The sequence below is a fragment of the Sphaerisporangium sp. NPDC049457 genome (assembly GCF_055586705.1).
Genome location: NZ_JBVJHR010000020.1, coordinates 1 through 57,119 on the forward strand (window position 1 = coordinate 1; position 57,119 = coordinate 57,119).

Here is a 57,119-nt window from a genome sequence, read left to right on the forward strand (position 1 = left end):
CACCCGGAACGCGATGGCGCCGGCAGGGTGACCCGCACCTCCTGGCGGAAACCCGAGGCGGGGGGGGGGGGGGTCCCCTCCCCCCCCCCCCCCCCCCCCCCCCCCCCCCCCCCCCCCGCCCCCCTCCCCCCCCCCCCCCCCCCCCCCCCCCCCCCACCGCGTGGGATCAGCCCAGCTGGGCCTGCGTGTAGTAACCGCTGTCGACGACGATCTTCTGGTAGTTGGTCTTGTCGACGATCACCGGGTCGAGCAGGTAGGAGGGGACGACCTTGTTGCCGTTGTCGTAGTCCTTGGTGTTGTTCACCTCGGGCTTGCCGCCCTTGAGCACGGCGTCGGCCATCTTGACGGTGACCTCCGCGAGCTGGCGGGTGTCCTTGTAGATCGTGGAGTACTGCTCACCGGCGATGATGGACTTCACCGAGGCCAGCTCGGCGTCCTGGCCGGTCACGATCGGGTACGGCTGGCCGGAGGTGCCGTAGCCGTTGCTCTTCAGCGCCGACAGGATGCCGATCGACAGGCCGTCGTAGGGCGACAGCACGCCGTCGACCTTCTTGCCGCCGCTGTAGGTCTTGGTGAGCAGGTCCTCCATGCGCTTCTGCGCGGTCGCCGGGTCCCAGCGCAGGATGGCGACGGTCTTGAAGTCGGTCTGGCCGCTCTGGACCTTGATGGTGCCCTTGTCGATGTAGGGCTGCAGGACGGACATGGCGCCGTTGAAGAAGAACGTGGCGTTGTTGTCGTCCGGCGAGCCGGCGAACAGCTCGACGTTGAACGGGCCCTTGGCGTCGCCGTCGGCGCCCTCGGCGGTCTTGAGCTTCAGGCCGACCAGCAGCGAGGTGGCCTGCTGCACGCCGACCTTGAAGTTGTCGAAGGTGGCGTAGTAGTCGACGTTCGGGCTGTTGCGGATCAGCCGGTCGTAGGCGATGACCGGGATCTTCTTGTCGGCCGCCTCCTGGAGCTGGGTGGTGATGGCCGTGCCGTCGATCGAGGCGACGATCAGGAGCTTGGCGCCCTTGGTGATCTGGTTCTCGATCTGGTTGACCTGCGTGGGGATGTCGTTCTCCGCGTACTGCAGGTCGACCTTGTAGCCGAGCTTCTCCAGGCTCGCCTTGACGTTGTCGCCGTCGTGGATCCAGCGCTCGGAGGACTTGGTCGGCATGGTGACGCCCACCAGCGCGCCGGCGTTGCCCGCGGCGCCGGAGGATGACGCCTGGGCATCGACGGTCTTCTGGCTGGAGCCGCACGCGGTCAGCGCCGCGGCCAGCGCGAAGGTGGATGCCACCGTCGCCATTCTTGCGAATCTCATCGTTGTACTCCTTGCGAGTGGGGGTCCCGATGCGAGCGGGTGGAATCCTTGCCGGGCCCCGCGCCGGGGCCCGGTGCGAGTCTCGGGCTGAACAGCCGTGACGGCCCGCCGACGACCTTCCCTCCTCGCGCCCGCTTCGCGCGGGAGGACGGGAGCGGCGGGGCGGGCGCGGCCGGCGCCTGGGGAGCGTCCGACCGGGGCTGGACGACCCGGAGCGCGCACATGCCGGCGCTACCGGTCCGCTCGCGCGGGCGCGAGCGGGCGGCCCCGGCGGAGGACCGGGGCTGCGGTATGGCCGGCTGGCATGTGCGGTGACCTCCCGGATCACGATCAGGGCGGGCTGGTGGCACACGCCTGATCGGCTAGTGTTATCGCTAACAATTAGGCTGTCAATAGATGCCGATAACGTCGCTGTAACAAGAGTGAAACCCTTGTGACCAGCACGTTTCGGCTGCAGGTCCAGATCGGGGGCCCGGACTTCGGCGAAGGCCCGTCCCCGCGGTGCGGCCCGGGCGGGCGGCATGCCCGCGCGAGTCTACGTCGCTCCTGGCGGGGGCGACGCCACCCGGCCGCGGGCGGGGACGCGCGCCGGCGGGCCGGCTGTGCGCGCACGCGCCCGGGACGGCGCTCCGAGGCGTCGGACCGGGGCCCGCCACCCCCGAATGACCCGGGCGGGCGAAGCGCGCATCAGTAAACGCCCTGGCAGCCAGGACGTCAACATGATGTTAAGCGCCCGTTTCGGCGTAACCGGACCGTGACCTGAATCGTCTTGACGGATCCCGTTGTTAGCGTTCACAGTCGAGCCGAGGTGTGCAGGCGTGCCGGTACTCCCGCGCCCGGAGGACCGGCGTGCCCGTCCCGCCGCCTTAGGTCCGGCTCGGCGAGCTGGGCCTTCGACATCTACCTGAGAGTGAATGTGAGCGATAACAACAGTCGCTATGTGGTCGGCGTCGACTTCGGCACGCTATCGGGCCGCGCCGTCGTGGTGCGGGTGGACGACGGCGCCGAGCTCGGCGCGGCGGTCCACGAGTACGCAGATCGGGTCATCGAGGAGGCTCTGCCCGGCAGTGGCGTCCGCCTCGGCCCCGACTGGGCGCTGCAGTCCCCGAGAGACTGGCTGGAAGTGCTGCGCGTCGCGGTCCCGAAGGCCCTCGCCGTCGCGGGGGTGCCCGCCTCCCGCGTGATCGGCATCGGCACCGACTTCACCGCCTGCACCGTGCTCCCGGCCACCGCCGACGGAACGCCGCTGTCCGAACTGCTTCCCGACCGGCCGCACGCGTGGCCCAAACTGTGGAAGCACCACGCGGCCCAGCCCCACGCCGACCGCATCAACGCCCTGGCCGCCGAGCGCGGCGAGACCTGGCTGCCCCGCTACGGCGGCAAGATCTCCTCCGAGTGGCAGTTCGCCAAGGGCCTGCAGGTCCTGGAGGAGGACCCGGAGGTGTACGACCTGGCCGAGCGCTGGATCGAGGCCGCCGACTGGATCATCTGGCAGCTCACCGGCGTCGAGACCCGCAACACCTGCACCGCCGGCTACAAGGGCGTCTACCAGGACGGCGCTTATCCCTCCGCCGACTTCCTGTCCGCCCTGAACCCGCGGTTCGCCGGCTTCACCGCCAAGCTCGGCGGCGAGCCGTCCCCGCTCGGCGGCCTCGCGGGCCGGCTGACGGCCGAGGCCGCGGAGCTGACCAAGCTGCCCGAGGGCATCGCCGTCGCGGTGGGCAACGTCGACGCCCACGTCACCGCGGCCGCCGCCGACGCCGTCCGGCCGGGCCAGATGGTCGCCATCATGGGCACCTCCACCTGCCATGTCATGCCCTCCGACCAGCTCGCCGAGGTGCCCGGCATGTGCGGCGTCGTCCGCGACGGCATCGTCCCGGGCCTGTGGGGGTACGAGGCCGGGCAGTCGGGCGTCGGGGACATCTTCGCCTGGTTCGTCGAGACCTCGGTGCCGGCCTCCTACAGCGAGCGGGCCGCCGAGCTCGGCGTCAGCGTCCACGAGTACCTGACCTCCCTGGCGGCCGAGCAGAAGGTCGGCGCGCACGGCCTGGTCGCGCTCGACTGGCACAACGGCAACCGCTCGGTGCTGGTGGACCACAACCTGTCGGCGGTGATCGCCGGGCAGACGCTCGCCACCCGTCCCGAGGACGTCTATCGCGCGCTCATCGAGGCGACCGCCTTCGGCGCCCGCGTCATCGTGGAAACTTTCGAGAAGTCGGGCGTTCCCGTGGAGGAGTTCGTCGTCGCCGGCGGACTGCTGAAGAATCCCTTCCTGATGCAGATCTACGCCGACGTCCTGCGCCGCCCGCTGTCGGTCATCGGCTCCGACCAGGGGCCGGCCCTCGGATCGGCCATCCACGCGGCCGTCGCCGCGGGCGCCTACGGCGACATCACCGAGGCCGCCGCGGCGATGGGCAAGCGCACCCAGGCCGCCTACGTACCTGACACCGCGAGCGCCGACGCCTACGATCGGCTCTACGCCGAGTACCGCCTGCTGCACGACCACTTCGCCGACGGCGGGCTGTTGCACCGCCTGCGCGCGATCAGGAACGAGGCCACGGCATGATGCTGCCGGAACTGCGCGAGACGGTCAGCCGGCTGCACGCCGAGCTGGTGCGGTACAACCTCGTCGCCTGGACCGCCGGAAACGTTTCGGGGCGCGCCCCCGGCGGCGAGCTGTTCGTGATCAAGCCCAGCGGCGTGTCCTACGACGAGCTGACCCCCGAGGCGATGGTCGTGTGCGACCTCGACGGCAACCTGGTGGAGGGCGACTACGCCCCCTCCAGCGACACCGCCGCGCACGCCTACACCTACCGCAACATGCCCGAGGTGAACGGCGTGGTGCACACCCACTCCACCTACGCCTCCGCCTGGGCCGCGCGCGGCGAGCCGATCCCGTGCGTGCTCACCGCGATGGCCGACGAGTTCGGCGGCGAGATCCCCGTTGGGCCGTTCGCCCTCATCGGCAACGACGACATCGGCAAGGGCATCGTCGCCACGCTGTCGGGGCACCGCTCCCCCGCGGTGCTCATGCAGAACCACGGCGTCTTCACCATCGGCGACTCGGCGAAGGCGGCGGTGAAGGCCGCCGTCATGTGCGAGGACGTCGCCCGCACCGTGCACATCTCACGGCAGCTCGGCGAGCCGCTGCCGATCCCCCAAGCCGACATCGACCACCTGTACGACCGCTACCAGAACGTTTACGGGCAGAGGAGTCCCCTGTGAAACTGTGGTTCCTGACCGGCAGCCAAGGCCTGTACGGCGAAGAGACGCTGGCGCAGGTGGCCGGGCAGTCCCAGGAGATCGCCGGCGCCCTGGACCGCGCCCTGCCCTTCGAGGTGGTCTGGCAGCCGGTGCTCACCGACGCCGCCGCCATCCGCAAGGTCTGCCTGGCGGCGAGCGCGGACGACGAGTGCATCGGCGTCATCGCCTGGATGCACACCTTCTCCCCCGCCAAGATGTGGATCGCGGGGCTGGACGCCCTGCGCAAGCCGCTGCTGCACCTGCACACGCAGGCCAACGTCGCGCTGCCGTGGAGCTCCATCGACATGGACTTCATGAACCTCAACCAGGCCGCGCACGGCGACCGCGAGTTCGGCTACATCCAGTCGCGGCTCGGCGTGGCGCGCAAGACCGTCGCCGGGCACGTCAGCGACCCGGCGGTCGTCGCGCGCGTCGCCTCCTGGGCGCGGGCCGCGGCCGGGCGCGCCGAGGTCGGCTCGCTCAAGCTGGCCAGGTTCGGCGACAACATGCGCGACGTCGCGGTCACCGAGGGCGACAAGGTCGAGGCGCAGCTGCGGTTCGGCGTGTCAGTGAACACCTACGGCGTCAACGAGCTGGTCGAGGCGGTGGACGCGACCGCCGACTCCGACGTCGCGACGCTGGTCAAGGAGTACGAGGACCTCTACAACCTGGCCCCCGAGCTGCGGGCGGACGGTGAGCGGCACGACTCGCTGCGCTACGCGGCGCGCATCGAGCTCGGCCTGCGCGGCTTCCTTGAGGCCGGCGGCTTCAAGGCGTTCACCACCAACTTCGAGGACCTCGGCGGCCTGCGCCAGCTCCCCGGGCTGGCCGTGCAGCGGCTGATGGCCGACGGCTACGGGTTCGGCGGCGAGGGCGACTGGAAGACCTCGGTGCTGCTGCGCACGCTGAAGGTGATGTCGGAGGGCCTTCAGGGCGGCACGTCCTTCATGGAGGACTACACCTACCACCTGACGCCCGGCGAGGAGGCCATCCTCGGCGCGCACATGCTGGAGGTCTGCCCGACCATCGCCTCGGGCACGCCCTCGTGCGAGATCCACCCGCTGGGCATCGGCGGGCGCGAGGACCCGGTGCGGCTGGTGTTCGACGCCCAGCCTGGGCCGGCGGTCGTGGTCGGCCTGGCCGACATGGGCGAGCGGTTCCGGCTGGTGGCCAACGAGATCGACGTGATCGCGCCCGCCGAGCCGCTCCCCCGGCTGCCGGTGGCGCGGGCGGTCTGGAAGCCGCGTCCGGACCTGCGCACCTCGGCGGAGTCGTGGCTGACGGCGGGCGCCCCGCACCACACGGTGCTGTCGGCGGCCGTCGGCGCCGAGGAGCTGACCGACTTCTCCGACATGCTCGGGGTCGAGCTGCTGGTCATCGACGCCGACACCACCCCTCGCGAGTTCGCCAAGGAGCTGCGCTGGAACCAGGCGTACTACCGCCTGGCCCAGGGTTTCTGACGCCGCGAACTCCGCCGGCGGCGCCCCTTGTCCCCTCTCGCCGAGGGGGCGGGGCGGCGCCGCCGTGCCCGCGGACGCCCGGCGCGCCCCACCCCGACCGGTCGCCCGCGCGGACGTGCGCCCACGTGCCGGTCAGGCTGGGGTCTCAATTGGAGAACGCCCTTTACAAAGGCGTTGTGAACGTTAACAATTGACCCACCCCAGCGTGGGCCGAAGGTCCGCGAGAAAGGAGGCGGGGTCAGAGTCATGGCTCGAACCGTCCATCGCTCCCCCGTCATGGCGGATGTGGCGAGAGTCGCCGGCGTGTCGCATCAGACCGTCTCCCGGGTGCTCAACGATCATCCTAATGTGCGTCAGGAGACGCGTGAAAGGGTGCTCGCCGCCATCGAGGGCCTCGGCTACCGCCGCAACTCCACCGCCCGGGCCCTTGTGACCCGGCAGACCAACACCCTCGGCGTGGTCGCGTTCGACACGACGCTGTACGGCCCGGCCAGCACGCTGTACGGCCTTGAGCGGGCCGCCCGCGAGGCCGGCTACTTCGTGAGCATCGTCAGCCTGCGCGAGCTGACCCGCGAGGACCTCGCCGAGGCGCTCGACCACCTCGCCCGCCAGCAGGTGGACGGGCTCGTGGTCATCGTCCCGCAGAGAACGATCGCGGTCGCGCTGTCGGAGATGCCGCAGCCGGTCCCGGTGGTGACGGTCGAGGGGGACGCCGGCGTCGGCCTTCCGGTGGTGAACGTCGACCAGCGCAAGGGCGGCGTGCTGGTCACCGAGCACCTGCTGCGGCTCGGCCACCGCACGGTCTGGCACGTCTCCGGGCCGCCGGACTGGCTTGAGTCCCAGGCCCGCACCCAGGGCTGGCGCGAGACGCTGCGGGCGGCGGGGGCCCCCATCCCCGAGCCGCTGTCGGGCGACTGGAGCCCGCGCTCGGGCTACCGCTGCGGCCAGCTGCTGGCCGGGATGCCCGACCTGACGGCCGTGTTCGTGGCCAACGACCAGATGGCCCTCGGGGTCATGCGGGCGCTGGACGAGGCGCGCATCCGCGTCCCCGATGACGTCAGCGTCGTCGGCTTCGACGATGTGCCCGAGTCGGAGTTCTTCACCCCGCCCCTCACCACCGTGGCCCAGGACTTCTCCGAGGTGGGCCGCAAGGCGATCGAGCTGCTGCTCGACGCCCTGGCCGCCGAAGAGGACGCCCGCCCCGCGGCGCAGCCCGCGGCCGACGGCTTCCCCGGCGCCGCGGGGGGAGCGCCCGTTCCGCCCGCGCGCATCGTCGTCCAGCCCCACCTGGTCGTCCGCCGCAGCTCAGGCCCGCCCAGACGCTCCTGAGCCGGCGCGGCGGCGGCGGGGCCGCGGGAGCGCGTGAACCCCCGCGGCCCGGCCCAGCAGGTCGTGAGCCGCCGAAGACGGCCGCCTCCCCGCGTACAGCCGCCTCCCCGCGTACGGCCGCCTTTCGCGGGCGGCGGCCTTTCGCGGGCGGCGGCCTTTCGCGGGCGGCGGCCTTCGCGGACGGCCCCGCCTGCCACCGGACGCCCTGGGGAGCGGGCGGGGTGTCAGCCCTTGACGCAGATGATCTGGCGCAGGTGGGCGACGACCTCGACCAGGTCGGTCTGGGCGGCCATGACCGACTCAAGGTCCTTGTAGGCGCCCGGGATCTCGTCCAGCACTCCGGCGTCCTTGCGGCACTCGACCCCGCTGGTCTGCGCCGCAAGGTCGCCGAGCGTGAACGTGCGCTTGGCCTTGTTCCTGCTCATCCTGCGCCCCGCCCCGTGCGAGGCCGAGTTGAACGCCTTGGCGTTGCCCAGGCCCCTGACGATGTAGGTGCCCGTCGCCATCGACCCGGGGATGATGCCGAGCTCCCCCGTGCCGGCCCTGATGGCGCCCTTGCGGGTGACCAGCAGGTCCGTGCCGTCGTAGGTCTCCTCCGCCACGTAGTTGTGGTGGCAGGAGATCGGCCGGTCGAAGGTGATGCCGGCGAAGTGCTTGCGCAGCACGCCGCAGACCAGCGCCATCATGATCGCCCGGTTGCGGCGGGCGTAGTCCTGCGCCCAGAACAGGTCGCGCCGGTAGGCCTCCATCTTCACCGTCCCGGCCACGAACACCGCCAGGTCGGGGTCGGGCAGGTCCTGGTTGTGCGGCAGCTTGCGCGCCTGCTCGATGTGGTACTCGGCCAGCTCCTTGCCGATGTTGCGGGACCCGGAGTGCAGCACCACCCACACCACGCCCTCGTCGTCGGAGCACACCTCCAGGAAGTGGTTGCCGCCGCCCAGGGTGCCCATCTGGACCTCGGCCCGCTGCCGCTTGGGCCGCACCGCCGGCGCCAGCGTCTCGAACCCCCGCCAGAAGGCGTCCCAGTCGGCCGTCGGGAGGCCGTGCAGCTTGGCGGGCTCCACCGGGCGCTTGTGCGCGTGGAAGCCCACCGGGATGGCCTGCTCGAGCCGCGACCGCAGGTACGGCAGGTTGTCGGGGAGATCCTCGGCCTTGAGCGAAGTGCGCACCGCGCTCATCCCGCACCCGATGTCCACCCCCACCGCCGCGGGCGACACGGCGTCGCGCATCGCGATCACCGAACCCACGGTGGCCCCCATGCCGTAATGCACGTCCGGCATCACGGCGACACCATGCGTCCAGGGAAGGTTCGCCACGTTGCGCAGCTGCCGCATCGCCTGCGACTCGACCTCGCCGGGGTCGCCCCACATGCGGATCGGCGCACGCCCACCCGTCACCTTGCTGTACACCATCGCGTGTCGCCTCCCTCCGCCGGACTCCGGACCGACGCGATCCGACGCGATCAATGACGCCAGAGTCGCGCCACCTCCCGCAACCTAATAACGATCCGCCGCCCGTGCCGGCATCCCGCCGGCCGCTCCGGGCGGCGGAACGGCCCTCGGCCCGAAGGCCGGCCGTGGTGCCCGGCGGACCTGCGCGGACTCCGATCCACGGGCGATGCCCTTCAGCACCGGCTCGCCACCGTTTCCGACATGTCGCGATGATCTACCCTGTTCGTCCGTTGAGCGGCGGGAGTGCTGTAGCCTCCTCCCCCGGGGGAAGGGGACGTGCCGATCTACATCCGGGGTTCCGCGCTGCGAGGGCGGCGGCGCGAGCAGGAGGCGCTCGACCGGCTGCTGCGCGACGTGCACGCCGGGCAGAGCCGCGTACTGGTGCTGCGCGGCGAGGCCGGGGTGGGCAAGACCGCTCTGCTCGACCACCTCGCCGAGGCGGCGCAGGCCGGTCAGGTGGTCCGCGCGGCCGGGGTGGAGCTGGAGACCGAGATCGCCTACTCCGCGCTTCAGCAGCTCTGCGCGCCGCTGCTGGGCCGTCTCGACCGGCTGCCCGAGCCGCAGCGCGACGCGCTCGCCACCGCGTTCGGCCTCAGCGCCGGCGCCGCGCCTGAGCCGTTGCTCGTGGGGCTCGCCGTGCTCGGGCTGTTCGCCGAGGTCGCCTCGGAGCGGCCGCTGGTCTGCGTGGTGGACGACGTCCAGTGGATGGACCGGATGTCGGAGGTGATCCTCGCGTTCGTCGCCCGCCGGCTGGACCGCGAGTCGATCGCCCTGGTGTTCGCGGCGCGCACCCCCGGCGACGGGCGCATCCTCGCCGGGCTGCCCGAGCTGCGCGTCGAGGGTCTTGCCGACGCGGACGCGCGGGCGCTGCTGGACTCCATCCTGCCCGGGCCGATCGACGCCCGGGTACGCGACCGGATCGTCGCGGAGACCCGCGGCAATCCGCTGGCCCTGCTCGAACTGCCGCACGGTCTCACGGTGGCGGAACTGGCGTTCGGGTTCGGCGGGCACGGCGCGACGCCGCTGGCGGGACGGGTCGAGGAGGGCTTCCAGCGGCGCATCGCCGCGTTGCCGGAGGACACCCGCACGCTGCTGCTCACCGCCGCCGTCGAACCGCTCGGCGACGTGCCGCTGCTGTGGCGCGCGCTCGAGCGGCTGGGGGCCGGGATGGACGCCGCGGCGCCGGCCGCGGCCGCGAACCTGCTGGAGATCGGCACCAGGGTCCGGTTCCGGCATCCGCTGGTCCGCTCGGCCTGCCGGCGCTCCGCCGAGCCTTCCGCGCTGCGCGCCGTCCACCGGGCGCTCGCCGAGGTGACCGATCCCGTACGCGACCCCGACCGCCGTGCCTGGCACCGGGCGCACGCCGCGCTGGGACCGGACGAGGAGGTCGCCTGCGAACTGGAGCGGTCGGCCGGGCGGGCGACGGCCCGTGGCGGCCGGGCCGCGGCCTCGGCCTTCCTGCAGCGCGCGGCGGAGCTCACCCCCGATCCGGCGAAGCGCGCCGGGCGCACCCTCGCGGCCGCGGCGGCCAGGTTCGCCGCCGGGGCGCTCGCCGAGGTCCCCGGCCTGCTGGCCACCGCCGAACTGGGGCCGCTGGACCTGGTGCAGCAGGCCGGAGTGGAGCGGCTGCGCGCCAAGGTCGCGTTCGCGTTCAACGCCGGACGGGCGGCCGGGCCGCCGCTGCTCGCGGCCGCGCGCCGTCTGGAGACCCTGGATCCCGCCGCGGCCCGGGAGACCTACCTGGCGGCGATCGGCGCGGCCGTGAACGCGGGATGTCTCGGCGACGGCGACCTGCGCCGGGCCGCCGAGGCGGCGCGGGACGTGCCCCCTGGCGGGGAGCCGGCCGGTCTGCTCCTGACGGCTCTGACGGCGTGGAGCCTGGAGGGGCACGCGGCGGCGGTGCCGCTGTTCGCGCGCGCCCTGGCCGCGATCACCCCGCACGACGACCTGGACCTGGTCTGGCTGACCGGGGCGATCCTGCACGAGGTGTGGGACGACGGGGCGTTCCTCACCAGGACCGAGCAGGCCGTCGGCCACGCCCGCGAGACCGGCGCCCTGTCTCTGCTGCCGAGCGCGCTGACCTTCCGCGCCACCGCGCTGATCTACGCCGGCCGTTTCGCCGACGCCTCGGAGCTGCTGGAGGAGGCGGAGGCCCTCGGAGACGCCACCGGCTCGTCCCCGCATCCGGCCACCGCGGTCATCCTGGCCGCGCACCGCGGACGCGAGGAGCCCGCGCTGGAGCTCAACGAGGCCCTGGTGAGGAACGCCGAGGCGGGCGGCATGGGGTGGCTGCTCGCCGTCGCCGGATACAGCAGGGCGGTGCTGTTCAACGGGCTCGGCCGGTACTCCGCCGCGCTGCGGGCCGCCCAGGAGGCGGCCCGGCACGAGGACCTCGCCGTCCTGCAGTGGTCGCTCGCGGAGCTCGTCGAAGCCGCCGCACGCGCCGGGGAGGACGACGTCGCGGCGCGGGCGCGTGACCGCCTCGCCGTCCGGACGCGTGCCGCCGGCACCGACTGGGCTCGCGGCGCCCAGGCGCTCGCGGACGCGCTCGCCGGGCCGGCCGGGCAGGTCGAGGAGCACTACCGGGAGGCGGTCGAGCGGTTCTCCGCCACCCGGCTCGGCCTGCAGACCGCCCGGGCCCGCCTGCTCTACGGCGAGTGGCTGCGGCGGGAGAACCGGCGGGCCGACGCCCGCGCGCAGCTGCGCGTCGCGCACGAGGCGTTCACCGCCATCGGCGCGGAGGGCTTCGCCGACCGGGCCGGGCGTGAACTGGCCGCCACCGGCGAGACGGTGCGCAAGCGCACTCTGGGAGAACCTGAGGAGCTCACCCCCCAGGAGGCGCAGATCGCGCGTCTGGCCGCGGCGGGCCGCACCAATCCCGAGATCGGCGCCGTGCTGTTCCTCAGTCCGCGCACCGTCGAATGGCACCTGCGCAAGGTCTTCACCAAGCTCGGCATCGGCTCCCGCCGCGAGCTCGCCTCCGCGCTGCGCGACAGGTAGATCCCAGGGACGCCCCCAGGGTGTCTCCCTGGGTCGAGCGTCCCGCTTCCCGCGTGATCGTGGGTCCCGGACGCCGGACGGCAGAACGTCGTGCGTACTGGGTCAGGCGGTGACGCAGCGGTAGTTCGCGGCCGAGGCCGTGTCGCCGTGGCCGGTGTAGCGGGCCACCATCGGATAGCGGCAGACGTTCCGCGTGACCGTCTTGCCGTCGGCACCGGTGACCGAGGAGGCGAGGGTGTCCGGAGCCTCGCCCTTCTCCACCCAGGCGACCAGCGCGCCGAGGTCGTCGGCCGGGTACGGGCCGGTGCCGCCGCCGCAGTGGTTCACGCCGGGCAGCAGGTACAGCCGGTAGAAGTCGTCGACCCGCTTGTCGCCGCCGAGGGCCCGGGCGACGCGCTCGCGGTAGTCGATCGTGCCCTGGGTGGGCACCAGTTCGTCGGTCTGGCCGTGCCAGCTCAGCAGCTTGCCGCCGGCCTTGGCGAACGCGGACAGGTCGGGGTCGTCGCCGCCGATGATGTCGTTGTACCGCCGCTGCGACTCGCGGAACAGCCGCGCGAAGGACTTGTAGGTGAGCTTCGTGGCGTCGAACGACGGGTCCCGCGTCACGAAGTACTCGGCCCAGGTGCCGGCCACGAAGAACGGGGCGCCGGGCGTGGCCACGGCGGCGAGGCTCGCGCCCTTGCTGGGCCCGTACCAGACCTTGCGGCCGGAGATGACCGGACCGGCCCAGACCTTGCGCACCGCGTCGGCGGTGGCGCGGGAGATCACGATCGTCTTGTCCTTGCACACGACCTTGGTGCCGACGAGGCGCCGGGGGTCCCAGCCGCACTTTCGCGGGTCGTCGATGATGCCGTCCTTGACCCCGTCGAGCCGGTCGCAGGCCTTGACCGCGGCGGCGGTGAAGGCCTCCAGCTCGCACGAGGTGGGCGCGACCTTCTCCTCGTTGTATACGGCCTGCGACCAGAGCGTGGCGACCGCGAACCGGTCCCAGTTGATCGCCGGCGCCTTGGCGAGGATGCCGTCGAAGTCGGCCGGGTGGCTCTGGGCCTCCTCGTACCCCTGGCGGCCGCCGGTCGAGCAGCCGTTCCAGTACGAGTGACTCACGGTTTTGTCGTAGAACCTCCTGGTCACGTCCTTGCCGATGACGGCCATGTCGTGCAGCGAGCGGGAGGCGAAGTTCTCCAGCAGCGGGGTGTCGACCTTTCCGGCCGGAGTGAGCGCCCAGCCGCTCACGTCGAGCGGGTCGGCGCCGACACCGGCGTCGGTGGCGGCGGCGGCGTATCCGGCCTTGACCGCGCCGACCAGCGGGGACCCGGTCAGGTCACCGGCGAGGTAGGCGCTGCCGCCGGTGGCCTGGAACCGCCCGTTCCACTTCTTCCTGTCCTGGGGCAGCGAGATCTTGATGGTGACGTGGTCCTTCGCGCCCGGGTGGCTCACCGTGACGGTGAGGTCGCACCAGGCGGGCACGCCGGTGAGCGTCTCGGCCTCGGGGTGCAGCGGAGGAGCGGCGGGGAACGTGACGGTTCCGCCGGCGTGGGCGGCCGCCTTCACCGACTCCACCTTCGTGCCGGAGGGCGCGGAGACGGGCACCGCGGCGCAGGTCGTGGCCGTCGCGGGGCCGCTGTCGAGGGAGAGGGCGTCGGCGGCCGCGGGCGTCAGCGACGCCACCGCCGTCACCGCCGCCGCCATCAGAAGTGTCAGTCGTCGTTTCACGTCCGACATGTTCACGTGTGACCCGCGGGCCTCACCCCAGGGACACACCCTGGCACGCACCCTGGCCGGGGCCGGGGGAACCGTGCGCCGTGCCCGCCGGGGAACCGATGACGGCCCGGGTCAGGTGGGCCGCGACCTCGGCGGTGAGGGGTGAGCGGGCGATGAGGAGGCGGTACCACATCAGCCCGTAGATCTGGTCCATCACCAGCTCAAGGTCGGTCTCCGCCGGAAGCTCGCCGCGCCCGCGCCCGCGCGCGAGCAGAGTGCGGAGCCCGGCTCTGCGCGCGGCGATGAACCGGCGCGTGCCGTCGGCGGAGTCGGTGTCGCGCAGCGCCTCCGCCATGAGCCCGCGCAGCAGAGGGCCGGCACGCTCGACGGCGTGGAAGGTGGCGGACAGGAAGGTCTCCAGGTCGGCGGCCAGTGCGCCGGTGTCGGGAACGGCCACGTCCTGCTGGGCGTGCTCGACCACCGCCTCCAGCAGCACCGCGCCCTTGGAGGGCCACCACCGGTAGATCGTGTGCTTGCTGACCCCCGCCGCGCGGGCGATCGCGTCGATCGTGACGGCCATGCCGTCAGGCCCGGCGAGCAGGTCGGCGGCGCAGCGCAGCACGGCCTGCCGGACCGCGGGATTGCGCCGGCGTCCCGTATGCGGACGGGCCCCGGCCGGCTCACGGGCGGCGTCGGCGGACACGATCTCAAGGCTACCGGTTTGACGGAACCAGCGGTTCCGGCGACACTTTGTCGGAACTGCCGGTTCCGTCAACGTGGTGACAGGAGCCGTGCGCATCCGGTGGGAGCGGCCGGCCGCGGGCCATGACCCGCGGCGGGCCCGAAGTCCCCGGCACGCGTCACCGTCGTTCCGCCGGTCGCGACAGATCGGCGCAAACAGTCAGAGGGCACCATGGATCTGAACCTGCGCGGCAAGACCGCGCTCATCACCGGCGCGTCGAAGGGCATCGGCGCGGCGACCGCCGAGGTGCTCGCCGAGGAGGGCTGCGAGGTGCACCTGGCCGCCCGCGACGCGCCCGCCCTGGAGGACCTCGCGCGCCGCCTGCGCGCCGCCCACGGCGTCGAGGCGCACGTACACCCGGTCGACCTGCGGCGACCGGCCGACCTCGCCCGCCTGGCCTCCGCGGTCCCCGACCTGGACATCCTGGTCAACAACGCCGGTGACATCCCCGGCGGCTCGCTGGACGCGGTCGACGCGGCGGCCTGGCGGCACGCGTGGGAGCTCAAGGTCTTCGGCTACATCGACCTGACCCGGCTCGTCTACGCGCGGATGAAGGCCCGCGGGCACGGGGTGATCGTCAACAACATCGGCGTCGCGGGCGAGCGGACGGACTCCGGCTACATCGCGGGAAGTTCGGGCAACGCCGCGCTGATGGCCTTCACCCGGGCCCTCGGCGGCCACGGCCCGGCCGACGGCATCCGCGTCGTCGGCGTCAACCCCGGACCGGTGGCGACCGAGCGCATCCTCGCCCTCGTGGCGGCCCACGCGCGCCGTCCGGCCGCCGGCCAGGACCCGGGCGCCGGCCTGACGGCCGGCTTCCCGTTCGGCCGCGCCGCGGCCCCGCGCGAGATCGCCGACCTCATCGCCTTCGTCGCCTCCGAGCGCTCGGCCTACACCAGCGGAGCGATCTTCACCGTCGACGGCGGAATGTCCGCCAGAAGCTGATCGAAAAATGCCCCGCCCGCCGTCCCGGGCCGCGGCGGGCGTGCCCGCGGGCACCCCGCCTGGCCTGCGCGGGGAATGTCCTGGGGCCGTGACGCGTCGGAGTCAGAGTGAGTGCACCACGGCAAGCGCCGTTCCTCGGAGAGACCACGTGGGCGCGACGGTTCGAGACGCCGTTGCGCGAGTTCCTGCGCACCGAGACCGGCAGCGCCGCGGTCCTGCTGGCCGCCACGCTGACCGCCCTGGTGTGGGCGAACGCCCACCTGCCCTCCTATGAGGCGCTGTGGGGGACGACGCTGTCGATGCGCGTCGGAGATCTCGGCATCTCCCAGGATCTGCGCCACTGGGTCAACAACGGGCTGATGACGCTGTTCTTCCTCGTCGTCGGCCTGGAGGCGCGGCGCGAGTTCGACATGGGGGAACTGCGCGACCGGCGGCGGCTCGTGCTGCCGGTCGCGGCCGGCCTGGGCGGCATGCTCGTGCCCGTCGGCGTCTACCTGCTCATCAACGCGGGCGAGCCTTCGGTGCACGGCTGGGGCGCGGCGATGTCCACGGACACGGCATTCGCCATGGGCATGCTCGCCCTGGTCGCCTCGCGCTTCCCCGCCCGCGCGCGGACCTACATGCTGACCGTCACCGTCGTCGACGACCTGGTGGCCCTCTGCGTCATCGCGTTCTTCTACAGCGAGAGCGTCCAGGTGCCGGCCCTGATGGCGGCGATCGCGATCTTCGCGGTGATGCTGCTGGTCAAGTACACCGTCGGCGTGCGCAACGGCCTGGTGGTGGCGGCGTTCGGCGTGGCGGCCTGGGCGGCGCTGCAGGCGTCGGGGGTCGAACCGGTGGTCATCGGCCTCGCCATGGGGCTGCTGACCTACGCCTCCCCGGCGGCGCGCGGCGACCTTGAGCGCGCGAGCGACCTGTTCCGGCTGTTCCGCGAGCAGCCGACCGCCGAACTGGCCCGCTCGGCCAGCGCGGGGCTGGCCAAGGCCGTCTCGCCGAACCACCGGCTCCAGCAGCTGTACCACCCGTGGACCAGCTACGCGATCGTGCCGCTGTTCGCGCTGGCGAACGCCGGGATCCCGATCGACGGCGACTTCGTGGCGCGGGCGCTCACCTCGCCGATCACGCTGGGGATCATGGCGGCCTACGTCCTCGGCAAGCCGGTGGGCATCGTCGGGGCGACGTGGCTGGTCACCTGGCTGAGCCGGGGCCGGGTGCGGCCCCCGGTCGGCTGGGCCGCGGTCGCGGGCGGCGGGACGATCGCCGGCATCGGCTTCACCGTCTCGCTGCTGATCGCCACGCTCGCCTTCAGCGGGCCCCGGCTGGAGGAGGCCAAGTTCGGCATCCTGGCCGCGGCGCTGTGCGCGTCCGTCGTGACGTGGGTCATCTCGCGGGTGACCGTCCGCCTGCCGTCCGGGGTGCGGGCGCGGGCGCTGCTCGGCACCGCCGACAGCATCGTCGATCTGGCCTTTCCCGTCGACGACGGCCGCGACCACCTGCGCGGCCCGCACGACGCGCCGGTCACCGTGGTCGAGTACGGCGACTTCGAGTGCCCCTACTGCGGACTCGCCGAGCCGGTCGTGCGCGAACTGCTCGACGGGCACGGCGACGTGCGGTACGTCTGGCGCCACCTGCCGCTGCACGACGTCCACCCTTGGGCGCAGCTCGCCGCCGAGGCCAGCGAGGCGGCCGCCGCGCAGGGGGCGTTCTGGCAGATGCACGACATGCTCCTGGAGCACCAGGGCGAGCTGCGCCCGCGTGACCTGGCGAACTACGCCGAGAGCATCGGGCTGGACGTCGAGCGCTTCCGCCGCGACCTGCGCGAGCACACCGGCGCCGCGCGCATCGCCGAGGACGTCGACTCCGCCGACCTCAGCGGCGTGTCCGGCACCCCGACGTTCTTCGTCAACGGGCGGCGGCACCACGGCGCGTACGACATCGCGACCCTGAGCGCCGCCGTCCGCGCGGCCCGCGCCAGGGCGGCCCTGACGCAGTGACGGGCGCGCGGCCGGGCTGTTCGCGAAATCTGGCCGATCAACTGGTTGGATATGCCCTCGTGAGCGATCTGTCAGGAACTGAGCGAACCCGTCACCGTCGGCTGCGCGAGCAGGGGCGTCATGATCGGGAGGCGCTGTACGAGGTGCTGCGCGAGGGGTTCGTCTGCCACCTCGGGGTGATCGTGGACGACGTCCCGATGGTGGTGCCCACGGTCTACGGCTTCGACGACGACCAGATGTACGTGCACGGGTCGGTGGCCAGCCGCAGCATGCGCCAGGACTCCGAGGTGTGCGTGACCGTCACCCACGTCGACGGCCTGGTGCTGGCGCGGTCGGTGTTCGAGCACGGCGTCAACTACCGCAGCGCCATGGTCTACGGAGTGCCGCGCGTGCTGGAGGGGGCCGAGAAGCTGGCGGCCCTGCGGTGCCTGACCGAGCACGTGGCCCCCGGCCAGTGGGAGTACGCCAGGGCGCCCGACCGCAAGGAGCTGGCCGCCACCACCATCCTGGCGGTCTCCTTGCGGGAGGCGTCGGTGAAGGTGCGCCAGGGCCCGCCGAGCGACGCGGACGACCCGCACGACGTCTGGGCCGGCGTGCTGCCGCTGGCCAGGGAATGGCGGGCGCCGATCACCGCGCCCGGGGTGACCCGGCCCGTCCCGGCCCACGTCAGCGACCGCGTCGGCGAGCCTTCCTAACGGCGCCCGCGCGCCCGTCCCTCCGCCGGCCGGTCCTTCCCGTCCTTCCCCTGCCGATGATCACCGGGCCGGTCAGGGTTCGTGGACGCCGGGCGGCGGCGCGGGCGTGTTTGCGCGGAAGTGACAAGCGGCGGGCGCCGCACCCGCCGGGACGTGCGTAGAAACGCGCGCGCGTCGCGGATATAACCGGGGGTCCGTCCTTTCACGCGAACCGCGCCCTCCGGCGGGGCCGAAGGAGGAGTCCATGAAGGTTCTCGCCCGATCGCTCGTGGCCGGAGCCGCCGTGACGGCGCTGGCGGCCGGACCCGCGGTCCCCGCCGGGGCCGCCGCGTACGACTACCGCCCGAGCGACGCGGACTGGACCGACTGCCCGAGGTTGCCGCAGAACGCCCAGCCCGACACCTGGAGCTGCGTCTTCATCATCACCGTGGGCGGCACGATGAAGCTCGGCAAGATCGACCAGGACATCTCCGCGCCGCTGCGGATCACGGTCGCCCAGGGCAAGCTGAAGGACGGCGCCGCCGCCGCGGCCTTCGGCGGCGTCAGGGGCGGCCGGATGAAGGTGCCGGGCGGCCTGATCGGCAAGCCGCTGGAGGTGCCCAGGCTCACCGACGTCTACGTCGAGACCCAGGGCACCGGCCGGGTGGACGCCGGCCCCGTCTTCCCGACCAACGTCGGGATCAAGATCCGCATGATCCATCCCCTGCTCGGCAAGAAGTGCTACATCGGCTCCGACGCCGCGCCCATCCTGCTCAACCCGGAGATCACCTCCCTGGAGCTGACCTCCATCGACGGCGTGCCGGTCTTCACGGCCGCCGCCGAGGACGCGGCCTTCGCCGTACCCAAGGCCAAGGGGTGCGGCCTGGACGTGGGCCTGGTGAACTCCGCCGTGAACCTGCGGGCCGGGCTGCCCTCGCCCTCGGGGAAGAACGCGGCGCGCTTCCAGTGGTTCGTCCGCGGCAAGTCCTACACCGAGCTTCCCGGCCTCGTCCCCTGACCGTGCCCGCCGTTCCGGCGCGGCACGCCGCGCCACCGGACCGCACCCCTCCGAGGTGACGAGAGGGCGCCGGATCCCCATCGGCGGGGACCGGCGCCCTCCGTGCCCGCGCCGGCCCCCGCGAGGACCCGCCGGCAGCGGGTCGCCGGGGCCGGGCGAGGCGGTCAGGCCTGGACGGGGCCGGCCGGGTCGAGGCTCGCGCGGTGGATGGCCCGCAGCATGTGCTTGACGGCGATGACGTGTCCCCGGGTGCCGATGACCAGGGCACGGTAGGCGCGGCCGTGCGGGCCGGGAAAGGCCGCGTAGGTGCGGGCGGTCAACAGCGTCCGGCCGCCGCCGGCGTCGGCGAGTTCGAACACCAGCAGGTAACGAGAGAAGCGGTGGCGTCCGCCCAGGCCGAGGCGCCGGCGGGGGACGAGCTGCCGCACCTCGAAGCCGCTGCGCGGCCGGGTGCCGAGCAGTCGGGCCGGCGGCCCGCCTTCCTTGAGCCTGAGGGACGATTCGGCGTAGCGGCGCAGGGCGGTCCACACGAGGTCGCGGGACGCGGCGATCGTGGTCCGGTGCTCGTCGACGAACGGCGGCCCGCCCGGCTCGTCGGCGAGTCGTCCGGAGGCGGCGTCGTCAGCCATGGGAGTGCCCGCCCTCCCCCGCCAGACGGGCCCTCATGGCCTCGGCCAGCGCGAGCGTGGCGCTGAGCGGACGGGTCATGACCGTCAGCTCGGTGATCGAGCCGTCCTCGCCGACATGGATGAAGTCGCTTCCCTCCACTTCCCGGTCGCCGATGCGCGCATGGAAGACCAGAGCGTGGTCGGCCGCCTCAGGCGCGCCGATCTCCCGCACGTAGCGGAAGTCCTCGAACACGTGGAACACGGCGCGAAGGATGGGCTCGACCGCCTCGCGCCCCTTGTAGGGACCGAACACGACAGGGCTGCGGAAGACGACGTCGGGCGCGAGCAGGCCCAGCATGGCGTCGATGTCCCGAGCTTCCACCGCGGCGCGGAAGGGGTGCATGGCTCCACCTCTATACTCACTTTGTTGAGTAGGTGCGGATAAGACTATGGCAGAACGGAAGGACCGTCCAGATGGGGCTTCGTCACGCCGTGCTCGCCTCGCTGCTGGAGGGGGAGGCCGCGGGTTACGAGCTGTCCAAGCGATTCCACGTGTCCGTCGCCAACTTCTGGTCGGCGACGCCGCAGCAGCTTTACCGCGAACTCGAGCGTCTGGAGAGCGAGGGGCTGGTCCAGAGTCGCCTGGTCGAGCAGCGGCGCCGGCCGAACAAGCGGGTCCACTCGCTGACGGAAGCCGGCCGCGAGGAGCTGCACGCCTTCATCGCCCGGCCCACCCGGCCGGCGGCGATGCGCGACGACCTGCTCGTCAAGCTCCAGGCGGCCGGCGACGGCGATCTCGCGGCCGTGCGGAAGGCCTTCGAAGAACGCCTGGAGCACGCGAAGGAGAAGCTCGCGCTCTACGACCGCCTCCGCGAGACCTTGCTCGACGGGCGCGACGAGAGCGCGCACCTGCGCGACGCCGAGCGGGTCGGTCCCTACCTCACGCTCATGGGGGGACGCGTGTACGAACAGGCCAACATCCGCTGGTGCGCCGGGGTCCTGGCCGCGCTCGGCCAGAGGGCGGCGGGCGGCGAGCCGCCCGGGGACCACGGCGGCGGCATTCAGGATCATGAGGCCACCTGGTAAGGCATGCTGGTCTGAGCGCTGGGCAGAAGAGTGGTGTCTTCCACTGAGCGAAGCGGGAACCTTATGACCCGAATTGCCGCTGTCCGCGGTGCCCTCCCTCCCAACCGCTACCCCCAGGCAGAGATCACCGACACCTTCGCCCGCATATGCCTGCCCCCGGGCGCGGACCGGCGGCTGCTCGACCGGCTGCACACCTCCGCCCGCGTCGGCCACCGCAACCTCGTCCTGCCGCTCGACCAGTACGCCAAGCTGGACGGGTTCGGGATGGCCAACGAGATCTTCATAGAGGCGGCCGTCGACCTCGGCGCCGAGGCGGTGGGGGCCGCGCTGGACGCCGCGGGCCTGACTCCTGCGGACGTGGACATGATCATGTTCACCTCGGTCACCGGCATCGCCGCCCCTTCGGTGGACGCCCGGCTGGCGGGCCGGCTGGGCCTGCGCCCCGACGTCAAGCGGGTGCCCGTCTTCGGCCTGGGCTGCGTCGCGGGCGCGGCGGGCATCGCCCGGCTGCACGACTACCTGCGCGGCTGGCCGGGGCACGTGGCCGTGCTGCTGTCGGTCGAGCTGTGCTCGCTCGCGCTCCAGCGCGGCGACTCCTCCCCGGTCCACATGGTCGCCAGCGGCCTGTTCGGCGACGGCGCCGCCGCGGTGGTGGCGATCGGCGCCGACCGCGCCGCGCCGGCGGAGCGCTCCGCGTCCGCCGACGCCGCCGGCGGGCGGGCCGTCGCGTCCGGGACGGCGGGCGGGCCCACGGTGGTGGCGACCCGCGGCCACCTGTACCCCGACTCCGAGAACGTGATGGGGTGGGAGGTCTCCGACAGCGGGTTCAGGGTCGTGCTGGACACCAGCGTCCCGGACGTCGTGCGCACCTATCTGGCGGACGACGTGCACGGCTTCCTCGCCGACCACGGTCTCACGGCGCGGGATGTGACGGCCTGGGTCTGCCACCCGGGCGGCCCCAAGGTGCTGCACGCCGTCGCCGAGTCCCTCGACCTGCCCGACGGCGCCCTCGACCTGACCTGGCGCTCGCTGGCGGACGTCGGCAACCTGTCCTCCTCGTCGGTGCTGCACGTGCTGCGCGACACCCTCGCCCAGCGCCCGCCGCCACCGGGCACCCCCGGGATGCTCATCGCGATGGGCCCGGGCTTCTGCTCCGAACTCGTGCTGCTGCGCTGGTAGCGGCCGGATGTCCCTCGCGCTCCCCCCGCCGGCCGCGTTCCCCGCGGATCCGCCGGCCCTCACTCCCCTCGCCGCGGCGGCCGTGCCCGTATCGTTTCCAGGCATGTCGTCCTGGTACCTGCTGCTGGTCCTGCTCGTCTGCGTGGAGCGACTCGCCGAGCTGGTCGTCGCCCGGCGCAACGCCACCTGGAGCCTCGCCCGGGGGGCCTCGATCGGTCACCCCTTCTCGCAGGGCCGCGCCGGGCGGCGGACGGTCGTGCGGCACGGCGGCTCTCGCCCGGCCGGTGCCGACCGGCCCGGCCTCCCTCAGGCGCAGTGGGACGACGGCCGGGCGAGATCCGCGCTGCCCGCGCCGGCCGGGTGGTGGTCATGCCGTACCCCAGGACGGTGACCGGGTGGTCAGCTTCCCTCCGCAGACCCGGGTTTCATCAGGCGGCGGCGGAGCTCGGCGATCTGGAGGGGCTCGGCGATGCCGTCCCAGGGGTCGAGCGCGGCCAGGCCCTTGTCGCGGTGGGCGCGGGCGTTGCGCGGCTCGGCCTCCGCCAGGCGCAGCCGGGCCAGCGCGGTGCTCACCCCGGTCGGGGGGAGCCTGGCCAGCGCCGAACGCAGCAACCGCGCGGCCTCCCCGCGGCGCTCGGCGGTGAGCGCCGCCGCCTGGTGCACCTGGCAGCGGGCCTCGCCGACGCCGTCCCCGGCCGCCCGGTGCAGCCGGGCGGCCTCCTCCCAGCCCTCCGTCGCCTCATGCGCCCGGCCCAGGTACCAGTGGACGACGGCCAGCAACTCGCGGGCGTGCGCCTCGGCGGAGAGGTCCGCGGCCTCGCGGGCGACGGCGAGCGCCCGCACCAGCAGGCCCTGGGCGTCCACGTAGAAGCGGTCGGCCTCGGGGCCGCGGTGCTCGGCGGCGCACACCTGCCCCTGGCGCATCCGCAGCACGGCCATGTCGATCCACCGGATGGCCTGGCCGGTGGCGTCGCCGCCCGCCAGCGCCTGGCCGTACCGGACCAGGGACGCCTCGACGGCGGCGAACTCGTCCCCGGCGGCCAGCAGCGTGGCGGCGCGGGCCAGGTGGATTTGCGCGGGCCAGATCTCGATGCCGCCCGCGCCCTGCAGCCGGGTGGCGCCGTCCAGATGCTCCTGGGCCAGCCGCGGCTCGCCGAGCGCCAGCGCGACCAGGCACAGCCGCAGCTCGGCGGTCGCCTGCGCCCCGGTGTCGCCGACCGCCCGCGCGGCGACGGCCAGCGCGCCAGCCGCCTCGCGCCGCTCCCTGTGGCGCTGTTCCAGCAGGAACCAGACCTCCAGGGCGTCGGCGATGCGCCATAGCGGGCCCGCCGAGGCACCCGAAGCGGGCCAGTGGGCGCGCAGGATCTGCAGCAGCGCCTTGTCCTCCATGACGAACCACGCCCGGGCCTCGTCTTCGGGCAACCGCTCGGCGTAGTAGTCGGCCCGGTCGGCGAACCGGTGTGCCAGCCTGCGCCAGGAGGTCTCCCAGTCCGCCGGCGGTGAGACGATCGCGCGGGCGGCCCGCACCACGCGGACCCGCGACTCGCGCACCCGTTCCACCAGGCCGTGCCGGCTGAGTTCCTCCATGTACCGCTCGACGTCGCGTTCGGCGGCTCCGAGCAGGGCGGCGGCGCCGTCGCGGCCCAGCTCGGCCAGCGGGGCGCGGGCGAGCAGTGCCAGCAGGCGGCCGGCCTGGGGCCGCACCCGGCGCAGTTGCCCCGCGAGCAGGGTCTGCAGGCCTTGGTCGCGGGGCCCCTCCTCCAGGCTCTTGAGCAGCGCGGCGATCGGCACCCGCGGGTTGTCGGCCAGCCACCGGGCGATGCCGGTGATGATGGCGGGACGGCGCAGGAACAGCTCCGCCAGCCGGGCGGTGGCCGCCGGGTCGGCCTCCAGGAGGCCCGCGGCGACGTGGGCGCGCAGCAGCCGTTCGCCGGCCGCGGGGGCGAGCGGACCGATCTGGACCACGGCCACGTCGCCCGGCAGGGTCTCGTCCGGGCCGGTGTCCAGGTAGCCGGCGGCGATCACGTACGCTCCGGGCACGTGGCGCGGCAGCCAGGACACCTGCTCCCACCGCTCGACGTTGTCGAGCAGCAGCACCGTCCCGGTGTCCTCCAGCGCGGCGAGCACCTTCTGGGCCGCCACCTCGAAATCCCCCGCGGCGGAGATCGGGAGGCTGAGCGTGCGCAGCACCCGCTCCACGACGCTGCCGGCGTCCTCCGGCGCGTCGCGGTCCTGCCCGCGCAGGTCGGCGTAGTGCTGCCCGGCGGCGTCCGGGGCGAGTTCCCAGCCGGCGGCGATGGCGACGGCGGAGGTGCCGATGCCCACCGGGCCCCGCACCACGACCAGGCCGCGCTCGCGGGCGCGGGCGGCGACCCTGGCCACCTCGGCGTCGCGGCCGATGAACGGCTCGGCCCGTGGCGGCAGGTGCCGCGGGGCGGCCGGGGGCCGGAGGGGGCGCTTGTGGCGGTGACGCTGCCACCACCACCCGCCGGCCACCAGCAGCAGCGCGATCACGAACAGGAGCCAGGTGGGAAACCGGGACAGGACGGCGTTGGCCACCATCTCCTTCAAGATCGCGCCACCGCACGCGGAGCCCAGGACGATGACGGCCGTCGCCGTCTCGCTGGGGCTCCTGGGCACCAGGGCCGACAGCCGGTCCCGCTTGCGGTGACGCGGCCGCGGGCCCGGCCCACCGGGCGGCGGGGTCACCGGCGCACCCCCCGGGTGAGGCCCCGGGCCAGCACCCTGCCGGTGGCCAGCGCGAGCAGGACGGGCACCGTGGTGAGCACGACCTCCTGGGCGGCGAGCGCCCCCGCGGAGGTGGAGAAGTGGCGGGCCTGCTCCAAGACGACCAGCGGCGCCTGGTCGGCCGCCGGCCAGTTCAGCAGCAGGCCCACCACCAGGTCGTTCCAGGCGAGCACGAAGGCCAGCACCGCCACCGCGAGCACCGCCGGACCGCTCTCGACCGTCATTCGGGTGATCGCCGAGCGGCCCTCCGCGAGCGGGCGCAGCACGACCGGGCGGGGCACGGCGATGAAGGCGCCGCGCAGCAGCAACACCCCGAGAGGGAGCAGCAGCGCGGCGTGGATCAGGCCGATCACCACGGTGACGCCCACGAGGGGGCCGAGCATCTCGGCGAGCGGCATGGCCGCCACCTGGGGAGGCAGGACCGCGAGCAGGACGGCCACCGCGGCGACGACCCGCTGGGCGCGGACGGGGAGCCGGCCAGGGGTGAGGGCGTAGGCGGCGGGGACGGCGATCATGACGACCAGGGCGGCCACCAGCACGGCGCGCTCGGCCGTGCCGCCGAGCGCGCCCAGGAAGACACCGCCGTCGAACGCCTCGGCGAACGAACCGAGACCGTACCCGCCGGTCCACCACCCGGAGGTCGCCACGGCCTCCGGGGAGCGTAAGGAGGTGAGCAGCAGCACGGCGAACGGGCACGCCCAGATCAGGGCGATCACCACGGCCGCGGCACCGGCCAGGGCGCCTGGGCCGCGCCGCCTCGCCTCCGGAACGGTGACCCCGGACGGCGGGCCGGCGTCGCTCCAGTTGCGGCGCAGCCGCCACAGCAGGGCCGTCACCGCCGCGACGGCCATCGCCATGACGGTCAGCAGGACCCCCAGCGCCGCGGCCGGGCCGGCTCCGAGGTCGCCGCGGTGACGCCACCAGTACAGGCCGACGACGTCGACCCGAGCCTGGACCGAACCGGGCGCCCCCACCAGCACCAGCTCGAAGACGCGGACGGCGGCGGTGAGCACCACCAGCATCGCCAGGCCCGCGGTCGGGAACAGGGCGGGGGCCACGACCGCGCGGAAGCGGCGCAGCCGCCCGGCGCCGAAGACGCGGGCCACCCGCAGCAGGTGGGCGGGCAGGTTGGCCAGGCCCACCTGGAAGGCGAGACAGGCCAGGCCGGTCCACTGCCAGACGAAGGCCAGGCCGAGCACCAGCCAGATCCAGCCCGGGCCCAGGAACGGCGCGCCGCCGGGCACCAGCGCGGACACCGTGCCGCGGGCGGGGTCGGCATCGAAGATCAGCCGGAACGCCGTGCCGGCGGTGAGCGGCGAGGTGACGGCGGGCAGCGCCAGCGCGGCGAGCAGCAGGGCGCGCGTGCGAGGCCCGGCGGCCTGGGCGAGGCGGGCCAGACCGAGCCCGAGCCCGCAGACGCCGAGGGCCAGCAGCAGCCATCCGAGGCTGTGCAGCAGGGCGAACCGGACGTCCTGGTCGGTCAGCACGGAGAGGTACGCGGACGGGCCGCCTTTCACGCTGGTCACCGCGGTCACCGCCAGCGGCGCCAGCAGGACGGCCGACACCAGCGCCGCCGCCGGCAGCAGGTACACCCAGCCGCCGTGCCGGCCCGTCCCCTGCCAGCGGGCGGGGGCCCGCACGTCGTGGTGCGGGGTGAGGTCGAACAGGAACGCGTCACCACTCGTCATAGGCCCGCCTTCCCCTTGGCCAGCGCCGCCAGGGCGTTCATCGCCTTGCCGACGGGACCGTCGACATCGACGTCATCGGCGCCCTCCCCCGGGCCGGCGCGGTCGGCCTTGTGTCCGTCCCAGTCGACGGCGACGGCGGTGAACAGGTCGGTCAGCACCCGCCACAGCCCTCGCCCGTCGCCGCCCGCCAGCGGGCCGGACAGCCGGTCGGACAGGTCGAACTCGAAGTCGCGCAACTCGTCGGCCAGGCCGTTCAGGATCGGCGGGTATCGCACCCCTGGCTCCAGCGACAAAAAGCCGCCCTCGCCCGCCCACTTCGCCAGGCGGACGACCCGCTCGCGCCGAGCCAGAGCCGTTTCATGGATGTCCCCGACGAGCCTTCGCAGGGGGCTCACACCCTCGTCGGTCAGCGCGACCGCGATGTCACCCCCGGCGATGACCGGTGGGACGGGTGCGCCACGGGGCCCGGGGAAGCGGAACAGGTCGACCCCGCAACCCGTCCGGCCGATGGCCGAGCATCCGAACGCCTGGGCGGGGGCGTAGCGGTCGATGATCGGCCAGGCGAAGTCGGGCGCGGCGACCATGTCGGCGCGCCGGTGCACGAAGACGTCGAGGACCGCGTCGGGGAACTGGGTCACCAGTGCCCGGCGCCCGCCGCCGGGCATGAGCCCCCTGATGGACCACAGCTTCGCGAGCCGCTTGAGAGCCTCGCGGACATGACCGTTCGACCACTCCTCCACGGTCCCCCGATCGAGCAGGGACCGGTAGGCGCCCCGGTCGAGACCGGCCAGCACGTTCTCGAACCAGTCGGTGAGCATCCAGCCGTCGGCGGCCCCGATGGCCAGCGGCGGTGTCCCGGCTGCGGCCCGGGCCCCGCACCAGGCCACCCAGTCCTCCCAGGAGGTGGGCGGGTACCGGCCCGGCAAGGCCTCGGGGCGGTACCACACCAACGACTTGTGGGCGACCTTGAACCAGGCGCCCCGCTTGGCGCCGCCGCGCCCGGCCGGCAGGAGTCTCTGCCAGGCGTCCGGCCCGGACGTGGAGACGTCGTATAACCGGGCGATGGACGCCGCGTCGGTGACGAGCGCGCCCCTTGGCACGATCGCCACGTCCGGGATGGCCGTCCCGGCGGCCGGGCCGCCGAGCAGTGCCTCGATGTTGTCCCCGGCCGAGAACACCACGGCGCCGGGCAGGTCCAGGACCTCCCGGAAGCGGCTCAGCTCCCACCCGCTCCACACCACAGCGATACGAACCGGCCGCGCGTCGCCGCATCCGGCGGCCGCCGCCGCGGCGACACCGGCCAGCAGAGCGAGCGCCCCCCTACGGTCCATCAGTGGCCACGACCTCCCATGAAAGCGCGGGGCCGCGCAGCGCCGCGACCCGGTTCCCGTCGTCGCTAACCACCACGACCGGCAGGTCGGGATAGGCGTTCAGCGTCTCACTGACCGCGGCGTGGCAGGGCGTGTGGCCGGTGCGGTCCTCCACGACCACCGCCCTGGCCGCCTGCCACCGGCACATGGCCCGGGCCAGTGCCACGCGCAGCCGCTCGTCCGGCGACAACTCGTGGGCGCCGACGGCGAGCAGGCCCTGGAGGTTCAGCCGTCCGGCCACGTAGGCGACATAGCCCCGGCGGTAGGCGCCGCGGCGATCCTCGCGCATGCCGAACGCGATGTTCTGCTCGACGGTCAGGTGCGGGAACAGGCCGCCACCGGCGGGCACCAAGGCGATGCCGCGGTCCTCCCCGCCCAGCGCGGTGATTTCCTGCCCGGAGATGCGGATAGTGCCCTTGCGCGGCCAGGCCTCCCCCACCAGCAGGTCGGTGAAGGCGTCCGCCTCGCCGGAGTCCGGCGCCAGCACGACGGCCACCCGCCCCGGCGCGGCGGCGAGCCGGTGCGGGCGCAGCACCCGCCGGCCCCCGCCGTGCTCCCACAGCAGGTCGTCGAGTTCCAGTCGCAGTCCGGTCAAGGATTCCCCGGTTCTTCGGTGAAGGGCTCCCCTCGTTTGTACAGCCCATCACCGGCGGGCGGGCAACCCGTTGCGTCTCCACTCGATCACGACGGCGAACAGCAACGTTCCGCAACCCGCGAATCCCGCTTTCGGCACGCCCCGAAAACCCCAAGCCCTTCGACCGGACGTGCCGGGCAGAACCGATCGCCTAGCCACGCGCCTCGGCCTCCACCGTCCGCCTACTAGGCGCCCTCACGCTCCATCGCGGCGACATGGCGCGAGCGAAGGGAGGCCCCGGGATCAGGTGCGGGAACGAACCACGGGCCAGGTCGACGCCACAGAGATCGAAGAGCCCAGCCCGGAACCGGTCCTACTGGAAGTCGAACTCGTCGGCACGGACGCCGGCCAGGAAGGCATCCCACTCGGCCCTGGTGTAAATGATCAACGGACCGTCCGGATGACGGCTATGCCGCACCGCGACCCGCCCACTGCCGTCGAGCAAGGGACCCGCCTCGACGCAGTTCGGTCCTCCATCAGGGCTGAAACTACTTACGTGCCACGCTGCTAAGGGCTTCTGTGAAGAGCTCATCAATTTTCCTCGTCCAGGCCTATGGCAGATTGTCAGCGATCTCGCGAATGAACTTGCGCGCCTCCAACGGTTCCAGAGTGGCCTCCCGGATATGTTCAAGTTTAAGCATGAATCGCCCGACTTCAGCTGACTCCACGTAGATGCCTCCCGCAGGCGTGTCCATGTAAGCGACCTCAGGGTACGGCTCAGGCATTTCGAAGATCCTGAAGGCCCCTTCCGGACTTGCGTGCGCACCAGAGGAGAAGGGCAGCACACGAATCTCTATGTGGGGCTGTTCGGCCAGCACCAGCAGATGCTCCAGCTGCACCTGGAGCACGGTATGACCTCCCGGGGATCGGCGCAGGACGCTCTCGTCCAAGATCGCCTCGATGAACGGCGGCTCAGGAGCCGTCAGAATCTGTTGACGCGTGAGTCGAAAACGGATTCCAGAGGTGATCTGGTTCGGAGATGAGTCGACGATCGCTGTCTGCACCGCTTCCATATACGCGCGAGTCTGCAGCAGGCCCGGGATCACCAGCGCATCGAAGGAACTGATACGACGGGCGCGCGACTCCACCCACGCGTAGTCGACCATGACTTTGGACAGGTCCTCCGTATAGCCGTCCCACCACCCGCTCTGCCACACTTCCCCTGCGAGCTTCAGCAATCCATCGCGACGGCGGGCTTCCGTGACCCCGTACAGGTCCAACATCGCGAGCACGTCCGGGGTTCTCGCGGGATAGATCCCGGCCTCGATTCGGCTCACCGTCCCGACGTCACGCTGGATGAAGCCGCCGACCTCTTTGAGGGTGAGACCACTTATCTCACGCAGCTCGCGCAGGTGTCGGCCGAGCCACTGGGCCCTCAGTGTCATCGCTCGCTTGGCGTTCAAAGCCTTACCCCCTTGCCACATTGCAGCCATATGCCCTTTTTGTGCAGATACAAATTTGTCTTTCTATGCGATCCAGCCTCCAAAGTTGTGTAGGACGGCGGCTCGTCAAAGATCCCGCACGTGCGCAGGCCGAGCGACGACGAGACCGACGGGCGGGGACTCGCGATCGTCGACGACCTTTCCGCACGCTGGGGTTTCGAACGCCGCCCGTCCGGCACCCTGGTCTGGTTCGAACTGGCGCAGTCCGCACCTGACCAGCCGCGGTGAGTTCCCGGCCATCCGGCGGAAGCCGTATCCGGAAAGGCCGGTGGGGCGACCTGAGGTGCTCAGGGCGCCCCACCGGCCACTGAGGGCTCCATCAGCGCCATTCGTTCGGACGCACCAGGGCTGGCCGCGGAGGGCCGCGACAGGCGGTCACCGCGGGATGAGTATCGAGAGACGGCTTCGGGCGCGGGCGGCGTGGCAGGAAGGAGTCGGGGACGATCAAGGAGGCATGCCGGGGGACACCGTGGGCAAGAGTCAGGGTGTCCTCCACTTCTCTGAAGCGGGAATTCATGACGCGAATCGTGGCTGTCCGCGGTGCCCTGCCTCCCAACCGCCATCCCCAAGCAGAGATCACCGACACTTTCGCCCGCATCTGTCTGCCCCCGGGCACCGATCGCCGCATGCTGGACCGGCTGCACACCTCCGCCCGGGTGGACCACCGCCACCTGGTCCCGCCGCTCGACGAGTACGCCAAGCTGGACGGCTTCGGAGCGGCCAACGACGTCTTCGTGGAGGCAGCGGTCGATCTCGGCGCCGAAGCGGTGAGCGCCGCCCTCGACGCGGCCGGCCTCACTCCCTCCGACGTCGACATGATCATGTTCACGTCGGTGACCGGCATCGCCGCCCCCTCGGTGGACGCCCGGCTGGCCGCCCGTCTCGGCCTGCGCCCGGACGTCAAGCGGCTGCCGGTGTTCGGTCTCGGCTGCGTCGCCGGAGCGGCGGGCGTCGCCCGCCTGCACGACTACCTGCGCGGCCGGCCGGATCACGTGGCCGTCCTGCTCTCGGTCGAGCTGTGCTCGCTCACCCTGCAACGCGGCGACTCCTCCATCGTGAACCTGGTGGCGAGCGGCCTGTTCGGCGACGGCGCCGCCGCCGTGGTCGCCTGCGGCGCGGACCGCGCCGCACCTGAAGGACACGGGCGGGGCGCGCCGGGGCCGACCGACCCTCGACCTGCCCGACGGCGCCCTCGACCTGACCTGGCGCTCGCTGGCGGACGTCGGCAACCTGTCCTCCTCGTCGGTGCTGCACGTGCTGCGCGACACCCTCGCCCAGCGCCCGCCGCCACCGGGCACCCCCGGCATGCTCATCGCGATGGGCCCGGGCTTCTGCTCCGAACTCGTGCTGCTGCGCTGGTAGCGGCCGGATGTCCCTCGCGCTCCCCCCGCCGGCCGCGTTCCCCGCGGATCCGCCGGCCCTCACTCCCCTCGCCGCGGCGGCCGTGCCCGTATCGTTTCCAGGCATGTCGTCCTGGTACCTGCTGCTGGTCCTGCTCGTCTGCGTGGAGCGACTCGCCGAGCTGGTCGTCGCCCGGCGCAACGCCACCTGGAGCCTCGCCCGGGGCGGGCGCGTCTTCGGGCGCGGCCACTACCCCTGGATGGTCGCCCTGCACACCGGCCTGCTCGCCGGTTGCATGCTGGAGGTCGCCAACGCCCACCGCCCGTTCGTGCCCGCCCTCGGCTGGCCGATGCTCGCCCTGGTCGTCGCCGCCCAGGCTCTGCGCTGGTGGTGCATCACCGCGCTCGGCCCGCGGTGGAACACCCAGGTGCTCGTCGTGCCGGGGCTGCCACTGGTCACCCGGGGGCCCTACCGGCTGCGATGGCTGCGCCACCCCAACTACGTGGCGGTGGCCGTCGAAGGCGTGGCGCTGCCGCTGGTGCACAGCGCGTGGGTGACGGCCGCCGTCTTCACCGTGCTCAACGCCGCGCTGATGGTCGTGCGCATCCGCTGCGAGGAGACCGCGCTGGCCTGGGCGGTCGGCCGGCAGGGCGAGCCGGCGTGATCGACGTCCTGGTCGCGGGCGGCGGGCCGGCCGGACTGGCCGCCGCCATCCACGCGGCCCTGGCCGGGATGGAGGCCGTGGTGGTCGAGCCGCGGCCCACGCCGGTGGACAAGGCGTGCGGCGAGGGACTGATGCCCGCCGGCGTGGCCGCCCTGCGCGCCCTCGGCGTGACGGGGGTCACCGGACGCCCGCTGCGCGGCATCCGCTACCTCGACGCGCGGCGTCAGGCCGAGGCGCCGTTCCGGCACGGCCCCGGCCTGGGCGTGCGCCGCACCCATCTGCACGCCGTCCTGGCCGAACGCGCGGCCGAGGTGGGGGTCAAGGTCGTCCGCGGACGCGTGGGTGACGTGCGCCAGCACCATGATCGGGTGGAGGCGGCCGGGATGCGCGCCCGCTGGCTGGTCGCCGCCGACGGCCTGCACTCCCCGCTGCGCCGGGCGCTCGGCCTGGAGCTTCCCGCTGGACGCGCGCCGCGCCGGTACGGGCTGCGCAGGCACTTCCAGGTCGCCCCGTGGACGGACTTCGTCGAGGTGCACTGGGCGGCGCGCGGGGAGGCGTACGTGACGCCGGTGGCCGACGGCCTGGTGGGAGTCGCGGTGCTCAGCCGTGAGCGGCGCCGCTACGACGAGCACCTCGCCGAGTTCCCCGCCCTGCTGGGCCTCCTGCGGGGCCCGGCGGCGACCTCGGTGCGCGGCGGCGGCCCGCTGCGGCAGCGCGTCCGCGCCCGCGTGGCCGGGCGGGTGCTGCTGGCAGGGGACGCCGCCGGCTACGTGGACGCCCTCACCGGCGAGGGCGTCTCGCTGGGCCTGCTGTCCGCCCGCGCCCTGATCGGCTGCCTGCGGGCCGGGCGGCCCGAGGCGTACGAGGAGGCGTGGCGGCGGCTGTCGCTGCGCCACCGGCTGCTCACCGGGGCGCTGCTCGCGGCCCGCCGGCACCCGCTGCCCGCCGGCCTGATCGTGCCGGCCGCCCACCGCCTGCCCGGCGTCTTCGCCGCCGCCGTCAACGCCCTGGCATGACGGCGGTCAGCGGGCTTCGAAGCGTTCGCGGCGGACGGTGACCTTCTTGCCCTTGATGGTGGTCTGACGAAGCGAGGCGATCACGTCGTTCACGGCGTTGTCCGGCACCTCGACCAGCGAGAAGCGGTCGGCGATCTCGATGGCGCCGATGTCGCGGCCGCTGAGGCGCGACTCGTTGGCGATCGCGCCGACCAGGTCCTGCGGGCGGACGCCTCCGGCGCGGCCGGCGCCGATGAACACGCGGGTCATGCCGCTGGACGGTCCCCGGCCCCGCCGCTCGTCGCGCCCGGCCGGCTCGCGCCGGGCGCGTCCGTCGCGCTCGGGCCGCAGCGGCACGTCGGGGATCTCCTCCTCGTCGGCGGCCGCGCCGCTCGCCTCGTGGGCGAGCTTGACCGCGGCCATGGCGATCTCGACCAGGTCGAACTCGTCGGCGAGCGTCTCGACCACGACCCGGAACTGCTCCAGGTCGTCCTCCAGCATGCTCTCCTCCAGGGCCGAACGGGTCAGTTCGAGCCTGCGGGCCCGCAGGTCGGCGACCGTCGGGACCTTCTCGACCTGGATGCGGGACTTGGTGACCCGCTCGATGGTCTTGAGCATGCGGTGCTCGCGCGGCTCCGCCAGCGTGATCGCCACGCCCTCGCGCCCGGCGCGGCCCACCCGGCCGATGCGGTGCACGTAGGACTCGGGGGCGGAGGGGACGTTGTAGTTCACCACGTGGGTGAGCTGCTCGATGTCCAGGCCGCGCGCGGCGACGTCGGTGGCGACCAGCAGGTCGGCCGTGCCGGCGCGCAGCCGCGCCATGACGCGGTCGCGCTGCTCCTGGCCCATCCCGCCGTGCAGGGCCTCCGCGCGGTAGCCGCGCCCGTTCATGGTCTCGGTGAGCTGGTCGACCTCCTCGCGGGTGCGGCAGAACACGATCGCCGCCTCGGGGGCCTCGACGTCCAGCACCCGCCCGAGGGCCGTGGGCTTGTGGGCGCGCGGGACGACGTAGGCGCTCTGCCGCACGCGCGGGGACTCCCCTGGGGCGGCGGTCTCACGCTCGATCTGGATGCGCACCGGGTCGGTGAGGTGCTGGCGGGCGATGGAGTTGATGCGCGGCGGCATCGTCGCCGAGAACAGGACGGTCTGCCGCTCGCCGGGGGTCTCCTGCAGGATGGCCTCGATGTCGTCGGCGAAGCCCATGTCGAGCATCTCGTCGGCCTCGTCGAGCACGACGATCTGCAGCGCGTCCAGGCGCAGGGTCTTGCGGCCGATGTGGTCGAGCGCGCGGCCGGGGGTGGCCACGACGACGTCCACGCCGCGCTGGAGCTCGCGAAGCTGGCGCCCGATGGGCTGGCCGCCGTAGATGGGCAGCACGCGGGCGCCGAGGTCGCGGCCGTAGCGGTGGACGGCCTCTGAGACCTGGACGGCCAGCTCGCGCGTGGGCACCAGGACCAGCGCCAGCGGGTCGCCGCCGCCTCCGCCCGCGGGCATCCGCTGGAGGATGGGCAGGGCGAAGGCCGCCGTCTTGCCGGTGCCGGTGGCGGCCTGGCCGAGCAGGTCGCGTCCTTCGATCAGCGGTCCGATCGCCTCGCGCTGGATCGGCGTGGGCTCCTCGTAGCCGAGGCCGGACAGCGCGCGCAACAGCTCGGGGCGCAGTCCGAGGTCGGCGAAGCCGGACGCTTCTTCGACGCTGGAGGTCATGATCGGGCTCCTCGTTCTGACGGACGCGCGTGTCACGCCGTCGACACCATGGTTCCACTGTGGTGGCGAGCTTCTCGCGGGCCGGGGTCCCGCACGGGCGCGTTTCGCCCAGCCCCGCGTGCCGCCCTGCGGCGCACCGGGCGCCTGTCCCGGCGTCGGGACCGGCGCCGCGCGCTCACGAAGAGGAAAGTTTACTTCAGCCGTGGACCATCGCCCGCAGTGCCGCACTTCCCGGCCGCCGGGCACGATCAGGGAGACCCGCCCACCGGTCGCGGACGGCGCCGTCCCCGGGAGCGGACCGCGCCGTTCTCCGGAGGCCGGCGCCCGGGGAGCCGGTCGATCGCCGTCGATCACACGACGCGAGGATCGCCCCAGCCCTTCGATCTATCTCGGGAGGCGGAAAATTGCCTTCGCTCGATATCGGGCTTCATATCGCATTCCATTATGCCTTGCCGCTCTTTCCGGAGATTTTCCCCGCCGGGGACCGATATGGCCGGGCGCTCCGGCCCGCATGTTCCGCTGACGCGGCGGAATCGGCGTTCACCGCCGGGAGCGATGTCCGCGTTTATCGATCGCGGGCACGGGGATGGCTGTTAGCGCAATTGCCCATTCCGGGCTAATCACCACATCCGGGAGGCTGACATGACCGGATATCTACCCTATCGCGATTCCACTCCGGCCGCCCGCATCGGCGGGGTACGCGGCTGGCAGGCGGACATTCTTCGCGGTCAGTCGTAACTGAGTGAACCGAGGTACTGCGGTGCGAATTGGCCGCAGTGCCTCTTCCCGTGGCGACGGGTCGACAAATCGGGGGCGTTCGTGGCGCGATTCACCTACCCTGGCGCTCAACGCGGCGACGCGGTCGAGCATCTGTTCGGGTTCGCGGTTCCCGACCCCTACCGGTGGCTGGAAGAGGCCGATGACGCGCGCGTGCGAGCATGGGCCGCCGCCCAAGATCGCCTTTTCCGCGCCCATCGCGCCGGCTGGCGCGACCTGCGATCGTGGGCGTCTTCGGTGGACGAGCTGTCGTCCTTCGGCGTGCCGGAGCCTCCGATGGCGCGCGGCACGGTCATGTTCCTCGCCGAGCAGCTCCGGGGAGACGAGCAACGGCGCCTGCTCGTGGTCGACGCCGAGGGGAACAGGCGGGTGCTGGTCGACCCGATGGAGATCGATCCGTCCGGCCGCACCGGGCTGTACGCCTGGTGGCCCTCGCGCGAGGGTGAACGCGTGGCCGTCCAGATGGAGGTCGCCGAGCAGCCCGGCAGCGACATCCTGGTGCTGGACGCGCGTACCGGCGAGGTGGTGGACGGGCCGCTGCCGCGCGCCCGCAACACCTCGCTCGCCTGGCTGCCGAGAGGAGAGGCGTTCTACTACGTCAGCCGTGTCGCAGAGCAGGAACCGCCCGCCGGCGACCTGCGCCTGCGACGGCGGGTGAGGTTGCATCGGGTCGGTTCGCCCTGGCGTGACGACATAGTGGTCTTCGGCGGCGACGACGCCCCGGACCACTACTACGGGCTCACGGTCAGCGCCGACGGCCGTCATCTCGCGGTCACCGCGATGGCCGGGCCCGCCTCGCCCAACGATGTGCACCTGGCCGAGCTCGCCGATCCGGAGGCCCCGCGGTTCGTCAAGATCATCGACGGCGCCGCCACGCGCGCCCGGGTTCTCCCCCGGTTCCTCTCGAACGGCGATCTGCTGCTGGTCACCGACCACCAGGCCCCGTGCGGCCGCGTCTGCCTGGCGCGCCAGGACGATCGCGACCCGGCCGCGTGGCGCACGCTGGTGCCCGAAGACCCGCACGCCCCGTTGGACGAGTGCGCGGTCCTGGACGACCCGGCGCTGCCGCGGCCCCTGCTGCTGGTGGCACGCGCCCGCCACGGCGTCTCGACGCTGACCCTGCACGACCTGCCCACCGGCCGGCCGCTCACCGAGCTGCCCCTTCCGGGAGCGGGCGTCGTGTCGTCTTTGCGGACGAAGGCTCCGCACGGGCATCGCGCGTGGTTCAGTTACTGCGACGCGACCACGCCTCCCACCATCTACCGCTACGACGCCATCAGCGGGCGGACCGAGCGGGAGACCGGGGCCGCGATCGCGGGACGCGCTCCGCGGATCCGCAGCCACAGCGTCCGCTGCCGGGCCGGCGACGGCACCGAGATCACGCTGTTCCTGTTCACCCCCGCCGAGGATCGGCCGGGCCCGCGCCCCACCCTGCTGTACGGCTACGGCAGCTTCGGCATGCCGATGCGCCCATGGTTCTCCCCCACGGCCGCCGCGTGGGTCAACGCCGGCGGCACCTACGCGGTGGCCTGCGTACGCGGAGGCGGCGAAGAGGGTCAGCACTGGCACGACGCGGGGCGCGGACCGCACAAGCACCGCGCGGTCGGCGACTTCAACGACGCGGCGGCCTGGCTGATCGGCACCGGCCGCACCACCCCCGGCCGGCTGGCGGCCTACGGCCAGTCCGCCGGCGGCCTGCTGGTCACCGCCGCCGCCACACAGCGGCCCGACCTGTACGCCGCCGTCATCGCCGAAGGCCCGCTGTGCGACATGGTGCGTTATGAGAATTTCGGCCTGGGATGCACGTGGACGGAGGAATTCGGTAGCGCCTCGCAGCCCGAACAACTCCGATGGCTGCTCGCGTACTCCCCTTACCACAATGTCATTCCCGGAACGGCTTATCCCGCGTTCCTTCTCACCGGCGCGGTGACCGATCTGCAGACCGGAGAGGCGCATGTCACCAAAATGTGCGCGGCCCTCCAGCACGCCACGAGCGGTGACCGGCCGATCCTGATGCGCCGGGAACCCGACTCCGCGCACGCCGCCCTGCCCGGGAGCAAAGAACGCGCCCTGACCGCGGACATCCTGGCCTTCGCCGGGGAACACACGGGTCTTTCACCGGAGAACACGACGACATTTCCTGGCGAGACCGCCGTGGAGCCGCACTGACCACGGCGCGCGCCGGGTGTGGGGCGCCGATCGGCGGGCACAGGGGGCGCATGAGACGGACTCTCGTGAAGACCTCGCTGGCGGTCGCCGCGACGGCCGTGGCGGGCGGCGTGGCGACCGATCCGGACTCCCCCTGGTACCGGCGGCTGCGCAAGCCCGGCTGGCAGCCGCCCCCACCCGCCTACGCCGCCGTGTGGACCCCGCTGTACGCGCTGATCGCCTACGCCTCGGCCCGGGCGCTGACCCGCGCCGGCGAGGCGGACCGGCGGGACCTCGGCCGCGCCCTGGGCGTCAACCTGGCGCTGAACGCCGCCTGGTCGGCGGTCTTCTTCCGCCTGCGCTCCCCCAAGGCGGCGCTGGCCGAGATCGTGGCCCTCAACGTCTCCAACGCCGTCCTCGCCCGCCGCGTCCTGCGGGCCGACCGGCCGGCGGGGCTGCTGCTGCTCCCCTACGCCGGCTGGACGCTGTTCGCCACGGCGCTGAACGCGGCGATCGTCCGCCGCAACCCGGGGCGGGCCGCCGACCACATAGCATGACCGGGATGAGACCGGACCTGCGAGCCGCGCGCGACCGCACGCTCGACGACGTGGTGGGGCCCGGCACGGCCGTGATGTTCTGCGGCATCAACCCGGGCCTGTACTCCGCGGCCACCGGGCTGCACTTCGCCCGTCCCGGCAACCGGTTCTGGCCGGCCCTGCACCTGTCGGGGTTCACCCCGCGGCTGCTGAGTCCGAGCGAGCAGCACCTGCTGCCCTCGTACGGGCTCGGCATCACCAACCTCGCGCCGCGCGCGACCGCGAAGGCCGCCGAGCTGTCGGCCGACGAGCTGCGCCTGGCCCCGGCCAGGCTCAAGCGCCTGGCGTGCGAGGCCGACCTGCGGGTGGTCGCCGTCGTCGGGGTCACGGCCTACCGCGTCGCCTTCGACAGGCCGAAGGCGGCCGTCGGCCCGTGCGACGAGATGATCGGCCCTGCGCGCCTGTGGATCCTGCCCAACCCCAGCGGCCTCAACGCCCACTACACCCTGCCCGCCATCGCCGAGGAGTTCCGCCGCCTGCGCGAGGCCGCCGCGCCGCCGCCGATCGCCCCGCAGGTCTGACCGCCGATCGCCCCGCCGGTCCGACCGGCCCGCGCGGGCGCGCGTCGCCGCGAGGCGGGGACCGTCCGGCCGGCCGCCGGCTCAAACTCCACCGGGAGGCGCTCACCTGCGTCATCACTGTCAGCGGTGGACGGCGCGCATGCTGTCGTCGGGGTAGCGCGCGCCGGACGCCACGCCGGGCGGGGCCACGGCGTCGATGGCGGCCAGGTCGTCGGGGGTGAGGGTGATCTCGACGGCGGCCGCGTTGGCCTCCAGGTACGCCCGGCGCTTGGTGCCGGGGATGGCGACGATGTCGCCGCCCTGCGAGAGCACCCAGGCCAGGGCGAGCTGGGAGGAGGTGACCCCCTTGGCGTCGGCGAGCACCCGGATGCGGTCGACGACCGCCAGGTTCCTGGCGAAGTTCTCGCGCTGGAAGCGCGGGTGGGCGGAGCGGCGGTCGTGCTCCGTCAGGTCGTCGGTGCTGCGGATGGTGCCGGTGAGGAACCCGCGGCCGAGCGGGCTGTAGGCGACGAAGCCGATGCCGAGCTCGCGGGTGGTGGAAAGGACGCCGTTGTGCTCGACGTCCCGGGTGAACAGCGAGTACTCGGTCTGCAGCGCGGTCAGCGGGTGGACGGCGTGCGCGCGGCGGATGGTCTCCGGCGCGGCCTCGGAGATGCCGAGGTGGCCGACCTTGCCCTCGGCGACCAACTCGGCGAGCGCGCCGAAGGTCTCCTCCACCGGGACCTGCGGGTCCACCCGGTGCTGGTAGTACAGGTCGACGTGGTCGACGCCGAGACGTCCGAGGGAGCCGTCCAGCGCCTGGCGCAGGTAGTCGGGCCGCCCGTTGACGCGGCCGGTGAGCCGCCCGTCCCGCACCTCGTTGCCGAACTTGGTGGCCAGGACGACCTCCTCGCGGCGGCCGGCGATCGCCCGGCCGAGGAGCCGTTCGTTGTCCCACGCCCCGTACATGTCGGCGGTGTCGAGGAAGGTGATGCCGAGGTCCAGCGCGCGGTGGACGGTGGCGATCGCCTCCCTCTCGTCCGCGGGGCCGTAGACGGTGCTCATCCCCATGCAGCCGAGCCCCTCGGCGGAGACGCTGAGCCCTTGGCTGCCCAGCCGGCGCTGTCGCATTGCTTGAACTCCCTATTTCGCTATAGCCACGGTCCGTCCCTGTGCGGAGGGGTGACGGCCGCTTGATCCCTCTCTGTAGGATCTTCGCGCCTCGCCGTCCTCCACGCCATCACCGCTGCACCGGGCCGCTCAAAGCCCCCTCAAAGCGCCATCAAAGCCGGGCTCGCCGCCGCGGAGCGGACGGCCGCCGCCGGTGACGGCGGCGGCCGCGGGACGGGCCGCCGGAGCGGCCGGATCGAAACGGCCGGTTCAGGGCGGCGGGGAGGGCGCGCCGCCCGCCGGCGGTACCGCCGGCGGTGACGCCAACAGGGCCGCTACCGGTGCCGCTAGCAGTACTGCGCCTGTTTGCCGATGATGCGGTACACGCAGTCGGAGTACTCCAGGAACCTCAGCACCGCCTCCTTGTTGCGGGTGGTCTGGGTCACGATCTGCTCGTCCGGCGGGTAGAAGCCCGGCGAGCCGTTCTTCGGGTACATCTCGAAGGTGTAGCTGAAGATCTTGTAGTTGCCCCACAGCCAGTCGTTGATGGTGCCGTCGGTGATGTAGAGGTCGCTGGACTGCTGGGGGGTGTAGCCGTTGGTCCCAGCCATGTTCCGGCCGAGCGTCGCGAAGGCGTTCTGGTCGTCGGCGGTCAGGCCGGTGGCGGTGTCGCTGTAGGTGTAGCCGTAGGGCCACAGGATCAGCTCGCTGTAGGTGTGGAAGTCGATGTTGCTCCTGATCTGCTGCCGGCCCCCGACCACCCGGCCGCGCACCCAGCCGGCCAGGGCCCGCACCTCGGGCGCGGACTCGGCCGACGCGCCGCGGTAGGTCTCACTGGACGGCGACCCGGAGGAGCCGCCGCAGCATCCCCACCGGTAGGCCCAGTTGCGGTTCAGGTCGGTGCCCACGGAGGAGGATCCGGTATTGGGCTGCCGGTTCTTGCGCCAGGAGCGGTAGGAGCCGGTGGCGATGTCGTACTCGCCGCCGTCGGGGTTCAGGTCGGGCATGATCCAGATCTCGCGGGAGTTCACCAGGCCGGTGATGCGGCTGTCGGTGTTGTAGCTCCCGGTCAGCAGGTTGAGCAGGTAGAGGGCCATCTCGACCGTCAGGTGCTCGCGGGCGTGCTGGTGGGCCGTGAACAGCACCTCCGGCTCGCTCTCGTCCGTGCCGACGTTGTCGCTGATCTTGATGGCGATCAGGTCGCGGCCGCCGTAGGAGGTCCCGTAGCTGTACTTCCTCGCGATGGAGGGATAGCCGGCGACCACCTGGTTCACCGCGGCGGTCATCTCGGCGTAGTTGTGGTAACCGGAGTCCGCTGACGGGAAGTCCTGCGGCTTCGGCACCACGGGCGATAACGGACGCGGGAGCCGGGTGACCGCGTAGCCCAGGCCCTTGATCGCGGCGAGCTCGGCCTCCGAGGCTGTGACCACGACCGACGCGGCCGCCACCTCGTCGATCGCGGCGCCGGTGGCCGCGATCGCGGTCCGCTGCACGGCCGTGCTGGGCCCGTCGACGCGGTACTGGTAGTTGGGGGGTGGCTCCGCCGAGGCCCCCGCCCCGGTGATCCCGCTGGTGCACAACAGGGCCAGGATCGCCAACCCCGCGAGCAGAAGACGTCTCACCTGAATCCTCCTTGGGACGCGCGCTTCTGGGTTGTCGCGCGCCTGCACTGAGAGTCAGGTCAACGGTCCGAAGATAGAAGGCCCAAATTTCACGACTTGTAATGACTCGATGGGTGCAGCGAGATTGGCCGGAAAAGGGGGGCGGAAGTGGGGGAAAGCATGATTAGAGCGCGCCACAGGGGTAGCACACATGCCGACCGACACCCCAGCGGCCGGACGGCCCACGATATTGATCCCCCAAGGAGTAAGAATCCTCATGGCCCTTCCCGTTCTCACCCCCGAGCAGCGGCAGGCCGCTCTCGTCAAGGCGACCGAGGCCCGGCAGGCGCGGGCCGCCCTGCTCGCCCAGCTCAAGAGCGGTGACCTCACCCTGGACGACCTGTTCAAGCGCGACGACGACACGGCCAAGAAGATCAAGGTCTCCCAGGCTCTGCGCGCCCTGTCCGGCATCGGCCCCACCAAGGCGGCCGCGCTGATGGAGCGCGCCGGCGTCGACGACAAGCGGCGCATCGGCGGCCTCGGCGTCCAGCAGCGCCGCAAGCTCGTCGAGGCGGTGTCCTCCTGACCGCCCGGCCGGCGGAGCCGAGCGGAGCGGCGGGCCCGCTCTCTCCGCCGGCCGATCTTTGGCCACCCCTGCCATTCTCCGCGGAGTCGGGAGCGCATAGTCTCCCAATAACGACATGGCGGCGGGGAGGCGACCCTTTGAGCAAGCTCACGGAAGACGAGCGCAGGGACCTGCAGGACATCCTGTCCAGCCCTGAGCTCAACGACCCACGCGTGCACGCCGACCGGGAGGTCGGTCAGCAGCTCGCCGACTTCTTCCGTAAGGACATGCCGGACGTGGACGAGGTGGTCATCGGCCGCATCTTCCTGCGGACCGCGGTGACCATCACCCAGCTCGGCGACGCCGGGATGCCCCTTGAGCAGATCGCCAACATCCTCACGCTCAGCGCCCTGGACCTGACCGCCCTGGAGCTCGCCCGCGAGACCGGCCCCTGACGATCGCCCCGTGAAACGGCGAAAGCGCCTGGCTCCCGGGCGTTCCGGGGGCCAGGCGCTCCGTTTCCGGCCGGAGCCGAGGACTAGCGGACGACCTTCACATAGTCGGTCGCCGACGACCCGTACAGGCCGCGGGAGCCCTCGAAGACGACCTTCCAGGTGCCGGACCAGTAGGCCGGGATCTTCGTGTAGAAGGACCCGTCCGGGTTGGTCTCGATCGTGTCCACGTACTCCCACTTGCCGCCGTGGGCGCGGTGGAAGTACACGTGGATCTTCTGCCAGCCGAGCTGACGCCAGTTGTGCCAGCGGTTGTCGGCGTCGCAACGGTTGTCGCCCACGACGTAGACGTCACCGTTCCACCACCAGTCGCCGTAGCACCGGGCCGTCTGCAGCTTGCCCGAGAGGGAGAGCTTGCGGCCCTTCTTGACGGGCTCGGGGCTCGCGTTGAACCCGGCGATCCGCGTCGCGCGCGGACCGTGGTGCGAACGAGCCTTCACGATCTTGACGAAGAACGACGAGTGCGCCTCGACGACCTTGCCGTCCTTGCCGGTCGCCGTGACGTGGACGAGCCACTTCCCGGCCGGATCGTGCCGGTCGAGAACGATGGTCTTGTCCCAGCTCTGCCGTTCTGAGCCGCTCTTGGACGCCTTCGCGGCCCCGGGGCAGGGGTTGCAGTCGGGCTGCCCACCCCGGCCCGTGGGGTCGAAGTCGATCTTCACGTCCTCGGCGCCCACGGTCGTGACCGTGGTCGTGACGCTGACGTGATCGCCTCCGCGGATGACCACCGGGTCGGGGGTCACTCTGACGGACTCGATGCCGACCGTGGTGTCCGGCGCCTCGTCCGCCATCGCCGGTGCCGCCACCGACAGCGCCGAAGCGCCCATGGCGGCCGCTACCAAAGCGGTAGCGATGCGTTTCATCATGCGGAACTTCCTCTCCCCGTAGAGAAAGGCATCCCAAGGGGGGTGTGCCTACGTCATAGACGTCGATAGGGGGTGGAAAGTTGCCGCACACTCGCCAGAAAATTCGTACATATCGGACACGCAACGATATTGTTATAAGAGGTATGGGGCGATTTATCCTAGTTATGCGCTTTATGTCGGGATGATATGCGCAACACCGGCGTAATGCCGGGTCCCCGGATACACGACCCGCCATACCCCGTGCGGGCGTCTTCTCACCCGCCGGACGAAGACGCCCTCCTGGTCGGTCCGCGCTTCGGCGACGCTCCGCCACCTTCGCCCGCCGTGCTTTTTGAACTGGAGCGTCACCCGCTGGCGGGGGAAGGACCAGTAGTCGAACCTGCCGGTCGGGTCCACGCGCGTCAGCGTCCCGGTCACCCGTATGACCCCCGGCCGCGCGCGGACCCGGGCGGCGCGCAGCCCGCTGAGCGCGCTGGCCTTCCTGAACAGGAACGACGTGGCGGCCGTCGTCCGGCGTCCCCGGGCGTCCCTCGCGGTGGCGACGGCCCGCCACCGGCCTGCGGGGTACCAGCGGGTGAGGCGCACCGGCGGGTCGAACCGCCAGACCTCCCAGCCGGAGCCGCCGCGTGCGGGGACGGGCGCCGGCGCGACGGCCGGCGTCCCGCTCGCCCGCCTGTCCGGCTCGACGCGCAGGGTCACCCCGCGCGGGCCGGCCGTGCCCCGGGCCACCACCTCGACCACCAGCCGCACCCCGTGCCGCGGCCGCGCCACCGGAGAGCGGGGACGGACCCGGACCGACCGGATGACCGGCCCGCCGGGGACGGCGGGGGCCGCCTTGGACGGCGCCGCGGCGACGGGAGGGGCCGTGGCCGGGGAGGGCTCCGCGATCGGGACGGCCGTCGAGCGCATCGGCGAGCGCACCGTCGAGCGCGCGGTCACCGCCGGCTTCCCCGTCCCGGCCGCGGACGCGGAACGGGGCGGGGACGCCTCCGCGAGGACCGTGAGCGCGGCCAGCCCCGCGGCCGACGACGTGAGAAGACGTCTCCTGGTCATGGCCTGGAGGCTAGGCGGCCCCGGGCAAGGGCACGGGGCCGACACGCCCCGTGCCCGGCAAAGGGCCCGGGTCAGGCAGAGATCAGTCAGGGATCAGGATTGGTACATCTCTTCGATGACGGCGGCGTACCTGGCGTGCACGACGCGGCGCTTGAGCTTGAGGCTGGGGGTGAGCTCGGCGGTCTCGGCGGTCCACTCGACGGGCAGCAGGTGCCAGCGCTTGACCTGCTGGACGCGGGCGAGTTTGGCGTTGGCCGCCGCGACGGCCGCGTCCACCTCCTTGAGCACGTCGGGGTGCTCGGCCAGCTCGGCCAGGGAGGCGAACTCGATGCCGCGTCCCTTGGCCCACACGGGGGCCACCTCGCCGTCGAGGGTGAGGATCGCCACGATGTAGGGCCTGCGGTCGCCGTAGGCGAGGGCCTGGCCGATGAGCGGGTGCTCCTTGAGCAGGTTCTCGGTGTTGGCGGGCGAGATGTTCTCGCCGCCGGCGGTGATGATGAGCTCCTTCTTGCGGTCGACGATGCGGACGAAGCCGTCCTCGTCGATGGAGCCCACGTCGCCGGTGTGCAGCCAGCCCTCCTCGTCGATGAGCTCGGCGGTGGCCTCGGGGCGGTTGAGGTAACCGCCGGTGTTGGCAGGGCTGCGGGTGATGATCTCGCCGTCCTCGGCGACCCGCACCTCCACGGCCGGGAAGGGCGGCCCGACGGTGCCGAGCTTGAACATGTCGGTGCTGTTGCCGGTGAACGCGCCGCTGGTCTCGGTCATGCCGTAGACGTCGACCACGCGCATGCCGAGCCCGGCGAAGAACCGCTGCACTTCGAGCGGCATCGGGGCGGCGGCGGTGGCCAGCCACAGCGCGTTCTCGAAGCCGATCATCGAGCGGATGATGGACAACAGCGCGGCGTCGGCCTGCTCGTAGGCCGCGGTGACCTCGGAGCTCGGGGTGCGGCCGTACTGGCACGCCTCGACGTAGGCCAGCCCGGCCGCCATGGCCGCGCGGACCTGCTCCTGCTGCTCAACGGGCTGGGTGGCGAGCAGGGCCTGCAGGCGGGCCATCATCTTCTCCCACACCCTCGGCACGCCGAAGAAGAACAGCGGCTTAACCTGGGCGAGCACGGCGCCGAGCTCGGCGAGGTCGGGGCAGAAGTGGACGTGGTAGACCTTGAACAGCGGGATGTACAGGCTCAGCACGCGCTCGGCGATGTGGGCGTAGGTCAGGTAGGAGATCTGCGACCCGTGGTCGGGCAGCCCGGTCAGCCGGACGCTGACGGCGACCTCGAAGCAGATGTTGGCGTGGGTCAGCGGCACCCCCTTGGGGTTGCCGGTGGTGCCGGAGGTGTAGAGCACGGTGAGCACGTCGTCCGCGGTCACCGTGGCGGCCCGCGCCTCGGCGGCGGCCGGGTCGGCGGCCAGGGCGCTCTCGCCGAACGCCAGGAAGTCCTCCCAGCTCATGAACAGCTCGCCCTCAGGGCAGTCCTCGAGCACGATGACCTTGCGCAGGCCGGGCAGCTCGTCCAGGATCGGCGTCCAGCGCGCGAGGTCGGCCGCGCCCCCCAGCACGGCGATCTTGGCGTTGACGTCCTTGGCGACGAAGGCCACCTGCTCGGGGGCGAAGGTGGCGTAGATCGAGCACGCCATCCCGCCGGCGTGGACGGCGCCGAGGTCGGCGAGCACGTGCTCGGTGCGGTTGACCATCATGAGCGCGACGGCCTCTCCGCGGTCGAGACCGAGGGCGCCGAATCCGGCCGCGATCGCGAGCACCCGCTGACGGGCCTGCGCGTAGGTCAACGTCGTCCAGCCGTCACCCGACCGGTCGGAGTAGGCGGGCGCGTCAGGGAAACGCTCCGCCGTGCGCCTGAGTTGTTCGCAAATGGTGTGGCCGGCGATCTCTTGCTCGATTTCCCTGCGTTCGGCAAGGACCCGGGGGTCGGCCATTTCGCCTCCAGAAGTGCCCACTTACACGAGTGGGATGCATCGCACCACAGGTGTTCACGGCAAACAAGTCCCTGGAAGTGAGAAGAAGCGCCGCCCTTGTCCGCTTCGCGGGCCGAAACCGTCATTCCCTTACGCTCAGTGTCCGGGGCATGCGGCCATACGAATCACCAATTCGGACACCAAGCAATAAAACCGACGTTGGATACGTTAGTTCCTCGAAGCCCGTGACAGTCCGGCTCCGAACGCGGCGACGACCCGAGCGAGGAGCCCGCCAGGGGGCGGCGGGCGGCTCGCCGGGACACAGCGGCGCCCGAGGCCCGCCGAGCGGAGCGAGACCGGACGCGCACAGCCGGACGCACACGATCCAACGCGCACAACCCAACGCGCACAGCCGAACGAACGCAGCCGAAGCTCACAGCGGCGCGAACGCCGCAGGACGCCACAGAACGCCGCAGGACCAGCACAGCACCGGGACGGGGGACGTACCGCATGTCGCAGGAAGTCAGCACGCAGGTGGAGGAACGGAGGGTCTTCGGGCATCCGCGCGGCATCGTCACGCTGTTCCTCACCGAGATGTGGGAGCGTTTCAGCTTCTACGGGCTGCGCGCCATCTTGTTCTTCTTCCTCACCGCCACCGTCGCCCAGGGCGGCATGGGGCTGCCCAAGCCCACCTCCACCGCCGTCGTCGGCGTCTACGGCGCGCTGGTCTACCTGCTGGCGCTGCCCGGCGGCTGGATCGCCGACCGCCTGCTCGGAGCGCGGCGCTCGGTGCTCGCCGGCGGGTCGGTCATCATGCTCGGCCACATCAGCATGGCCATCCCGCTGCGCGGCCAGGGGCTCGTCTGGCTCGGCCTCGGGCTGATCGTCGCCGGCACCGGGCTGCTCAAGCCGAACATCTCGACGATGGTCGGCGGCCTGTACCCCGAGGGGGACAACGCCCGCAGGGACGCGGGCTTCTCCATCTTCTACCTGGGCATCAACCTGGGCGCGTTCGCCGCCCCGTACGTGGTCAGCAACCTGGCGCGGGACGACCGCTGGCACCTCGGGTTCGGCGCGGCGGCGGTCGGCATGGCGATCGGCCTGACGCAGTACGTCGCCGGCGGGCGTCACCTGCGGGGAGCCGGTGAGACGCCCGGGCACCGCCTGACCCCCGAGGAGCGGCGGCACTTCGGGATGATCGCCGCGATCGGCCTGGGCGGCGCGGCGGTGGCGCTGGCGCTGTGGGCCTGGAGCGGGACGTTCACCGTCGACCGCTTCACGGTGGCGCTCACCATCCTCACGATCATGGTCCCGGTCGGCTACTTCGCCTACATCCTGCTCGGCGGCCACAACCTGACCACCGGCGAGCGGACCAAGATGAAGGCCTACGTCTGGCTGTTCGTCGCCGCCGCGATCTTCTGGATGATCTACGACCTGGCTCCGACCGTGCTGAACGACTTCGCGGCCGAGCACACCGACCTGCGGATGTTCGGGCAGTCGATCACGGCGGCCACCACGCAGTCGTTCAACCCACTGATGATCATGATTTTCGTGCCGGTCTTCGCGGCCCTGTGGGTGAAGCTCGGCGACCGGGTGGGGGCGGCGCAGAAGTTCGCGTTCGGCCTTTTCATGATCGGCGTCAGCTTCGTGGCGATGGCGCTCGCGGCGGGGCTCGCCGAGACGGGGCGCATCTCGGTCTGGTGGCTGTTCCTGGTCTACCTCATCCAGGTCTTCGGCGAGCTGTCCCTCAGCCCGGTCGGGCTTTCTGTGACCGTCGAACTGGCCCCGCACGCCTTCCGGAGCCAGATGCTCGGCGTCTGGTACCTGTCGTTCGCCGTCGGGGACGCCATCGGCGGCCAGACCGCGCGCCTGCTGCATTACATGTCCGAGCCTGCGTACTTCGCCACGCTCGCCGCCATCGCGCTCGCCGCCTCGGCCGTCCTGCTGGCCTTTGCCCGCCGGCTGCGCGTGCTGATGGGCGAGCGGTGAGAACGGGTCGCAGGGAACGGGTCATGGGGAAAACGGGTCACGGGGAAGGGGTCACAGGGAAGGGGTCAGCGCCGCGCCGGGCGGCGGCCGGTGGGCGGACGGCGAGGCCTGCGCGGACGGCGAGACGGCGATGGCCCGCGCGGCGGCGAGGCGGGGCACCGCGTCGGCGAGCGCCCGCGGCGGCATCGTGAACGGCAGGCGCAGGTAGCGCTCCAGCGTGCCGTCGAGGCCGAACCACGGGCCGGGCGCGAGCCGCACCCCCTGCGCCGCCGCCGCGTCGGCGAGCGGCGTCGCCATCGGGGAGTCCAGCCGCACCCACAGCGAGCCGCCCCCGCGCGGCTCGGTGAACGACCACTCGGGCAGGTGGGCGCGCAGCGCCTCGGTCAGGGCGGTCCGTGAGGCGGCCAGCCCGCGCGCCCGTTCGGCCTTGGCCTGCTCGATGCGCTGGAACAGGTGGGTCACCGCGAGTTGCTCGATCAGCGGCGCGGCGATGTCCATCCCGGCGCGCAGGACGGCGAGGCGGCGGACCAGGGCGCTGGTGGCGCGGATCCACCCGATGCGCAGGCCGCCCCACCACAGCTTGGAGGCCGACCCGACGCTGATCACCCGGCCGTCGGTGTCGAACGCGGCCAGCGGCTGGGTGGCGGGCACCTCGTCGATGGCCAGCTCGGCCCAGCTCTCGTCCACCAGCAGCGTCGTGTCGTTGCGGCGGGCGGCGTCCACCAGTTCGGCCCGGCCGGCGTCGTCCATGAGCAGGCCCATGGGGTTGTGGAAGTCGGGGATGACGTAGGCCAGCCGGGTCGCCGACTGGCGCATGGCGCAGGCCATCAGCTCGACGTCCCAGCAGTCGCCGGGGAGCCCCACCGGCACCAGCCGGGCGCCGCGCAGGCGGGCCGCGTCCAGCGCGTGGGGATAGGTCGGCGACTCCACCAGCATCGGGTCGCCCTGCCCGGCGAACAGGGTGAGGAGCAGGTGGATGGCGTGCTGCGCGCCGCCGGTGACCAGGATCTGGTCGGGCCGGGTGGCGAGGCCGCGGGCGCCGTACCGGGCGGCGATCGCCTCGCGCAGCGGCCGCACGCCCATCGGGCCGTAGCCGGTGCCGAGGCCGTAGCGGGGGTAGGCCTCGACCGCGGCGGCCAGGGCCTCGGGGAGCAGGGACGTGGCGGGCGGGGCCGCGGCGTGCAGCGGGACGAGGCCGTCATCGTCGTCGGCGATCACCCACGGGTTGCCGGTGCCGAGCGCGCCGGGGTCGGGCAGGGCCGTCCAGCTGCCCGCGCCCTGGCGGCTGTCGAGGTAGCCCTGCTCGCGCAGCCGGTCGTAGGCGGCGGTCACGGTGGTGCGGCTGACGCCGAGCGCCTCGGCCAAGTGACGCTCGGCCGGCACGCGCACGCGGGTGGCGAGGCGGCCGTCCAGGATCAGGCCGCGCACGCGCTCGGCCAGCGCCCGGTAGTACGGGCGGGTGTCCGGCGGAAGGTCGACCAACTTGGCCAGCCATGGCCCGCTGACATATCGCTCCATAAAGCCACTTTCTCTGATTGGCCCTTTGCCAGCAAGCCATTGGCGTCCGAACATTGCGGCACTATGACTGAGATCTCCCTCCCCCGCCTCGGCTCGTTCCCCAACCGCCTGCTGCGGCTGTACGCCGGTCTGTTCCTCTACGGCGCGGGCGTCGCGCTCCAGGTCGAGTCGGGGCTCGGCAACGACCCGTGGGACGTCTTCCACCAGGGCCTGTCCGTCCGCACCGGATGGTCGATCGGCACGTGGATCATCGTGGTGGGCGCCGCCGTCATGCTCTTCTGGATCCCGCTCAGGCAGCGCCCGGGCATCGGCACGCTGAGCAACATCGTGTTCCTCGGGCTCTTCGCCGACCTGGTGATCTGGATGCTGCCCACGCCGGAGCCCCTGGCGGTCCGCTGGGCCTACCTGCTCTCGGCGGTGGTGCTGATCGCCGCCGCCACCGGCCTGTACATCGGCGCCGGCCTCGGCCCGGGCCCCCGTGACGGGCTGATGACCGGCCTCAACCGGCTCGGACTGTCCATCAGGTCGGCGCGCACGCTGGTCGAGCTGACCGTCCTGGCCATCGGGTGGCTGCTCGGCGGGACCGCGGGCGTGGGCACGATCGTCTTCGCGGTGCTGATCGGCCCGCTCACGCAGTACTTCATGCCGCGGATGCGACCGCGAACCTGACGTAGCCCGGCCCGGCGGCCGGATCTTCCGTCGCCGGGGGCGCCGAAACCCCCTGCGCGTACTAGCGTGACGGCATGCGGATCGAGGACTACGCGCTCATCGGCGACATGCAGTCGGCCGCCCTCGTCGGGCGGGACGGGTCGATCGACTGGCTGTGCCTGCCCCGTTTCGACTCCCCCTCCTGCTTCACGTCCCTGCTCGGCGACGAGCGCAACGGCCACTGGTGGATCGGCCCGGCGGGCCCCGGGCGGCGGCCGAGCACCCGGCGCCGCTACCGCGAGGACACCCTCATCCTGGAGACCGAGTGGGACACCGAGGGCGGCACGGTGCGGGTCACCGACTTCATGCCGCCCCGGCAGGCCAACCCCGACCTGGTGCGCGTGGTCGAGTGCCTGGCCGGCAGCGTCGAGATGAGCACCCTCATCCGCATCCGCTTCGACTACGGCCGCATCGTGCCGTGGGTGCGCCGCACCGACGGCCTGCTGCAGGCCGTCGGGGGGCCCGACTCCGTCTGGCTGCACTCCCCCGTGCCGCTGCAGGGCGGCGACTACGCCCACAAGGCGACCTTCCGCGTCTCGGCCGGCGACCGGCTGGCGTTCGTGTTCACCTGGCACCCCTCCCATTCGCCCCGGCCGCACCAGATCGACCCGATGGCCGAGCTGCGGGAGACCGAGGCCATGTGGAAGGAGTGGGTCTCCCAGTGCACCCCGGAGACCGAGGACCGCTGGCGCGACGCGGTCGTCCGCTCGCTGATCACCCTCAAGGCGCTCACCTACTCCCCCACCGGCGGCATCGTGGCCGCGCCCACGACCTCCATTCCCGAGGACATCGGCGGGGTCCGCAACTGGGACTACCGCTACTGCTGGCTGCGCGACGCCACGATGACCCTGGACGCGCTGCTCGGGGCGGGCTACGTCGACGAGGCCCGCGACTGGCGCGAGTGGCTGCTGCGCGCGATCGCCGGCCGCCCGCAGGACCTGCAGATCATGTACGGCGTGGCCGGCGAGCGCCGCCTGCCCGAGATGGAGCTGCCCTGGCTTGAGGGGTACGAGAACTCCCGCCCGGTGCGCATCGGCAACGCCGCGGTCAACCAGCTCCAGCTCGACGTGTACGGCGAGGTGATGAACTGCCTCTACCTGTCGCAGGCGTCCGGGCTCTCCTCCATCTCGCGCACGTGGGCGATCCAGCGGTCGCTGATGGACTTCCTTGAGTCCCACTGGGACGAACCGGACGAGGGCCTGTGGGAGGTGCGCGGGCCCCGCCGGCACTTCGTCCACTCCAAGGTGATGGCCTGGGTGGCGGCCGACCGGGTGATCCGGCAGGTCGAGCGGTTCGGCCAGAACGGGCCGGTCGACCACTGGCGCGCGCTGCGCGAGCGCATCCACGCAGAGATCCTGGCGAAGGGCTACGACTCCGCGCGCAACACCTTCACCCAGTCGTACGGGTCGGGCGAGCTGGACGCCGCGCTGCTGCTGATCCCGCAGACCGGCTTCCTGCCGCCGGACGACCCCCGCGTCACCGGGACGATCGACGCGATCGAGCGCGAGCTGATGTCCGACGGCTTCGTGCTGCGCTATCCGCTGGCCCACCAGAACTCCGTGGACGGCCTGATGGGCGGCGAGGGGGCGTTCCTCGCGTGCAGCTTCTGGCTCGCCGAGGCGCGGGCCATGGCGGGCAGGCGCGAGCAGGCCGTCGAGCTGTTCGAGAAGCTCCTGTCACTGCGCAACGACGTGGGGCTGCTGGCCGAAGAGTACGACCCCCGCTACGAGCGGCTGGTCGGCAACTTCCCCCAGGCCTTCAGCCACGTCCCGCTGATCCACACCGCCCACACCCTCTCCCGCCCCCACTGCACCCCCCGCCACACCGCCCTGCTAACCCCCGCCTGATCATCCATCTGAACCGGCACCGTGCCGCCAGAGATCTTTTGAACAGTGGCACCATAGTGATCAGGCTCAACGAGGAAGGGGATCCGTATGGGCAGTGTCGGCCAGTCCGGAACGCACAACGAGCGCGCAGACGACGCGTCCGCGACATGGCCGTCCAAGAGCTTCTTAGCGACACTGCCCGATGAGACCCGGAATGTCGTCTTGCACCGAGGTACGCGGCGGATCTTCTCTCCGAGTCAGGTCTTCGTCACCCAAGGCGACCAGGCGACGGAGGTGTTCGTGATCCTCGATGGTGTCGTCCGCGTGGAGTCGATGGACATCTCCGGCACACCAAAATTGATCGACATCCAGACGCGCGGGGACACGATCGGCGAGATGACGGCGATCTCCGGAGAGCCGCGATCGGCCACCGTAAGCGCGGCGACGAAGGTGATCGCACTGGAGATTTCCAAGGGCGACTTCCTTGATCTGCTGGAGAACGAGCCTGCGGCGTCGCACGCATTGATTCGAATGCTGATAGAACGTCAGCGTTCACGTACGCAACAGATTCTGGACTTCCGCCAGTTCGACGCCCCCACCCGGCTCGCCCGGACGCTCGCCGCCCTAGCGGACAAGTGGGGGACGCCAGCCGGCGAAGGTATCGTTCTCCACCCTTCCCTCAACCAGTCCGATCTGGCCTCGCTGACCGGCGCCAGCGAGCCAAGCGTGTTCAAGGCCTTGCGAACACTTCGCGAGGAAGGCGTGGTGGAGACGCACTACCGTCGCTTGATCATCAAGGATCTCGCCGCTCTACGCGCCAGTGCGGCATTGCCCGATTGAGATCATTTTCATACTAAGACGAGTCAATGCTTGTAAAAATATAGACTTCTCCCTATATTGAGATGACCTTGCCGTCCCTACGGCTCTCGTCTCGGGAGGTGTCGTGTTCCTCAACGGTGTCAGAAAGATCGCCGCACCATCTCAACCAGCGGGGGCGCGTGCTCCGTTCGAGGCGACAAGCGCCTTCATTGACGTCCGAGACTCAACGAGGCTGACAAGCGCGCTGGGCGTGCACGCGACCAGAAACCTGCTCGAACGATTTTTCTCCTCAATCGTCGCTCTCACCGACATCACCGGCGGAGTCGTGTGCGACATCAATGGCGATGGAGTACTGGCGATCTTCCAGGGAGAGGGACGTGTCGATCGTGCGCTGTCCACCACGGTCGAGGTGCAGCGGATGTCCTCTTCTCTGGCGGCGCGCGCCGACGACAACTCTCATGCGCTTCAGGTCAGGATCGGCATCGACGACGGCCTCGTATGCCAGGGGTGGGCAGGTCCGAACCCGGGAGGACAGGGATTCTGGGTCGGCTCCAATGTGGCGGCAAAGGTCTCCCGGCTCGCAGACGGCGCGGGCCACATCGCTCTGACCGAGCAAGCATTCTCACTGCTCGGCACCGAAGCCCGGAACGCCGGAGTCTGGTCGGATGAGACGGACGTCGTCATCGGCGGCGAGCAGGTCACCGTACGCACACGCGTTCGGGATCGGACCCAGACACATCGCTGACATACCGTCGCCGGAAGCGGAAAGAAGGATCCCATGACGCTACCGCAGCTGCCGGTACGCGCACTGATAGGAGCCATTCCGGCGACCATCGCGATCCTCGTAGGCGCGCTGGTCGTTCTGCTAGCGCTGTTCTTGTCCAAAGAGCGTCAGAGATACGCGCTACGGGTATGGCAAGGCGTCGTAGAGCTCGTTCCACTCCTCGTGGGCACCACCGGCCGGTCGGCGAAGCTCCCCTTGGCGACAGAAGCTCCGGTCCTGACCCCCCATGGTTCGGCGAGTTCCGGTATTTAGACGAGGAGAATGCGCCCCGCGAGCCTTCTAGCCACTCGCCTGCCTGACCTCCTCCTCCAACTGGACGCGCAGACTTCGCCATACCGGACTGCCTCACGCTGTCCAGGCGGGTCCCCACTTTGGCCCTACAACAGGTGGGGCGCACCCGGAGCGCCGACCGCATGCTGGTGCGCCCATATGATCATGGAATCCACCGACACATCCCCATCCACCCAGCCCGCAGCGTCCTCGGCACCTGGACCACCTGAAGCAGCCGCTCCCATGTGCCGTCCGCCGACCAGCGGCGATGCCGCTTGTGAACCGTCACCCACGACCCGAACCGCTCAGGGAGAGCGTGCCGTGGTACCCCGGTACGCGCTCGGCAGAACACGCCGTTGAGCACCATCGGATGGTCATTCCACCGGCCTCCACGTGCCCCGCCCGGCGGTAACAGCGGCTCCACTCGCATTTGTCAGATCACCACAACCGATACACGAGCGTCACCAACCCGGCGCCCGCTGTCAGGAGATCTAAGAAACAGCTCCTTCAGCGGCCCCTGGCCATGGCGGCGAGGAGGCGGGCGAAGTCGGGGGGCGGGGCGACGACCAGGCGGCGCTGGCCGTTCTGGACGACCAGGTCGGCCTGGATGCGGGTCAGCCTGCCGTGGTTCCACCAGTACACGTGCGGGCTCAGGCCGTCGTCGCGCGTGCGGTACTCGCGGTGGGCCAGCAGCCACAGCCGCTCGATGGCGCGCATCACCGACAGGCCGTCGATGGGGTGGACGACCATCTCTCCGGGACGGGGAAGCGCCACGATCAGCCCGTCGGGAGAGACCAGCAGGTAGTCCTCGATCTTGCGCAGGTGCACGGCCGAGCTGGCCGGCGAGCCGGTCATGACGTAGGCGAAGATGCCGTCGAGGTCGACGCGCTCGGCCGACAGCCGCTCGTCGGCGAGCACGTTGCGGCCGGCGGCGTCCAGCGCCTGCGCCGGCGTGACCGGCCAGCAGAACGCCTCCTCCGGACGCACCGGGCGCCCCGAGACGGTGAGGACCTCGATCAGGTCGGAGCCGAGGTGGCGGCCGATCAGCCGGGAGGGGTCGTCCTCCAGCCCGTCGGTGAGCATCACCTGGGTGCGCAGCAGCGGCAGGATCTGCGCGTAGTCGCACACGTCCGGCAGGTCGTCGGCGCGGGCCACCGCCCGTCCGAGGTGCTCGGAGACCAGCATCGGCCAGTCCTCGCGCGAGCGCCGCCCCGCTTCGCGGCGCAGCCCGTCCAGCCGCACCGTCACGGTGCGCGGCCCGGTGAGCGCCATCGAGGAGCCGCCCGGCTGGAAGGCCGGGTCATAGCCCAGGCTCTCCGCCACCAGCACCAGCAGGGAGTCCAGATCGGCCTCCTCGAACGAGCGCCGCGACGTGCCTGCCCGCCAATCCCGGTATCGCCTGAACAAGCCCACGCAGGCTCCCAACTACCACGGTTTCTTCCCCCTACCTGCGCCTACAGTGCCGTAGCGGGGTCGCGGAACAGGCAAGTCAAAGAGCACGATTCGGTATCAATGACCGCGTCCGCCCCCATCCAGGCGGTGAACTGTGGTGTGCCATGGCCGATCGGCAGCCCGGCGATCATCGGCACGCCGAGCGGGGCGAGCCGGTCGACCAGCACCGGCGTCGGGTCGCCGCACCGCTCCCAGGATCCGAGCACGATGCCGAGGGCGCCGGTCAGGCATCCGGCCTGCAGCAGCTGGGTCAGCATGCGGTCGATGCGGTAGGGCTCCTCGCCGATGTCCTCCAGCAGCACGATGTGCCCCTGGGCGCGCATGGCGTACGGCGTGCCGCACAGCGACGCCAGCAGCGACAGGTTGCCGCCGGTGAGCGGCCCCTCGGCGTGGCCGGGCACGATCACCTGGCCGCCGGCCACCGGGGCGGGCATGTCGCCCTCGAACAGCGAGGCGCGCAGGTGGGCCAGCGAGGCCTCGTCGGGCCCGTCCGCGTCGCTCAGCGTGGCGGACGCCGGCATCGGGCCGAAGCAGCTTGCGACGCCGAGCCGCACGGCGAACGCCTGGTGCAGCGCGGTGATGTCGCTCGACCCGAGCAGGATCTTGGGCCGCGCCGCCCCCATGGCGGTCCAGTCGAGCAGGTCGAGCAGGCGGGTGGCGCCGTAGCCGCCGCGGGCGCAGATGACGGCCCGCACGTCGGGGTCGCACCAGGCGTCCTGCAGGTCGGCGGCCCGGCCGGCGTCCGAACCGGCCAGGTAGCCGCGCCGGTTGAGCACCCTCGGCATGACCACGACGTCCAGGCCGATCTCGGTGAGGACCTGACGGCCACGGGTCAGGCGGACCGGGTCGACCGGCCCCGACGGGGCGACGACGGCCACCCGGTCGCCAGGATGCAGCCGACCGGGGACCCATAGCCGCCTGTCCTTCATCGCCCGCCTCCTGTCCCGCGGAATCGTCCTGATTTGTGGCCGTCGAAAAACGGTGAATGGGCGGAAACCGCCGCCGTTGTGAGTACGCTTACCCAGGTGACGCCATGTACCACCGTTGGGCGGGGCGTGGCCGGTTCGTTCACCTCGCAAAGGGTGTCAGACTGTCCTCACTTATGCGACCCCCGACCCACATTCTGGTCGTCAACGGCATCAAGGTCCGCAGACCGGTGTTCCTGCTCGGCGCTCCGCACTCCGGCGCCGACCTTCTCGCGCGCGCGCTGAAGCGCTCGCCCGGCTTCCACGTCACCATGGGCCGGGCCGCGGTGGCCCACGTCGTCTACGCCTTCGCCCGCCGTCCGTCGATCATGCGCAGGAAGGGCGGCGGCGCGGTGCGGGTGCTGCGCGACGCCCTGGCCGAGGCGTGGCAGATCGTCCCGGGGGCGTGCGCCGAGTGCCCGGCGTCGTGCCGGGAGGCCGGGGCCGTCACCGGCGGCGGCCCGTGCGCCTCCCCCGGCTCCGTCGTCCGGTTCGGCGACGCCAACCCCGACCTGCTGTACAGCGCGCCGGTGCTGCTCCAGGCCTTCCCCGACGCCCGGTTCATCCAGTTCATCCGCGACGGCAGGGACGTCACCGCCGACATGCTCGCCGACCGCGCCTCCATGAGCCTGTTCCGGACGAGCATGCTCAGCGACGAGACCGAGTTCCCCAACCCGTTCCTCGGGGTCAACGCCAGCGAGCACCGCGACAGGTGGACGGCGATGGACTCGGCGGGCAAGTGCGCCCTGCGCTGGCGCAGCGCCGTACGGCTGAGCGCCGCGCTGCGCCAGGAGCTGCCGCCCGACCAGCTGCTCACGCTGCGCTAC

The 57,119-nt window shown here is 72.1% G+C and carries 47 protein-coding genes and 2 pseudogenes (1 of these 49 running past the window's edge); 27 read left to right on the forward strand and 22 right to left on the reverse strand.

From position 1 onward, the window contains the following. Window positions 1-166: 166 nt before the first annotated feature. Window positions 167-1,303 (reverse strand): multiple monosaccharide ABC transporter substrate-binding protein, encoded by a 1,137-nt coding sequence (chvE, locus tag ACZ6QO_RS28255; RefSeq protein ID WP_465854849.1) that lies wholly within the window; start codon window positions 1,301-1,303, stop codon window positions 167-169. 916 nt (window positions 1,304-2,219) lie between these two features. On the opposite strand from chvE, the gene araB reads away from it, so the two are divergent. From araB to ACZ6QO_RS28275, 4 genes are all read left to right on the forward strand, one after another. After that, window positions 2,220-3,869, forward strand: a complete 1,650-nt coding sequence (araB, locus tag ACZ6QO_RS28260) for a ribulokinase (protein ID WP_465854851.1) — start codon at window positions 2,220-2,222, stop codon at window positions 3,867-3,869. Beyond that, a complete protein-coding gene (locus ACZ6QO_RS28265) occupies window positions 3,866-4,528 on the forward strand; it encodes an L-ribulose-5-phosphate 4-epimerase (protein ID WP_465854853.1) in 663 nt (220 codons plus the stop codon). Before araB ends, ACZ6QO_RS28265 begins: the two co-directional genes overlap by 4 nt. After that, on the forward strand, window positions 4,525-6,006 hold the full coding sequence (araA, locus tag ACZ6QO_RS28270; protein WP_465854855.1) for an L-arabinose isomerase: 1,482 nt from the start codon (window positions 4,525-4,527) through the stop codon (window positions 6,004-6,006). The genes ACZ6QO_RS28265 and araA overlap by 4 nt, the downstream gene beginning before the upstream one ends. A gap of 276 nt (window positions 6,007-6,282) precedes the next feature. Beyond that, entirely contained in the window at window positions 6,283-7,335 is a 1,053-nt protein-coding gene (locus ACZ6QO_RS28275; RefSeq protein WP_465855157.1) for a LacI family DNA-binding transcriptional regulator, read from the forward strand. Window positions 7,336-7,559: 224 nt separating this feature from the next. Here ACZ6QO_RS28275 and ACZ6QO_RS28280 read toward each other — a convergent pair whose 3' ends face one another. Further along, complete coding sequence (locus ACZ6QO_RS28280; protein ID WP_465854857.1) at window positions 7,560-8,747, reverse strand: RtcB family protein; 1,188 nt, start codon at window positions 8,745-8,747, stop codon at window positions 7,560-7,562. A gap of 315 nt (window positions 8,748-9,062) precedes the next feature. Here ACZ6QO_RS28280 and ACZ6QO_RS28285 point away from each other — a divergent pair, with 315 nt between their 5' ends. Further along, on the forward strand, window positions 9,063-11,786 hold the full coding sequence (locus tag ACZ6QO_RS28285) for a helix-turn-helix transcriptional regulator (protein WP_465854859.1): 2,724 nt from the start codon (window positions 9,063-9,065) through the stop codon (window positions 11,784-11,786). A 102-nt stretch (window positions 11,787-11,888) separates the two neighbouring features. On the opposite strand, the gene ACZ6QO_RS28290 is transcribed toward ACZ6QO_RS28285, so the two are convergent. Further along, window positions 11,889-13,499 carry a tannase/feruloyl esterase family alpha/beta hydrolase gene (locus tag ACZ6QO_RS28290; RefSeq protein ID WP_465854863.1) on the reverse strand — a complete coding sequence of 537 codons (1,611 nt, stop codon included), beginning with the start codon at window positions 13,497-13,499 and terminating at the stop codon, window positions 11,889-11,891. Between the two features lie 31 nt (window positions 13,500-13,530). After that, the gene (locus ACZ6QO_RS28295; protein WP_465854865.1) at window positions 13,531-14,190 is read right to left on the reverse strand and encodes a TetR/AcrR family transcriptional regulator; all 660 of its coding nucleotides are present in this window, start codon (window positions 14,188-14,190) and stop codon (window positions 13,531-13,533) included. 210 nt (window positions 14,191-14,400) lie between these two features. On the opposite strand from ACZ6QO_RS28295, the gene ACZ6QO_RS28300 reads away from it, so the two are divergent. From ACZ6QO_RS28300 to ACZ6QO_RS28315, 4 genes are all read left to right on the forward strand, one after another. Further along, complete coding sequence (locus tag ACZ6QO_RS28300; protein WP_465854867.1) at window positions 14,401-15,174, forward strand: SDR family oxidoreductase; 774 nt, start codon at window positions 14,401-14,403, stop codon at window positions 15,172-15,174. A gap of 107 nt (window positions 15,175-15,281) precedes the next feature. Then, a complete protein-coding gene (gene nhaA / locus ACZ6QO_RS28305) occupies window positions 15,282-17,168 on the forward strand; it encodes a Na+/H+ antiporter NhaA (protein ID WP_465854869.1) in 1,887 nt (628 codons plus the stop codon). Between the two features lie 59 nt (window positions 17,169-17,227). Then, window positions 17,228-17,863, forward strand: coding sequence for a pyridoxamine 5'-phosphate oxidase family protein (locus tag ACZ6QO_RS28310; protein WP_465854871.1), 636 nt, complete (start codon window positions 17,228-17,230; stop codon window positions 17,861-17,863). Window positions 17,864-18,107: 244 nt separating this feature from the next. Further along, complete coding sequence (locus ACZ6QO_RS28315) at window positions 18,108-18,860, forward strand: hypothetical protein (protein WP_465854873.1); 753 nt, start codon at window positions 18,108-18,110, stop codon at window positions 18,858-18,860. Window positions 18,861-19,024: 164 nt separating this feature from the next. Here ACZ6QO_RS28315 and ACZ6QO_RS28320 read toward each other — a convergent pair whose 3' ends face one another. Next, window positions 19,025-19,489: a hypothetical protein gene (locus ACZ6QO_RS28320; RefSeq protein WP_465854875.1), complete on the reverse strand. Its 465-nt coding sequence runs from the start codon at window positions 19,487-19,489 to the stop codon at window positions 19,025-19,027. Then, a complete protein-coding gene (locus tag ACZ6QO_RS28325; RefSeq protein ID WP_465854877.1) occupies window positions 19,482-19,871 on the reverse strand; it encodes a nuclear transport factor 2 family protein in 390 nt (129 codons plus the stop codon). The genes ACZ6QO_RS28320 and ACZ6QO_RS28325 overlap by 8 nt, the downstream gene beginning before the upstream one ends. A 71-nt stretch (window positions 19,872-19,942) precedes the next feature. On the opposite strand from ACZ6QO_RS28325, the gene ACZ6QO_RS28330 reads away from it, so the two are divergent. From ACZ6QO_RS28330 to ACZ6QO_RS28340, 3 genes are all read left to right on the forward strand, one after another. Further along, the gene (locus ACZ6QO_RS28330; protein ID WP_465854879.1) at window positions 19,943-20,554 is read left to right on the forward strand and encodes a PadR family transcriptional regulator; all 612 of its coding nucleotides are present in this window, start codon (window positions 19,943-19,945) and stop codon (window positions 20,552-20,554) included. 63 nt (window positions 20,555-20,617) lie between these two features. Next, the gene (locus ACZ6QO_RS28335) at window positions 20,618-21,733 is read left to right on the forward strand and encodes a type III polyketide synthase (protein WP_465854881.1); all 1,116 of its coding nucleotides are present in this window, start codon (window positions 20,618-20,620) and stop codon (window positions 21,731-21,733) included. A gap of 103 nt (window positions 21,734-21,836) precedes the next feature. Next, complete coding sequence (locus ACZ6QO_RS28340; protein WP_465854883.1) at window positions 21,837-22,124, forward strand: hypothetical protein; 288 nt, start codon at window positions 21,837-21,839, stop codon at window positions 22,122-22,124. 8 nt (window positions 22,125-22,132) lie between these two features. Here ACZ6QO_RS28340 and ACZ6QO_RS28345 read toward each other — a convergent pair whose 3' ends face one another. From ACZ6QO_RS28345 to ACZ6QO_RS28370, 6 genes are all read right to left on the reverse strand, one after another. After that, window positions 22,133-24,442, reverse strand: coding sequence for a hypothetical protein (locus ACZ6QO_RS28345; protein WP_465854885.1), 2,310 nt, complete (start codon window positions 24,440-24,442; stop codon window positions 22,133-22,135). Then, on the reverse strand, window positions 24,439-26,169 hold the full coding sequence (locus tag ACZ6QO_RS28350) for a hypothetical protein (RefSeq protein ID WP_465854887.1): 1,731 nt from the start codon (window positions 26,167-26,169) through the stop codon (window positions 24,439-24,441). Before ACZ6QO_RS28350 ends, ACZ6QO_RS28345 begins: the two co-directional genes overlap by 4 nt. Then, window positions 26,166-27,500, reverse strand: coding sequence for a hypothetical protein (locus ACZ6QO_RS28355; protein WP_465854889.1), 1,335 nt, complete (start codon window positions 27,498-27,500; stop codon window positions 26,166-26,168). The genes ACZ6QO_RS28350 and ACZ6QO_RS28355 overlap by 4 nt, the downstream gene beginning before the upstream one ends. Beyond that, window positions 27,490-28,134 (reverse strand): ATP-binding cassette domain-containing protein, encoded by a 645-nt coding sequence (locus tag ACZ6QO_RS28360; protein WP_465854891.1) that lies wholly within the window; start codon window positions 28,132-28,134, stop codon window positions 27,490-27,492. Before ACZ6QO_RS28360 ends, ACZ6QO_RS28355 begins: the two co-directional genes overlap by 11 nt. Before the next feature lie 352 nt (window positions 28,135-28,486). Continuing rightward, the gene (locus ACZ6QO_RS28365) at window positions 28,487-28,705 is read right to left on the reverse strand and encodes a DUF397 domain-containing protein (protein WP_465854893.1); all 219 of its coding nucleotides are present in this window, start codon (window positions 28,703-28,705) and stop codon (window positions 28,487-28,489) included. Between the two features lie 19 nt (window positions 28,706-28,724). Beyond that, window positions 28,725-29,576, reverse strand: a complete 852-nt coding sequence (locus ACZ6QO_RS28370) for a helix-turn-helix domain-containing protein (protein ID WP_465854895.1) — start codon at window positions 29,574-29,576, stop codon at window positions 28,725-28,727. Between the two features lie 120 nt (window positions 29,577-29,696). Here ACZ6QO_RS28370 and ACZ6QO_RS28375 point away from each other — a divergent pair, with 120 nt between their 5' ends. From ACZ6QO_RS28375 to ACZ6QO_RS28390, 4 genes and pseudogenes are all read left to right on the forward strand, one after another. Beyond that, entirely contained in the window at window positions 29,697-29,843 is a 147-nt protein-coding gene (locus ACZ6QO_RS28375; RefSeq protein ID WP_465854897.1) for an ATP-binding protein, read from the forward strand. 287 nt (window positions 29,844-30,130) lie between these two features. Then, window positions 30,131-30,676, forward strand: a pseudogene (locus ACZ6QO_RS28380) (type III polyketide synthase); the annotation flags it as partial. A 404-nt stretch (window positions 30,677-31,080) separates the two neighbouring features. Then, window positions 31,081-31,620 (forward strand): isoprenylcysteine carboxyl methyltransferase family protein, encoded by a 540-nt coding sequence (locus tag ACZ6QO_RS28385; RefSeq protein WP_465854898.1) that lies wholly within the window; start codon window positions 31,081-31,083, stop codon window positions 31,618-31,620. Then, window positions 31,617-32,636, forward strand: a complete 1,020-nt coding sequence (locus ACZ6QO_RS28390) for an NAD(P)/FAD-dependent oxidoreductase (protein WP_465854900.1) — start codon at window positions 31,617-31,619, stop codon at window positions 32,634-32,636. The genes ACZ6QO_RS28385 and ACZ6QO_RS28390 overlap by 4 nt, the downstream gene beginning before the upstream one ends. A 6-nt stretch (window positions 32,637-32,642) precedes the next feature. On the opposite strand, the gene ACZ6QO_RS28395 is transcribed toward ACZ6QO_RS28390, so the two are convergent. Then, complete coding sequence (locus ACZ6QO_RS28395; RefSeq protein ID WP_465854902.1) at window positions 32,643-34,319, reverse strand: DEAD/DEAH box helicase; 1,677 nt, start codon at window positions 34,317-34,319, stop codon at window positions 32,643-32,645. An 819-nt stretch (window positions 34,320-35,138) separates the two neighbouring features. On the opposite strand from ACZ6QO_RS28395, the gene ACZ6QO_RS28400 reads away from it, so the two are divergent. From ACZ6QO_RS28400 to ACZ6QO_RS28410, 3 genes are read left to right on the forward strand one after another with little or no spacing between them, the layout of a single operon-like run. After that, window positions 35,139-37,265 (forward strand): prolyl oligopeptidase family serine peptidase, encoded by a 2,127-nt coding sequence (locus tag ACZ6QO_RS28400; protein WP_465854904.1) that lies wholly within the window; start codon window positions 35,139-35,141, stop codon window positions 37,263-37,265. A gap of 50 nt (window positions 37,266-37,315) precedes the next feature. Beyond that, complete coding sequence (locus ACZ6QO_RS28405; RefSeq protein WP_465854906.1) at window positions 37,316-37,801, forward strand: TspO/MBR family protein; 486 nt, start codon at window positions 37,316-37,318, stop codon at window positions 37,799-37,801. A 5-nt stretch (window positions 37,802-37,806) separates the two neighbouring features. After that, entirely contained in the window at window positions 37,807-38,361 is a 555-nt protein-coding gene (locus tag ACZ6QO_RS28410; RefSeq protein WP_465854908.1) for a mismatch-specific DNA-glycosylase, read from the forward strand. Window positions 38,362-38,481: 120 nt separating this feature from the next. Here ACZ6QO_RS28410 and ACZ6QO_RS28415 read toward each other — a convergent pair whose 3' ends face one another. Both ACZ6QO_RS28415 and ACZ6QO_RS28420 read right to left on the reverse strand, forming a co-directional pair. Then, a complete protein-coding gene (locus ACZ6QO_RS28415) occupies window positions 38,482-39,471 on the reverse strand; it encodes an aldo/keto reductase (RefSeq protein ID WP_465854910.1) in 990 nt (329 codons plus the stop codon). Between the two features lie 326 nt (window positions 39,472-39,797). After that, window positions 39,798-41,072 (reverse strand): M14 family metallopeptidase, encoded by a 1,275-nt coding sequence (locus ACZ6QO_RS28420; RefSeq protein ID WP_465854912.1) that lies wholly within the window; start codon window positions 41,070-41,072, stop codon window positions 39,798-39,800. Between the two features lie 256 nt (window positions 41,073-41,328). On the opposite strand from ACZ6QO_RS28420, the gene mihF reads away from it, so the two are divergent. Both mihF and ACZ6QO_RS28430 read left to right on the forward strand, forming a co-directional pair. Beyond that, window positions 41,329-41,637, forward strand: a complete 309-nt coding sequence (gene mihF / locus ACZ6QO_RS28425) for an integration host factor, actinobacterial type (RefSeq protein WP_380841552.1) — start codon at window positions 41,329-41,331, stop codon at window positions 41,635-41,637. A gap of 137 nt (window positions 41,638-41,774) precedes the next feature. Beyond that, entirely contained in the window at window positions 41,775-42,071 is a 297-nt protein-coding gene (locus tag ACZ6QO_RS28430) for a hypothetical protein (protein ID WP_380841553.1), read from the forward strand. An 83-nt stretch (window positions 42,072-42,154) separates the two neighbouring features. Here the strand turns inward: ACZ6QO_RS28430 and ACZ6QO_RS28435 are convergent, their stop codons facing one another. From ACZ6QO_RS28435 to ACZ6QO_RS28445, 3 genes are all read right to left on the reverse strand, one after another. Then, a complete protein-coding gene (locus ACZ6QO_RS28435) occupies window positions 42,155-42,994 on the reverse strand; it encodes a hypothetical protein (protein WP_465854915.1) in 840 nt (279 codons plus the stop codon). A 171-nt stretch (window positions 42,995-43,165) separates the two neighbouring features. After that, window positions 43,166-44,047: a hypothetical protein gene (locus ACZ6QO_RS28440; protein WP_465854917.1), complete on the reverse strand. Its 882-nt coding sequence runs from the start codon at window positions 44,045-44,047 to the stop codon at window positions 43,166-43,168. A 93-nt stretch (window positions 44,048-44,140) separates the two neighbouring features. Beyond that, on the reverse strand, window positions 44,141-45,982 hold the full coding sequence (locus ACZ6QO_RS28445; protein WP_465854919.1) for an AMP-dependent synthetase/ligase: 1,842 nt from the start codon (window positions 45,980-45,982) through the stop codon (window positions 44,141-44,143). Between the two features lie 489 nt (window positions 45,983-46,471). Between ACZ6QO_RS28445 and ACZ6QO_RS28450 the strand changes: the two genes are divergently transcribed. Beyond that, complete coding sequence (locus ACZ6QO_RS28450) at window positions 46,472-47,950, forward strand: peptide MFS transporter (protein ID WP_465854921.1); 1,479 nt, start codon at window positions 46,472-46,474, stop codon at window positions 47,948-47,950. Window positions 47,951-48,001: 51 nt separating this feature from the next. Here ACZ6QO_RS28450 and yczR read toward each other — a convergent pair whose 3' ends face one another. After that, entirely contained in the window at window positions 48,002-49,468 is a 1,467-nt protein-coding gene (gene yczR, locus ACZ6QO_RS28455) for a MocR-like transcription factor YczR (protein WP_465854923.1), read from the reverse strand. A gap of 63 nt (window positions 49,469-49,531) precedes the next feature. Between yczR and yczE the strand changes: the two genes are divergently transcribed. From yczE to ACZ6QO_RS28475, 4 genes are all read left to right on the forward strand, one after another. Beyond that, window positions 49,532-50,137 carry a membrane protein YczE gene (gene yczE / locus ACZ6QO_RS28460; protein WP_465854925.1) on the forward strand — a complete coding sequence of 202 codons (606 nt, stop codon included), beginning with the start codon at window positions 49,532-49,534 and terminating at the stop codon, window positions 50,135-50,137. A gap of 74 nt (window positions 50,138-50,211) precedes the next feature. Further along, window positions 50,212-52,023: a glycoside hydrolase family 15 protein gene (locus ACZ6QO_RS28465; RefSeq protein ID WP_465854927.1), complete on the forward strand. Its 1,812-nt coding sequence runs from the start codon at window positions 50,212-50,214 to the stop codon at window positions 52,021-52,023. 87 nt (window positions 52,024-52,110) lie between these two features. Further along, a complete protein-coding gene (locus ACZ6QO_RS28470; RefSeq protein WP_465854929.1) occupies window positions 52,111-52,842 on the forward strand; it encodes a Crp/Fnr family transcriptional regulator in 732 nt (243 codons plus the stop codon). 103 nt (window positions 52,843-52,945) lie between these two features. Continuing rightward, complete coding sequence (locus tag ACZ6QO_RS28475) at window positions 52,946-53,566, forward strand: adenylate/guanylate cyclase domain-containing protein (RefSeq protein ID WP_465854930.1); 621 nt, start codon at window positions 52,946-52,948, stop codon at window positions 53,564-53,566. A 440-nt stretch (window positions 53,567-54,006) separates the two neighbouring features. On the opposite strand, the pseudogene ACZ6QO_RS28480 reads toward ACZ6QO_RS28475, so the two are convergent. The 3 genes and pseudogenes from ACZ6QO_RS28480 to ACZ6QO_RS28490 form a co-directional block, all read right to left on the reverse strand. Then, a pseudogene (locus ACZ6QO_RS28480) lies at window positions 54,007-54,327 on the reverse strand (transposase); the annotation flags it as partial. Between the two features lie 55 nt (window positions 54,328-54,382). Next, a complete protein-coding gene (locus tag ACZ6QO_RS28485; RefSeq protein ID WP_465854931.1) occupies window positions 54,383-55,288 on the reverse strand; it encodes a hypothetical protein in 906 nt (301 codons plus the stop codon). A 41-nt stretch (window positions 55,289-55,329) separates the two neighbouring features. Further along, the gene (locus ACZ6QO_RS28490; protein ID WP_465854933.1) at window positions 55,330-56,256 is read right to left on the reverse strand and encodes a S66 peptidase family protein; all 927 of its coding nucleotides are present in this window, start codon (window positions 56,254-56,256) and stop codon (window positions 55,330-55,332) included. Window positions 56,257-56,429: 173 nt separating this feature from the next. Here ACZ6QO_RS28490 and ACZ6QO_RS28495 point away from each other — a divergent pair, with 173 nt between their 5' ends. Next, on the forward strand, window positions 56,430-57,119 hold the 5' portion of the coding sequence (locus tag ACZ6QO_RS28495) for a sulfotransferase (protein ID WP_465854935.1). 195 nt of this gene lie beyond the right edge of the window; only the first 690 of its 885 coding nucleotides appear in the window; it begins with the start codon at window positions 56,430-56,432; its stop codon lies beyond the right edge, outside the window.

Excerpts from the sequence above, each read along its gene's own strand:
- ACZ6QO_RS28320 (WP_465854875.1), bottom strand. The coding sequence starts at position 19,489 with ATGGCTGACGACGCCGCCTCCGGACGACTCGCCGACGAGCCGGGCGGG.
- ACZ6QO_RS28275 (WP_465855157.1), top strand. The coding sequence starts at position 6,283 with ATGGCGGATGTGGCGAGAGTCGCCGGCGTGTCGCATCAGACCGTCTCC.
- ACZ6QO_RS28355 (WP_465854889.1), bottom strand. The coding sequence starts at position 27,500 with ATGGACCGTAGGGGGGCGCTCGCTCTGCTGGCCGGTGTCGCCGCGGCG.
- ACZ6QO_RS28300 (WP_465854867.1), top strand. The coding sequence starts at position 14,401 with ATGGATCTGAACCTGCGCGGCAAGACCGCGCTCATCACCGGCGCGTCG.
- mihF (WP_380841552.1), top strand. The coding sequence starts at position 41,329 with ATGGCCCTTCCCGTTCTCACCCCCGAGCAGCGGCAGGCCGCTCTCGTC.
- ACZ6QO_RS28330 (WP_465854879.1), top strand. The coding sequence starts at position 19,943 with ATGGGGCTTCGTCACGCCGTGCTCGCCTCGCTGCTGGAGGGGGAGGCC.
- ACZ6QO_RS28445 (WP_465854919.1), bottom strand. The coding sequence starts at position 45,982 with ATGGCCGACCCCCGGGTCCTTGCCGAACGCAGGGAAATCGAGCAAGAG.
- ACZ6QO_RS28490 (WP_465854933.1), bottom strand. The coding sequence starts at position 56,256 with ATGAAGGACAGGCGGCTATGGGTCCCCGGTCGGCTGCATCCTGGCGAC.
- ACZ6QO_RS28410 (WP_465854908.1), top strand. The coding sequence starts at position 37,807 with ATGAGACCGGACCTGCGAGCCGCGCGCGACCGCACGCTCGACGACGTG.
- ACZ6QO_RS28265 (WP_465854853.1), top strand. The coding sequence starts at position 3,866 with ATGATGCTGCCGGAACTGCGCGAGACGGTCAGCCGGCTGCACGCCGAG.
- ACZ6QO_RS28280 (WP_465854857.1), bottom strand. The coding sequence starts at position 8,747 with ATGGTGTACAGCAAGGTGACGGGTGGGCGTGCGCCGATCCGCATGTGG.
- yczE (WP_465854925.1), top strand. The coding sequence starts at position 49,532 with ATGACTGAGATCTCCCTCCCCCGCCTCGGCTCGTTCCCCAACCGCCTG.
- ACZ6QO_RS28385 (WP_465854898.1), top strand. The coding sequence starts at position 31,081 with ATGTCGTCCTGGTACCTGCTGCTGGTCCTGCTCGTCTGCGTGGAGCGA.
- ACZ6QO_RS28440 (WP_465854917.1), bottom strand. The coding sequence starts at position 44,047 with ATGACCAGGAGACGTCTTCTCACGTCGTCGGCCGCGGGGCTGGCCGCG.
- ACZ6QO_RS28350 (WP_465854887.1), bottom strand. The coding sequence starts at position 26,169 with ATGACGAGTGGTGACGCGTTCCTGTTCGACCTCACCCCGCACCACGAC.
- ACZ6QO_RS28435 (WP_465854915.1), bottom strand. The coding sequence starts at position 42,994 with ATGATGAAACGCATCGCTACCGCTTTGGTAGCGGCCGCCATGGGCGCT.
- ACZ6QO_RS28365 (WP_465854893.1), bottom strand. The coding sequence starts at position 28,705 with ATGAGCTCTTCACAGAAGCCCTTAGCAGCGTGGCACGTAAGTAGTTTC.
- ACZ6QO_RS28325 (WP_465854877.1), bottom strand. The coding sequence starts at position 19,871 with ATGCACCCCTTCCGCGCCGCGGTGGAAGCTCGGGACATCGACGCCATG.
- ACZ6QO_RS28470 (WP_465854929.1), top strand. The coding sequence starts at position 52,111 with ATGGGCAGTGTCGGCCAGTCCGGAACGCACAACGAGCGCGCAGACGAC.
- yczR (WP_465854923.1), bottom strand. The coding sequence starts at position 49,468 with ATGGAGCGATATGTCAGCGGGCCATGGCTGGCCAAGTTGGTCGACCTT.
- chvE (WP_465854849.1), bottom strand. The coding sequence starts at position 1,303 with ATGAGATTCGCAAGAATGGCGACGGTGGCATCCACCTTCGCGCTGGCC.
- ACZ6QO_RS28335 (WP_465854881.1), top strand. The coding sequence starts at position 20,618 with ATGACCCGAATTGCCGCTGTCCGCGGTGCCCTCCCTCCCAACCGCTAC.
- ACZ6QO_RS28415 (WP_465854910.1), bottom strand. The coding sequence starts at position 39,471 with ATGCGACAGCGCCGGCTGGGCAGCCAAGGGCTCAGCGTCTCCGCCGAG.
- ACZ6QO_RS28405 (WP_465854906.1), top strand. The coding sequence starts at position 37,316 with ATGAGACGGACTCTCGTGAAGACCTCGCTGGCGGTCGCCGCGACGGCC.
- ACZ6QO_RS28340 (WP_465854883.1), top strand. The coding sequence starts at position 21,837 with ATGTCGTCCTGGTACCTGCTGCTGGTCCTGCTCGTCTGCGTGGAGCGA.
- ACZ6QO_RS28315 (WP_465854873.1), top strand. The coding sequence starts at position 18,108 with ATGAAGGTTCTCGCCCGATCGCTCGTGGCCGGAGCCGCCGTGACGGCG.
- ACZ6QO_RS28395 (WP_465854902.1), bottom strand. The coding sequence starts at position 34,319 with ATGACCTCCAGCGTCGAAGAAGCGTCCGGCTTCGCCGACCTCGGACTG.
- ACZ6QO_RS28450 (WP_465854921.1), top strand. The coding sequence starts at position 46,472 with ATGTCGCAGGAAGTCAGCACGCAGGTGGAGGAACGGAGGGTCTTCGGG.
- ACZ6QO_RS28465 (WP_465854927.1), top strand. The coding sequence starts at position 50,212 with ATGCGGATCGAGGACTACGCGCTCATCGGCGACATGCAGTCGGCCGCC.